Genomic DNA, 55,590 nt, shown 5'->3' on the forward strand with positions numbered 1-55,590 from the left:
CCCGATCAAACGGTCCCAGCGGTCCGAACAGCGAATACCTGCTGCACCTGGCCAGCGCCCTGCGCGAACTGGGCAAGAGCGATCCGCATGTTTTTGCCATCGAGCAACACCTGACGCAGCTCCAGACACATAGCCAGGACAGCGCCGCGGCACACCCCTGCGGCATCAGCGCTGACGCTGGTTTAACTTAAAACAGATCCAGCTGCCCCGCATTGCCTTTTTTTACGTTTGCGCCCAGCGGCGGCACCACCAGCGGGCGGCGGAACTGCGTGCAATCGAGCTGCTTGAAGCGCCCGCCCTTGCCATGCAGCCCCAGCCGATGCACGGCCTTTTCAAAGCGCTGGCGGATGAGATCGGCCCACACGCCTTCGCCCCGCATGCGCGCGCCGAACGCGCTGTCGTAGTCCTTGCCGCCACGCATTTCGCGCACGCGGTTCATCACCCGCTGAGCCCGTTCAGGAAAGTGCGCTTCCAGCCATTGCTGGAACAATGGACTCACTTCCCACGGCAGGCGCAGCACCACGTAATGGGCGTGGATGGCGCCTGCGTCGCGCACGGCTTCGAGCAGCTGCTCGATTTCCGGCTCCGTCACGAAAGGAATGATGGGCGCGATGCTCACGCCCACGGGAATGCCCGCCTCCGTCAGGGTGCGGATGGTGCGCAATCGCCGCGCCGGTGCGGCCGCGCGCGGTTCCAGGGTGCGCGCGATGGCCGGGTCGAGCGTCGTGACAGTGACGGCCACGGCCGCCAGGCGCCTGGCCGCCATGGGCGCCAGGATGTCGATATCGCGCTCGATCAGCGACGATTTCGTGATCAGCGCCACGGGATGATCGCACTCGTGCAGCACTTCCAGCACGCGCCGCGTCAACTGCCGTTCCCGTTCGCAGGGCTGATACGCATCCGTATTGACGCCCAGGGCGATCGGTTCGGGCACATACGACGGCCTGGCCAGTTCGCGCCGCAACAGTTCGGGGGCGTTCACCTTGGCGTAGATGCGGCTTTCGAAGTCCAGGCCCGGCGACAGGCCCAGGTAGCTGTGCGTGGGACGCGCAAAGCAATATATACAGCCATGTTCGCAACCCCGGTACGGGTTCAGCGACACGTTGAACGGCAAATCGGGCGAAGCGTTGCGCGTGAGGATGGTGCGCGCCTGCTCGTCGCTGACCTGCGTCTTCCAGGTCGGCGTGCTCTCCTCCCCGCCTGGCTCATCCAGGCCGCCCACGCTCCAGCCATCGTCGAAACCGGCGCGCGCATGCGTCTCGTGGCGCCCCTGCAGGTTCGAGACGGCCCCGCGCCCCTTGTGCGCTTTCAGCGATTGCGGCGGCAACATGGCTTGCCCGGCGAAGCTGTCATCGTGCTCTGGAATGATTGCTTTCATGAACGGCCCCATCAACTGTATATACGTACAGTATACTATGCCGCTGTGCGGCCAAGATCAAGGGCTGCCGTGCTGTCGTTTCAAGCTTTTTCGCCGTGCGGCATGACATAACTCAACTGCTGCGCGACAAAGCCGTCGAATGCCGCGATCAGGGGAACGAAGCGGGGGACGTCCTGCTCCAACTGCATCAGGGCATAACACGTCGCTTCCAGGGTCGATAACTGGTCTGGCGCGTGCGCCTTGCGGATCAGATAATGGGAGGCGGGCGTATCGCGCAGCGGCAGGCGCGGCAGCTGTTGCAACGAAGGATTCAAGTACAGCATCTTGCGGCTCTTGCGCCAGGTGGCATCGAGCACCACCAGGCGCAATTGGCTCGGAAATCGGGCGGGATCGAGCAAGATGGCGGGGTCGAGCGCTGGCGGCGGCGCGATGCCCAGCGAACGGTCGCCGGGCGTATCCGGGTACAGCAGCACATTGTGCTTGCCGGCCAGCAATTCGGCGAGCGCCTCCGGGGCAAACTGTTCGCCCGTCAGCAGGCGGCTGTTGGGCAAGCTCAGGTGCAGCAAGCGGGCGCTGCCCTTGGCGTTGTGGATTTCCAGCGGATGCTGGAGGATCAGCACTTCCACGGCGTGGGCAACGGGAGCGATCCAGCGGCAGATGCAGCTGGCTGCGGCGCGCAGGCAGACCGGGCAGCGGGCGCGTTTGGCCGGTTCAGCCAGGGTGGACGATGCAGAGGGGTGGCTAAAGGTATGGCTAAAGGTATGGCTGGAGGTACGGCGGGTGGTCATGGCGGAGCGCGTTCGCGGCTGTCTTCAAGCCGCGATTGTAGCGCCCACGCCATGCCACGGGGACTCTGCGCTTAAAACTCTTCCCATTCGTCGGCGCCGGACGCCACTGGCGCCTTCGGCGTGCGTGCGCGCACAGCGTCCGCTGGCACGGCCTTGCCCGGCGTGGGCGCGGCCACGGCTGGTGCCGGCGCCCGCCGCGTGGCGGGCCGCGTCGCGGCGGTGATTGGCGCAGACGCCGTCGCAGACGGAGCAGCACTGGCGGAAACATAGCGCTGCGTGGCATCGAGCTTGAACACGCCCACCACGTCGGCCAGCTTGGCCGCCTGTTCCTGCATGGATTCGGCTGCGGCGGCCGCTTCTTCCACCAGGGCCGCGTTTTGCTGCGTTACCTGGTCCATCTGACCGATGGCCTGGTTGACTTGCTCGATGCCGGCGCGCTGTTCATCGCTGGCGTCGGTGATCTGGTTCATGATCTGCGTCACATGGCTGATGCTCTGCACGATTTCATCCATGGTGCGGCCCGCCTTGTCCACCAGTTGCGAACCGGCCTCGACCTTTTGCACGGAATCGTCGATCAAACCCTTGATCTCCTTGGCCGCGGCGCTCGAGCGCTGCGCCAGGTTGCGCACCTCGGAGGCCACGACGGCAAAACCACGGCCCTGCTCGCCGGCCCGGGCCGCTTCCACGGCCGCGTTCAGGGCCAGGATATTCGTCTGGAAGGCGATGGCGTCGATGACGCTGATGATGTCGACGATCTTGCGCGAGGAATCATTGATCGATCCCATGGTGCTGACCACTTCCGATACCACCACCCCGCCCTTGCTGGCGATCTGCGAGGCGTCGATGGCCAGCTGGTTGGCACTGCGCGCATTGTCGGCATTGAGTTTCACGGTGGAAGTGAGCTCTTCCATGGATGACGCCGTCTCTTCCAGCGAACTGGCCTGCTCTTCCGTACGGGACGACAAATCCAGGTTGCCGGCCGCAATTTCGCTCGACGCCGTGCTGATGGATTCGGTGCCGGCGCGCACCTGGCCGACAATACTGACCAGTTTATCGTTCATATTTTTCAGCGCGTGCATCAGCTGCCCCGTCTCATCGCGGCTTTCCACCACGATATGGCTGGTCAGGTCGCCAGCGGAAACGGCTTGCGCCACCTCGACGGCGCGCGTGATGGGACGCGTGATCGAGCGCGTGATCCAGTACGCGCAGGCGATGCCCAGCAAGATGGCAACCACGCCCAGCGAGATCAGCAGCAAGCGGCCGTTTTCGTAGCGCGAACGGATTTGCGCGGCCGTTTCATCGAGCAATCTGGCTTCCAGCACTTCCAGCTTCTTCAGCGCCGCCAGATAGACGTCGCGCTTGACAGCCATATCGCCTTCGTACAGGCGCTTGCCCAGTTCCAGGTCGCCCGCATTCTTGGCCTTGAACACATTCTTGCGCACTTCCGTGTAGGCCTTGCGCGTGCTCAGCACCTCCTGGTACAGCGATTGCTCTTCAGCGTTCAGCTCGCTCTTGCCGATCGCGTCCTGGATTTCCGTGGCACGCGATGACGAGACCGCCATTTCCTTTTCAAACTGCTTCTGGTGTTCGGGATCGCTGACTTTCCAGGCGGCCGCCGTGCGCGCCGCGTTCACCTCGATGACCTTGGTCCATTCACCGATCAGGCGCTCGTTGCGCACCTTGACGTTGACGAGCGCATCGGTTTCCTTGCTGGCGCTTTGCATCTGCACGATGCCCACCACGGTCAGGGTCGTCAACAGGAGCAGGACGGCAGCGAAACCGCCACCGAGTCGTACGCCGATTTTGAGGTTTTTCATTGCGTGATTCCTATCTGAAGAAAACAATGCACAGACGCCACGAAACCGACTTACTGCTACAAATCACTATAGCAGGCATCCGCCGTGCGGCAATCACGAGCGGCGACGCAACGGTAGGCGCGTCACCGGAATGGCAGCACGCCGCAGCGCACCACTTTGGAGCAGATTGTGAGTGAATCAGGATGGTATTGCAAGAAATAACATGCAGAAAAGCAACAACCAGAAGGTGCTTTGCCGCCACGAACGGGCGGCAGGCAAGCAAGGTCAGTTTTGCTTCACGTAGATCAATTTTGACGTATCGAAACCCAGCCCCCGTGCTTTCTCGATCAGGCGCTGCTGCAAGGCAGGGTCCATGCTGGGCGTGCGCGACAGCAACCAGAAGTAGGACTTGTCGGGGCCGCTGATCATGGAATAGCTGTATTCTTGCTGGTCCAAATCAAACACGATATAGGCACCATAGAAGGGGCCGAAAAACGACACCTTCAGGTAACCCACGTCTTTCTTGTCGACGAAATACGCCTTGCCTTCCGCTTCCTTCCACTTCGCGTCCGCATCCTGGTAGCCCCGGTTGAGCACTTTCAGGCCGCCATCCTGGCGCAGGCTGTAGTCGGCCGTCACATGGCTCAGGCCCCGTTCGAACGAATGGTCGAGGCGCGCGATCTCGTACCATTTGCCCAGATAGCGGGTCGTGTCGAAGTTGCTGACAGGTACAATATTCTCGGGCCGGCCCACGCAGCCGGCCAGCACGAGCACACACAGGAACAACAGTTTTTTCATGGTCTTCTCCAACGAGTGAAATCAAGGCAGCAGTATCAGGGCAGCAAGGTCAGGGCAGCAATGCGCGGTCGACGATGCGGCGGATCGCGCCACTGGCTTGCATGCGCACGATGGCGGCATTGAATTGTTCGATAAAATCATCGCGGTACGGGTAGGCGGCGGGCCGGCGCTCCGTCACACCCAGGTGCCCCTGCTGGCTGGCCAGCTGCGCGGTTTCCTGTATCGCCTGGATCGCCTGCACCGGCGTGCCCGGCGCACCCTCGCGCCGGATGCGCTGCAATTCCCACTGCGCCGACAGGCGGTCGCTGACATAGCAATCGATACGCCCGCGTATCAGCTTGAGCAGATTCGTGCGCGTGCCCTTGGCCGTATCGAACACGATGCTGGCCGCTTGCAGGGCTGCCGTCTGCTTCGCATCGCCCAGCAAAAAACCCGCGTTCACGCCGATGTGCAGGCCGCCGTAATCGGCGGGCCACTGCCGCAGCGCGCGTTTCGCCAGCACGTCCTGGTTGCATAGCACCACCAGCTGCTCCATCAGCAGCGGCACGGAATAGCGCACGTACGGCCGCTCGCTGCGCCACGAATACGGCGGATACAGGGCAAACGCCTCGCCCGTCTGCAGCATCAGCACGCCCCGTTTCCAGGGCACGGGGCGCAGCTGCACCGCGTATTGCGGCATCGATTGCACGGCTTCGCGCACGATCTCCGTATAGATGCCCTTCAGCCGGCCGTTCTCGACGTAGGAGTACGGCGGATAATCGTCGTCGCCATAGATCACCAGCGGCGTCGCACCCTCGGCCCGCGCGCCGGCGGCGATGAACAGGCATAGCGCGGCAGGCAGGATGAGCATTCTGGACATGCCGGAAGATTAGCATGGAAGCGCGCAAACCGATCATCCGTTCGCGCCGTTCGTGCCCAACATCTCGTCGAGCTGCGCCAGGGTGCCGGCGTCCTTCACGACGGCGCGCAGCCACAGGTGCAGCGGCAGCTCGCCCCAGCTGGCAGCCTTGTCGGCCAGGTAGGCGACGGGGCTGTGCGGCTCCGTGCGGCGGAAGAAATCGGCCACCTGGCGCAGCTGGGCCAGCGCCTGCTGGCGCTGCACGATGGCGCCGCCTCCTCCTCTCCCCTCGGCGCCCTGACCGGCGGCCGGCGCGCCGGCAAGGTCCGCGCCAGGCGACAGCGGCGCGATGAAATGAATGGCGTTTTCCAGCGCTTCGCGCGCGGCGCGAAAACTCGGGCCATCGACGCCGAAGCGCGCATCGACGCTGCGCTCGAAGGCCAGCAGCGACTGCATGCAGTATTGGGCATCGGCCAGCAAGGCGTCGGAAAAGGCGCGCGTGTTCCTTTGCCGCGCCGCCTCCATCTGCGCCAGGGTCCCCCCTTCGTCGTGGCGCGCATCGCCCCAGCCCTGATCGGCTGCGCCCTGCGCCAGGCTGGCGGCCGCGCGCTGGCGCGCCGCATCGAAATCCTGCAGCGAGAACAGGCCATCGCTGCCTTCGGTCAGCGGGATCTCGCGCAGCAGCTGCGGCGTGCGCGAGAGCAGCCAGAAGACGTTGCCGATGCGCTGTTCCTGGTCGCCCTCTTCCGCCGGCGGATACAGGCCATCCCAATAGCGCTCGCACAGGCCGGCCAGCAGCGCGTAGCCGTCGCCCAAGCCGCGGAAATGGCGCGTTTTCGCGTGCGCCTCGGCCAGCCACACGGCCACGCGCAAATCCTTGCTGTGCGTGGCGATCAGCTGTTCGCAGCGCGTCGCCACGAAAGGCCAGTCGGCTTCCTTCAGCGCCGTCACCCACTCGCCCTGGTCCAGGCTCGGGTCGTCGTACTGGCGCGCGCGCGCGATGGCGTCGAGCTCCTGGCTGAAGGTGATGTCTTCGCCGCAGGGGCTGACGGCGCTGACGGGGTGCAGCAACTGCTCCAGGTTGAACATGGCGCTCTCCGGAAGGTGGATTATCGGATCGTGTACTTGAACTGCCCCTGCTTGCTGGCAGTGACGCGTATCGACGCGACCGGCTCGCCTGCGGCCATGCGCGCCAGCACCGCTTCGGCGATGGCCGGCAGCAGGCTGCCGTTCAGAATTTGATCGACATTGCGCGCGCCCGAATCGACCTCGGTGCAGCGCGCCAGCACGGCGTCGACCAGGCCCGCGTCATGGCTGAATTGCGCCTGGTGGTTGCGCGCGATGCGCGCGCCTATCCTCGCCAGCTTCAGGGCGACGATCTCGGCCAGCACCGCGTCGTTCAGGGGATAGAACGGCAGCACCTTCAGGCGGCCCAGCAGGGCCGGCTTGAAGTGCGCCACCAGCTGCGGGCGCACCAGTTCTTCCAGCGCGGCCGGCGTGGGCAAGTCTTGCGCGACCCGGTTCAGGCAGGCGGCCATCATGGCGCCCGACCCCAGGTTCGAGGTCGCGATGATGATGGTGTTGCGAAAATCGACTTCGCGTCCTTCCGCGTCATCGAGCACGCCCTTGTCGAAGACCTGGAAGAACAGTTCCAGCACGTCGGGATGGGCTTTTTCCGCCTCGTCGAGCAGCACCACGCTGTAGGGCTGGCGCCGCACGGCTTCCGTCAGCACGCCGCCCTCGCCATAGCCGACATAGCCGGGTGGCGAGCCTTTCAGGCCGGCCACGCTGTGCGCCTCCTGGTATTCGCTCATGTTGATGGTAATGAGCTTGCGCTCGCCGCCATACAGCAGATCGGCCAGCGCCAGCGCCGTCTCCGTCTTGCCCGTGCCGGACGGCCCCGTAAACAAAAACACGGCTTGCGGCTTGTTCGGGTCGTCCAGGCTGGCGCGCGCCGTGCGCACGCGCTGCGCCACCGCGTCGATGACGTGGTCCTGTCCCAGCACCCGTTCGCGCAGCGCGCCATCCAGGGCCAGCACCGTGCGGATCTCGTCCTTGAGCATTTTGCCCAGCGGGATGCCGGTCCAGGCGGCGACGATGCCGGCCACCACCTGGGCGTCGACTTCCAGCGGCGACAACGGTGCTTCTCCCTGCAGGGCCGCCAGTTCTTCCTTCAGCGCCAGCAGGCGCGCCGCGCCCACTTCGCCAGGCCGCTCGCCGCGCAGCTGCGCGCGCAAGTCGCCGATCTGCGCCACCAGCGTTTTTTCACGCTCCCAGCGCTGCGCCAGCGCCGCGACCGCCGCCTGGCCTTCGTCATGTTCGCGCCGCAGCTGCGCCAGGCGCGCGGCGCCGGCCTTGCCGGGCGCTTCGCCATCGGCCGCCTCGCGGCTCAAGGCGGCGATTTCCGCGCCGATGCGCTCCTGCCGCCGGTGTGCGTTTTCCAGCTGTGCCGGCGTGGCGCGCTGGCCCAGCGCCACCTTGGCGCACGCCGTATCGAGCACGCCGATGGCTTTGTCCGGCAACTGGCGCCCGCTGATGTAGCGGTGCGACAGGCGCACCGCCTCGACGATGGCGGCGTCGCGAACGCGGATGCCGAAATGGCGTTCCATCAGCGGCGCCATGGCGCGCAGCATGGCGCAGGCGATGTCTTCGCCCGGTTCTTCCACCTTGACCACCTGGAAGCGCCGCGCCAGCGCCGCATCCTTTTCAAAATATTTTTTGTACTCGCTCCAGGTGGTGGCGGCGATCGTGCGCAGGGCGCCGCGCGCCAGCGCCGGTTTCAGCAGATTGGCCGCATCGTTCTGCCCCGCCTGGCCGCCGGCGCCGATCATCGTGTGCGCCTCGTCGATGAAGAGGATGACCGGGTGCGGGCTTTTCGCCACCTCGTCGATGACATTTTTCAGGCGGCTTTCGAATTCTCCCTTCACGCTGGCGCCGGCCTGCAGCAAGCCCATGTCGAGCGCGTGGATGTGCGCGCCCTGCAGCACCTCGGGCACGTCGCCGGCGGCGATGCGCAGGGCCAGGCCTTCCACCACGGCCGTCTTGCCCACGCCCGCCTCGCCCGTGAGTATCGGATTGTTCTGCCGGCGGCGCAGCAGGATGTCGACGGCCTGGCGTATCTCCGCCTCGCGGCCGATCACGGGATCGAGCTTGCCGTCGCGCGCCAGCTGCGTCAGGTCGGTGGTGAACTGGTCCAGCGCCGGGGTTTTGCTGGCCAGGCTAGCAACAGGATCATCACCGGTGTCGGAAAGCCGCGGCACTGCCGCGCTTTCCTCCTCGCCGGAGCCGGCCGTCAGTTTATCCGGATGATGCTTCAATTGCTCGACGCTGAAGCGGGCGAACAGCTTCGAGCCGCGGTACGCGAGCTGCGACAGTTCCGGCTCCGTCAGCAGCGCCAGCAGCAGATGGCGGCTGCGGATGGGCCCCGGCTGCGCCGTATCGAGCGAGGCGATCAGCCAGGCATGCTCGAACAGCAGCGGCAAGTGCGGTGAAAACACGGGCGTGCGCGCGCTGCCCGTGCGGAAGCCGCCGATCTCCCGGCGCAGGTCCGCCTCCAGCGCCGTCAGGCTGATTTCGCTGCGCCGCGCGATGGTGACGAAATCGCTGCGCTCCTGTTCCAGCAGCGCCAGGAACAGGTGTTCGATATCGACTTCATACTGGCCCAGTCCCACGCAGATGGCGGCGGCGCGGGTGGCGGCCGTGCGTGACGTGTCATTCAGTTTGGCGATCAGGGTTTTGAGGTTATTGCTCATGCGGCGGCTCCCTTGCGGTTGATCGAATAGCGCAGCGACGATGGCTGCAGCACGGCGTCGAAATTGACCGTCTCGCCGCCGGCCATCACGGCCAGGGTGCCGCTGATGACGAAGCCGACGCGGTTGATGGCGCCCGCTTCACGCTCCAGGCGGGCGCGCACGTTGCGCAGGCGCGGCTCGTGGCGTTCGATGGCCCCCTTCAGCGCGGCGCAGATGCGGGCTCGGTCATCGCTGCTGGACAGGCACATGCCGGCGAAATCGATCAGGCCATAGTTGACGATGGACGCCGCGCATTCCGGATAGGCGTCGAGCGCGCCGGGCGGCAGGGCCACGCGCGTGTTGAGCAGTTCCTCCAGGTCGCGCGCCACCGCATCCTTCAATTGATCGAGCGACAGGCGCGCCGCCACGCCGCCCGCCGCACCGCCGTCGCCCATCAGGCGGTCGAACAGGCCAGGTACATAACTGTCCATGCGCTCTCCTGAAAAGTCGGCGCGGCGCGGGCGAAGGTGGCCGCCGCGCGCCGCGCGCCATGGATCAAGCCACGCGGTTCGCGGCCAGGTCCCAGCCGCCCGAGGTATTGCCGCCGGCGCCGCCCGTCACCTTTTGCTGCGTGTATTTCCACTTCACTTTCGAGAACTTGAAGCCGACGTGTTCACCGAGGATGTCGCCCTCTTCCACGTTCGGCGTGACGGCGCCGATCAGCACATTCTCGATTTCGATCTCAAAATACTTGACGCGTTCGCCCTGACCGTCGGCGCGCATGAATTCGAAGCGCGCCTTGGGGATGGTCTTGCCAGCCGAGCAGGTCTGCAGCAGCACCGGCGAGGCCAGGTCGGCCAGCTTGGAGATGACGATGTCCTTGTGCTCGCAGCGTTCGGCCGTGTGGCCGCCGCCCGTCGAGGCGGTGGCGGACTTCGGCTGCTCGACGCTCCAGCTGACCGATTTGCACTCGATCCAGTCCTTGTGCTTGTCATCGGTGGACTCGCCCTTGATGCCGTCTATCTGCAGATATACATCGATTGCCATGGTGTGCTCCTCTGGTTGAAAGATGGGTGAATCAGGAATTGGTCGACTTCGGCAACTCCGCGACCAGTCGGAGCGAAACGGATAATTCATCGAGCTGGAAGTGCGGCCGCAGGAAGGACACGGCGCGGTACACGCCGGGCCGGCCCGGCACTTCATGCACCTGCACGGACGCCTCGCGCAGCGGGAACTGCGCCTTCTGTTCCTGGCTGGCGTTATCGTCGAGCAGCACGTACTGCATCAGCCAGCGGTTCAAGAAATCTTCCACGTTGGAGGCGGCGGCAAAGCTGCCGATCTTGTCGCGCATCATGGCCTTCATGTAGTGGGCGATGCGCGAAACGGCGAAGATGTACTGCAGCTGCGACGACAGCACCGCGTTGGCGTTGGCCGCGTCGCTGTTGTACTTGCGGCTTTTCTGCGCCGACTGCGCGCCGAAAAACGCCGCATACGCCGTGTTCTTGCAGTGCACCAGCGAGATGAAGCCCAGGTCCGACAATTCCTTTTCGCGGCGGTCCGTGATCGCCACTTCGGCCGGGCATTTCAGGGCCACGTCGCCCTCGTCCGTCTTGAAGGTGTGGGTCGGCAGGTCGTCCACCAGGCCGCCGCCTTCCACGCCGCGGATGGCGGCGCACCAGCCATAGTCGGCAAAGGCGCTTGTCAGCTTGCAGCCGAACGCATACGCGGCGTTACACCACAGGTATTTGTGATGGTCGCTGCCGTCGACTTCCTCGACAAAATTGAAGCCCTCGACGGTGGTGCCGTCGACGGGATTGAACGGCAGCCGGCCCAGGAAGCGGGGCAAAGTCAGGCCGACGTAACGCGCATCCTCGGATTCGCGGAAGGCTTTCCATTTCGCGTATTCGATGGTGTCGAACACCTTGGCCAGGTCGCGCGGCTTGCCCAGGTCGCCGTAGCTTTCCAGACCAAACAGTTCCGGCGCGGCCGAGGCGATGAACGGTGCATGCGCGGCGGCGGCGATGTGCGACATCTGCTCGACGAAATACATGTCTTCCGGCTGGCGCGAGATGGCGAAGTCGCCCAGCAGCGCGGCGAACGGCGCGCCGCCGAAGGTGCCGAATTCCTCCTCATACACCTTCTTGAACATGCTGCTCTGGTCGAACTCCAGCGCGGCCTGGAAATCCTTCACCAGTTCGCGCTTGGTGGCGTTGAACATGCGGATCTGCAGCCGCGTGCCCGTGTCGGAATTGCCGACCAGGTAGCGCAGCCCCGTCCAGCTTTGCTCGAGCTGCTGGAACGGCGCCGCGTGCATGATTTCGCTGAGCTGGGCGGAGATCAGGCGGTCGATTTCCGCCACGCGCCCGTCCAAGGTGGCCGACAGGCTGCTGGACATCAGCACCGTGCCATCGAGCACCTGCGCCACCAGTTCCGAGATCAAATCGCGCGCGCGCGCATGTTCGGCGCCGGACTTGGCGACGCGGCTCTGTTCGACGATCTGGTCCAGCAAATCGGTGGCGGCCGGCGCATCGGATGCGGATACAGAGAGGGATTCTGGGGCTTCTGCCTGGGCGTTCATCTCAATCCTCCTGCGCTGGGAACTGCGGTTTCAGGGTGGCCAGGCTGTCCGTGTTGTTCAGCACTTCCGTCAGCAGGTCTTCCAGCTTGTCGTTGCCGGCCAGCTTGTTGCGCAAGTCGGCCAGCTTGGTGCGTGCCTCGAGCAGCTTGCGCAAGGGTTCGACCTGGCGCACCACCGATTCCGGACGGAAGTCGTCCATCGAACGGAAGTGCAGGTCGACGGCGAACGTGCCGCCCGCCTCGCTGAGGCGGTTCGGCACGGCGAAACGCGCCACCGGCTCCACGCCGGCCAGCACTTCGTCGAAGTTGTCGCGGTCGATGGCGACGAACTTGCGCTCCTTCAGGCGTTTTTTCTCGCTGTCCGGATTGCCGCCAAAGTCGCCCAGCACGCCGACCACGAAGGGCAGCTCCTTGTTTTCAATCGCGTCGCCGATCTCGACGTCATAGGTCATTTGCACGCGCGGCGCGCGTATCTTTTGCAGGCGTTTCTGCACGCTGTCGGACTTGGGCATATCGCTTCCTTTGCAAGGAGATGGTGGGGATGCTGGCTTATTTCAGGCCGCTGAACGGGTCGGCCGCACTGCCTGGCGCCGCCGCGCCCTTCGCCGCCGGCGTGCCGGCACCGGCGGCGCGCTTGCCGGCCGCCGGGCGCCTGGCCGGCGGCAGCAGCACGTCCTCGCCGATGCTCGCGCGCAGCAGCTTGGCCAGCTCCTGCGCCTCCGAGCGCAGCGAGCCATTCAGATTGTTTTGCCGCGACAGGTCGGCCAGCGCCTTGCCGGACAGGCGCAAGCCGCTCACGGCGACGATGCTGTTGGCGACCTTGTCGTCCGGGTCGCGTTCCAGCGCTTCGAGCGCATGGCCGATGGCGTCGCCGTACTGGCCGCGGTCGAACTTCATCTGCGCCATCTGCAGCCACGGCGCCTTGTCGGCCGGGTAGCTCGTGCCGCCGCGCTGAAGCAGGGTCATGGCGCGCTCGTACTGGCCGGCGCGCGCAGCCGCATCGGCGTCGCTCATGACTTGCGCCAGCGTCGGCGCGGCAGGTTGAGGGGGCGCCGCCTGCTCTGGCGTGGCGCAGGCGGCCAGCAGCAAGGCGCTGGCGAGGCAGGCAATACGGGGCAACGTGGTGGCTGGCTTCATCGGGGGCACTCCTTCACGTGGAGGACGCTACCGCTGGGAAAGATGGGCGGCGCCTTGGTGGAGGCCATTATTGATCGCCAATTTTTTGGCCAGATTGAGATTAATCAGCAAAGAAGAAGTTCCACATCACAGCCGTGTACAGCGACATGAATCCTGATCTGGCGCAGGAACTGCGTTGATCGCAGGCGGATCTTGCGCCAACGCAAGCAGGTCGCCACTGCATGCGTTTAAATGACTGCAGCACTTTTATTTCCTCCATTCACATTGCAAAGCTAGCCCAGCCTATGCCATCTGACGCCCCGTTCCGCCGCCCGGTCCGCGCCACCGCGCTATTGCTGCCGGTGTCGCTGCTGGCCTTGCTGCTGGCCGGCTGTGCGGGCGGCGCCATCGGCACCCTGGCCAACGCGGCGCTGCAGATGGCGGGCGTGGCCAAGCCGCCGCCGGAACTGCCCGACGCGCAGCAGCCGCCGCGCAACGTCAGCATCCGCCTGCACGCGGCGCAGCGCCTCAACACGGATGCCGACGGCCGGCCGCTGGCGCTGGTGGCGCGCATCTACAAGCTGCGCCAGAACGCCGCCTTCGAGCAGGCGCCCTACGACAGCTTCCTCGACGCACAGCGCGAAAAGGCGGCGCTGGGCGCCGACCTGATGGAAGTCAAAGAGGTGCTGCTGGTGCCGGGCCAGCGCTACGAAGTGCAGGAAAAAGTCAGCAAGGAAGCGTATTTCATCGGCGTCGTGGCCCTGTTCCGCGCGCCTGCGGCACAGCGCTGGCGCGCCACCTTTGCGGCCGCCGACGCGGCACGCGGCGGCATCACCATCGGCCTGCATGCCTGCGCGCTCAGCATCAGCGGCGCGTCCACGCCGCCGGCCGCGCGCTGCCAGTAAAGCAAACCAGTACAACGCAGCGGCGCACCACACATACAAGGAGAAACGAGATGGGCATGGCAGCGAAAGTCTTGTGGGGAGAAGGCCTGTTCCTGCGGCCGCAGCATTTCCAGCGCCAGGACCAGTATCACGAAGCGCGCCTGCATCACACGGCCAGCGCGCTGCATCCCTACCTGTGGGGCGTGGCGCAGATGCAGTGGGACCTGGCCGCGCTGAAGACGGGCACCCTGCGCCTGCACGCCCTGTCGGCCATCTTCCGCGACGGCGAAGTGTTCGAGGCGCTGGGCGACGGCGCGCCCGGCAGCGACACCCTGCCCCCTCCGGTCGACCTGGAAGCGCTGCCGCCGGCGGTGCAGGAAGTGACGTACTACGCGGCGCTGCCCATCCTCAACCGCGAGGGCATGAATTACACGGCGCAGGCGGCGGGCACGCCGCCGGCCACGCGCTTTGCGCACGCCATGCGCGCCACGCCCGACCTGTTTACCGAGTCCGCCGTGGCCGACGTGGCCTACCTGAAGAAGACCGTACGCCTGATTCCCGACAGCGAGGCGCGCGGCTCCTACGACTGCCTGCCGCTGATCGCCCTGCGGCGCACGGTATCGGGCGGCTTCGAGCCCGTGCCCTCGTTCATGGCGCCCAGCCTGGCGATCGCCGGCGCACCGCGCCTGCAGGGCGTGCTGGAACACCTGCTCGACGCCTTGCAGGCGAAGGTGAGCGCGCTGCACGGCCACCACCGCGAACCGAGCCGCAACGTGATCGAGTTCCGCTCGGGCGACGTATCCTCGTTCTGGCTGCTGCACACGGTCAGCACGGCCGCCGCCGCGCTGATGCACTATGTGCGCCATCCGGCCCTGCATCCGGAGCGCCTGTACGAGGCGCTGCTGGGCCTGGCGGGCGGCTTGCTCAGCTACTCCAAGCATTACACCCTGGCCAGCCTGCCCGCCTACGACCACGCGCAGCCGGGCGCCTGCTTCGACGCCATCGACGCGATCATCCGCGAACTGCTCGACACCGTCATCTCGTCGAAGTATTTTTCCATCGCCCTGCTGGAAGACAAGCCCTCGTATCATCTGGGCAAGCTCGACTCGGGCAAGATCGACCAGCACACCACCCTGTACCTGGCGATACGCGCCGCCATGCCCGCCATCGAACTGGTGGAGGTGGTGCCCGTGCGCGTGAAAGTGGGCGCGCCCGACGACGTGGAAAAATGCGTGCTCACGGCCATGCCCGGCCTCAAATTGTCGCATGCGCCGCAAGTGCCGGCGGCCATCCCCGTGCGGCCCGACACCTATTACTTTGCGATTGAAAACCGCGGCGCCCTGTATGAACAGATGCTCAAGGCGCAGTCGATTTCCGTGTACGTGCCGGCCGGCATACGCGACCTGCAGCTGGAACTGATCGCGGTGACGGCATGAGCCAGCTCATAGAACGGCGCGCGGCGCCCTCCCTGCTGGGATCACGCGGCGCCGCCCCGGCAGGCGGCAGCCGGCATGCGGGCAGCGCCCTGCTGGACCTGATGCACGAAGGCTTTTACATGCTGTTCATGCTCAAGCACGGTTCGGCGCCCGGCGACGAGCAAAGCTTCATGGACCGCATCACGGCCTTCCTCGACGACTTCGAACGCGAAGCGAAAAAGATCCGCGCCGATGGCGACGATATCGAGGCGGCCAAGTATGCGTTCTGCGCGGCCGTCGATGAAATCATCCTCGCCTCGCCGTTCGCCCTGCGCAAGCAGTGGGAACGGCGCCCGCTGCAGCTGCTGATCTTCGGCGACCAGCTGGCCGGCGAGCATTTCTTCGACCGCCTCGACGCCTTGCGCGGCAAGGGCGCCATGCGCGTGCAGGCGCTGCAGGTGTTCCACATGTGTTTATTGCTGGGATTCCAGGGCAAGTATGCGATCGACGGCGGCGATAAACTCAGCTACCTGACGGCGCGTCTGGGCGACGAGATCGCCCACATCAAGGGCAAGAGCCGCGGTTTCGCGCCGCGCGCGGAACGCCCCGACCAGGTGGTCAACAAACGCGGCAGCGACGTGCCGCTGTGGGCCCTGTCGAGCTTTTTCGCCCTGCTGGCCATCTGCGCCTACCTGGGCCTGAAAACGCATCTGACGCGCGGCACGCAAACGACGCTGGCCGCGTATGCGGACCTGGTCAAACTGGCCCCGCGCCCTGCGCACCTGACGATCACCCTGCCCTGATCATTGCGCGCGGATCATTGCGCGATGCGGAACTCGATGCGCCGGTTCCGCGCCCGGCCATCGGCCGTCGTGTTGCTGGCCACGGGGCGGTCCGGCCCCTGACCCGACACCAGCACGGTATCGGCCGCGATACCCTTGCTGGCCAGGTAGGCGCGCACGGCTTCGGCGCGCGCCTGGCTCAGGGCCACGTTGCTGGCGCGCAGGCCCGTATCGTCCGTGTGGCCGATCACCTCCACCTTGCGGCCCCGCAGCCTGAGCATGGCGGCCGCCATCTCGTCGAGGATGGCCAGGCCGGCCGGCGTGATGGAAGCCTTGCCGCTGTCGAATTCGATGATGCGCTTGTCCAGCGCGGCATCGAGCAAGCCCTGCTCGGCCTCGGCCGCCTTGATCCGCAAGCCGTTGTTGACGATGTAGGTGGGATTGAGACTGGTGGCGATGTCGCTGGCGATCTGCTGGCGCTGCGCCTCGTTCGCCACTTCGCCGCGCACGCTGACGTTGTTGCCGTCGATGCTGATCTGCCCCCGTGAAATGAGCTTCAGGTTCGGCGCGATCAGCTTTTGCACGTAGCCGTTCCAGTTGGCCGGCACGGCCACGTTGCCGATGGCGATCTGGTCGACCACGCGCTCGGCGCCGTACAGTTCGCGCAGGCGGGCCAGCACGGCCGCCTTGCCCGCCTCATCGGCCAGGGTGCCCGTGACGAGGATCTGCCCCGGCATCGGCGTCTGCGGCGCTTGCGCCTGCGCCTGGGCGGTGCAGGGAACGGCGGCGGCCAGCAGCAGGAAGAAAACGGTTGGTTTCATCGCAATCCTTCAGGCAAAGGTATCCGTGAACATGGCGCAGGCCGAGCGCAGCGACAGCTGCTCCTGCTGCAGGCAGGCGGAAAACCGGCGCAGCGCCGCAGCGCGTCCCAGCTGCTCCTCGACCCAGTCGAGCCGGTCGAAGACGATCAGCCTTTCGCTGCCGGCCTGCGGATCGATCAGCGCGCGCAAGCCGTGCGGGTCGGCGCCGCAAAAGCCGATCACCAGTACGGGCGCCTCGTCAAGGTGGGAAAAGAACAGCGCCAGTTCGAAATCGGCCTGGCGCAGGAAAGGCGCGATCAGGTGCAGCCAGAAGCTGGCCACCAGCTCGCGCAGCTGCGCCTCTTGCGGCAGCGGCAGCACCAGGCTCTTCTCCAGGCGCGGCAAGCCGCTCCGGCGCACCGGCTGCAGCAGCAGGCCCAGGCCCAGCAGCAGTTCGCGCACCGTCACGGGGAACGCGGGCGAAGCGAGCATCGTTTGCAAGCCATGCACGGTCTGCGCCTGCAGGAAGGCGGCCAGCCGCGCCGCGTGGCACGGTGCGGCCGGTTCGATTTCCACCACGTTGCCGGCCAGCGCCAGCAGCGCCGGTCCCGGCTCGGCGCTGGCCACGATGCCCTGCGACAGCTGCTCCACGCGCTGCCACAGCGGTGCCAGCGCCAGCGGGCTGCAGCCGACGAAGGCCTCGGCGTCGTCAACTTCCAGCGCGCCCATGGCCATGAAGGGAAAGCGCCGCAGCGACTGGTCATTGCTCGCTTCCAGGCGCCCGGCGATGGCGCGCCGGCTGCGCGTGCCGACGAAGGCAAAGCGCAGCGGCGGCAAGGCGTCGTAATTGAGCTTCCAGCGCGGCTCCGCCGTCAGCGCAGTCATGACCTGCGCCAGCCAGTCGTCGAGCAGCTGCACCAGCGCGTGGTTGTCGCAAGCCTTGATGAAATCGCCGCGCGCGGGGATCTTGCCGAAGTAGCCGAGGCGCACCTGCTGTTGCGCGCGCATCATGGCGACACTCCCGCAGCCGCGGCGATGACCGGCACAGGAGGCGCAGCACCCACGATGGTCTCGGGCAGCTGCATGCCGCGAAAGCCCTGTTCCTGCACCGCCGCAGTCCCGCCCGCACCCGTCGCCATCGTTTCCGCACTGCTGGTGATTTTCAGGTCGACCGCCACGGCCACCTCGCCGCGCGTCCAGCGCAGCTCGAACACGCCGCCGTCCTTGCGCTTCTTGGCCGCCGCATCGATCATGCGCTTCAGGCCGAACTGCCCCGGCTCGTTGAACAGCTCCACCGTGCGTCCGTCGAAGGTGACGGCCGTGATGCGCGCCCCTTGCATGCCCGACGCGCCCTGCGGGCCCGGATGCACCATGTTCGTCCACTGCGCCGGCGTGTTGCGGTAGCGCAGCTGCTGGCCGTCGATCTCCACCGTGTATTCCAGGGTACCGGGCGCGGGCGACGGCTGGATCTGGAACACGGTTTGCGCCGCCGTCGAGGTGGCCGCCACGCCGCCCGCGCCCAGCGGCGCGATCCAGCCGGGAAAGCGCGCCACCACCTGCGGCGACAGGCTGATGCCCATGTCGGCCCAGGTGCGCGGCGCCAGCACGTCGCCGCGCCGCACCACCAGGGGGCCCATCGAGGTGGTGACGAATTTCGCCACCAGGCCTTCCGGGCCGAAGAACTGGCCGATCTCCAGGTTGCTCGCCTCGATGCGCGCCGTGGGCGCAAACGGATATTTGTTGGCCAGCGATTTCTGGAACGGCTCATACACCTGCGCCGCCCAGGTCTTGTTGATATCGAGTTCGGCCGGCGCGACGATGACGGCAAAGGTCTGCATCAGCGGGCGCACGAGGATGGGACGTATCGCCTGCTTTTGCGCGTCGCTCATCCCCGTGAGCAGCTGCTCGTCGACCAGTTTCAGGGCGTCGGACAGCTCGGAACCGCTGCCCTCCAGGGTCTGCTGCATGAACTGGCGCGCGCCCGGCCCCGCGTCGCCCTGGTTCTTCAGCAGGTTCAAGCGGCTGCGCAGTTTCGACAGCGCTTCCAGGTAGGCGCGCATCAGCGAGCCATTGTTGTCCCTGGCCGCCACCAGCTTGCCCACGCCGGCAAATTCGCGCCCCACTGGCCCCATGGGTTTGTCCAGGCGCGCCGGGTCGAGCTGCGCATTGACGCCGGGACTGGCCGTCAGCTGCGATGGCGCGCGGCGCAGCACGGTTTCCTTGAACCAGGCGATGATGCCCCGCTCGGCCTTGCGCAGTTGGGCATTCTGCAGCGCCGGGTTGTCCCACGAGGTTTCCTCGTAGATGGCCGTCAGCAGCTTGGCGACCGGCGACGACTGCGGGTCGCCCAGGCGGTTCATCGCCTGCACGGCGCCGTCGAAGCCTTTCAGGTCGGCGACGGCCACGCCCTGCACGAATTTCTGCCACTCGCGCGCGTAGTCGGCCTTGTACATGGCCACCAGGTTTTTCTCGATCTGCTCCGGGCTGCCTTCCAGGGTCAGGTCGTCGGTGGAGGCGCTTTTCAGCACCCAGTCGGCGCTTTGCAGCTCGCGGTTGGCGGCGTCGCGAAATGCCCCTTCGACGAACTTTTCCCAGGCCTGGCGCGTAAAGGCGCCGGAGACGGCGTAGCTGCCCGCCAGCAGGGCCTGATCCTGCTCGCCGACGATGCGCGCCACCGTCATGCCGGGAAAGCGCGTCGAGGCGCGCGCCTTGACGTCGGCATACACGCGTTCGCGCGCCGGCATGCCGCGCACCACGCGGCGCAGGTTTTCGCGCGCCTGGTCGACCAGCGCCAGCTTCTGCTCGATGCGCGGCCAGGACGGGTCGCCGATCTGCGCCAGGTAAAACGTCAGCAGCCGTTCGGCGCTGCGTATCATCTGCTCGCGCGGCATGGCGCCCCGGTTGCCCTCCAGCCAGCCGCGCCAGAAACGCGTCATCTGGTCGTTCAGATGGCTGCTCTCCGCATGCGTCTTGTCGGCCAACATCAGATAGGTTTTCAGCGCGTTGTAGGCGTCTTCCACATTCGTCGCGCTGGCCGCCTGGTACTGCACACTGCGCGGCGCGGCGGGTGCTGCAGCGGGCGATGCGGCGGCCGGCGTCTGCGGCGTGCGCGCCGTGGGCTGCAGCTGGTCGGCGCTGGCGTTCATTTCGAACAGCAGGGCTTCCAGCGCGCCCACCACGGGGGCCAGCATGACCTGGCGCGCGCCGGCGAAATATTCCTCGCGCAGCTTGCGCTCCAGTAGGTCGCCCTGGTACAGGCCCAGGCGCAAGGACCACGGCCTTTGCTCCCGGTACGCTTCCAGCTGCTCGATGCGGTCCTGCAATATCTCGAGCGCTTCCAGGCGCGACTGCAAGTCCAGGCGCTTCTCCTGCAGCTTCACCACCTTGTTTAAATCAGCCTCGACGTTGGCCACCAGTTGCCGGTTGCCCAGGTAGGACCAGCTCCAGCCGCCCAGGCAGGCGCCCAGCGACACGGTGGCGGCAAAGAACACGGCATATTTGAAGCGCAGCCTGGCGCGGTTGGCGTAGTTGGCCACCAGGTGCTTGTCGGCAAAAATGACCTTGCGGAACAGCTCCAGCAGGAAATAGCCGTGCTGGCGCGCGCCCGATGGCACGGCGGCCGGGGCCGGCGCGAAGGCCAGGTCGAAGCGGCGCGCCACCTGCTGCGAGGAGGCACTGACGGGCTCGCCCTCCTGCAGCGCGCTGGTGAAATAAAAGCCGCGGAACACGGGCTGGAACTGGAACGGATTTTCCTCGAACAGGGTGGCGATGAAGGCACGCAGGGCCGGCTTGACGGCGGCAAATTCCAGCGGAAACGTAAACACGCCGGGCGCCATCGTGTTGCGTTGCCGGTGCGCCATGTTGGCCAGGCTCAGCTCCGTCAAGCCATCGTGCAATTCATCGAAACTCTGGTCGAAAAAACTCAGCAAGTCGGCCGTGGGCAGCTTGCGCTGGTACGGCATGGTGGCGCCCCAGACGCGCTCGCGCTCGCTGCGTTCGGCGTCCGCAAAAAACTCCGTGAAGCCGGCGATCAGGTCCGCCTTGGTAAATACGATGTACAGGGGCGCGAACACTTCCAGGCGCTCGATGACGTCCTGCACGCGCTTGCGCAGGCTGCGCGCCAGTTGCATGCCGACGTCGGGGTCGCCCTTCAATTCGGCGATGCTGACGGCGATGAGGATGCCGTTGATGGGCGCCTTGCGCCGGTATTTTTTCAGCAGGTCGAGAAAGCCGAACCACTCGCCCCGGTGCTCGTCGACGACGGAGTAGCGCCCTGCCGTGTCGAGCACGATGCCGTCCGTGGTGAAAAACCAGTCGCAGTTGCGCGTGCCCCCCACGCCTTGCACGATCTTGCCGTCGGCGAAAGGAAATTGCAGGCCCGAATGCAGGATGGCGCTGCTCTTGCCGGCGGCCGGATTGCCGATGATCATATACCACGGCAATTCGTACAGGGCGGCGGCGCCCGACTTGAGGCCCAGCTTGGACGTCTTGATGGTATCGATGGCGGCCAGCATGCCCGTGCGCACCGCGTCGAGTTCGCCATGCTGGGTGTTGTTGGCCGTCGATGCCGAGGCCGCTTGCGCGGCGGCGATCTCGGCCTCGTTGAGGATGACCTGGCCCAGCGCCTGCGCATCGCGGCGCGCGCGTCGCCTGCGCCACAGCCACAGGCCCAGCCAGGTGAGAAAAGCCAGCAGCAGCAAGGCCAGCGCCCAGACCAGCGCCACTTCCAGCACCTCGGCGCCCAGGTACAGGGACACGGCCAGCGCCACGAAGCCGAAGATGGTCAGATTGCGGCTGTCGGTGAGGAAATGCCAGAGTCGTCGCAGCATGATGAGCCCAGGGTGAGGTCGCAAAGCAGGAGGAACGCCGCCGCGCAGCGAGGCGGATTCGGCCCATGCTGACAGCAATGCGGCGCGCCTTTGTTGACATATGACAAGTTCCAGGTGCCAGCGCGCAGCAGGCGCCGGCATGCCATTGACGCTGCGCAAGCAAGCTTGCAGCGGTGAAATGCGGGCCGGTACGCGGCGCTAGAATGGCTGGCGCGGCTTACTTGCCCAGCACGCGCGGTTGCGGCAATTCCGTATGGCCAAAATCCATCATGGTCCAGCGCCCGCCCCAGCGCAGCCCCACCGATTCGGCCGTCACGCCATATAAACGGTAGCCGCGCATGGCCCAGGCATTTTTTTCAGAAATGATGAGCTTTCCTTCATGCATGAATGCGCAATCGGCGGCCAGGCCGTACTGGTGATAGCTTTGAAACGCCCTGGCGTTCGTCACGTTCGGCCCGGCCGCCGCCAGCTGGTCCTGGCGCGCCGGGCTGCGGTAGCCTTCCAGCAAGACCATGTCGTAGCCATGCACGTCCTTCATGATCTTGAAGACCAGCAGCAGGCGCTGCGCGAAATCGTGGTCGAGCAATTGCCAGTTGCGGCTGGCGCCGCCCAGCAGCGGACGCAGCTGCGTCACCTCCGCCGTGGAAAACAGCAGCGGCGGCAAGGCCGGCGGCGGCACCAGCTGCTCGCCTTTCAGCAAGTCGCTGACCTGGTCATTGATCACGTGTTGCTGATCGGCATAGCCGCGCAGGGCGATACGGTCGCTGGACAGCCAGGCCAGCAGGGGCGGCACGATGACCAGCACGCCGCCCGCCAAACTCAGCCAGCGATGCCGCCACAGCAGCCGCCATGCGCGCGACATGCCCGAGCCCGTGTGCCGCTGCACGCGCTGCCATTGCGCGCCGCCGCCCCGCTGCAGCCCCTGCGCGCGCCGCTGCATGCGCCAGCCCAGGTTGACGAGCGTGTGCAGCACGATGGCGCGGCCGCCGGGAAACAGCAGCAGCCAGCAGGCAAAACAGGCGAGCAGGAAATACATCAGGATCAGGGCGACGAACATGGGACGCTCCGTGAGGGAATCGGCGGGGCCGGGCAAGTCATTGCTCGGCGGTATCGCTAGATCGTAGGCGTCCGCGGCCCGCATGAGCGCGGTTTACATCAAGGTCAGTCGAATTTGATTCACTGCGGAGGTGATATTTTGTCTTTACTGAAAACCGGGGATGGCCAGGCACGCGGTCCTGACCTGCTGAGCAAGGCCGGCGCGGCTGGCGCGCGCATCGAAGGCAAGGGCATCCTGTCGCAGCTCGAGCACGGCGTCGCCGCACCCGCGGCCATGCAGGCCCTGCGCTGGCGCCCCGGCTGGCGGCACGGCGCCGCCGGCGCGCTGTGCCTGGCGTTGCTGGTAACGGCCGTGCTCGCCTACGACACGGAGGTGCCGCCCCTGCCGCCGGCGCCCGCCACAGCCATGACCGAGATTCCGCCCGTGCCAGCAGCAACGGCGCTGCCGCACGCGGAGCAGGCGGCCACCATCGTCAATACGGCGGGACCGCCCTTGCCCGCTGCGGCCGCCGCGAACGCCAGCGCGCCGCACAAGACGCCGCCGCCCGCGCGCCAGGCGGCCGCCCGCCCACAGGGGACGAGGCCGGCTGCCGCGCCCGGCGACAGCGACGTCGCCTTGCTGACGGCGATGGTGGCCCATGCGCACCGGCAGGAAGGCACGGCGCCGCCCGTGCGCGACGTGGTGCTGCGCAGGCAGGAACAGGGACAGGAACAGGGACCGGAACACGAAACGGCGGAACTGTTGCGGCGCTGTCAGCAGCTGGGCCTGATCGAAGGCATGCTGTGCCGCTCACGCATCTGCTCGGGCCGCTGGGACAGCGATCCCGCCTGCCATTGAACGCCTGGGCGCCGTATGCAACCTCAGGCGCGCTCGGACACTTCGATCAGGTTGCGGTCCGGGTCGCGCAGATACACGGAGCGGATGGGCCAATTGGCGCCCGTGCGGGACACTGGTCCTTCCTCGATGGCAATGCCCAGCGCCGCCAGATGGGCGATGAACACGTCCAGCGGCACGGCGGCGATGAAGCACAGGTCCAGCGCGCCGGGCGTGGGCAGGTCCGCCTTGGGCAGGAATTCCTTGCCGGCTTCATGCAGATTGATCTTTTGCGCGCCAAACTTGAAGGCATGGCGGCCGGCGCCAAACGTTTCCAGCTGCATGCCCAGCACGCGCGTATAGAAATCGATGCAGGCCGGCTTGTCGCGGGTGGTCAATACCAGGTGATCCAGGTGGTCTATCATATAGTTTTCGGGTGAGCGGCCGCGTCCATGCGGCCTTGCAAGAAGCCTTCCATCAGCGCCAGCAATGCCTGCGGCTGCTCCTGGTGCGGCGTATGCCCGCACTGCTCGACCATGGCGGGCACGGCGTTGAGCGCCTGCGCCACGATCGTATCGACCTGGGCCGCGCTGCCGTACTGGTCCTCGCTGCCCTGCACCACCAGCGCCGGGCATTCGACGGAGGGCAGCAGATACTCGATGTTCCAGAACTGGAAGCCATAGCTGAGCCAGGTGTCCGACCAGGCCTTGAAGATGGTTGCCGTCTTGTCGCCATGGTATTTCGCCAGCGCGCGCAGCTTGCCCGCGCCAAACGCCGCGTCCGCCCCGCGGATGCCGTCGAGCGTGATGCCTTCGACAAACACGTGCGCCGCTTCGGTGATGATGCCGCGCAAGCGCGGCGGCTGCTGCGCCGCATAGATCAGGGCGATGCTGCCGCCATCCGAGTGGCCGACGAGAAAATGGTCCTGCCCCGGCAGCAGCGCCGCGAGCACTTGCGGCAGCTCGCACAGCGCGTAATCGTGCAAATAATGGAGCTGGCGGCGCGCCGCCAGCGGCGACGACAACCCATAGCCGTGACGGTCATACAGCAAGCCGCGGCAGCCCGTCGCCTGGCATAGCTGCGCGGGAAAATCTTTCCACATTGCACAGCAACCGAGCCCCTCGTGCAGGAATACCAGGCAGGGCTTGGCGGGGTCGCCCTCGATCAGCTCGTAATAGATATCGGTTTCGGCGCTCAGGTTCAGTATCGGCATGGGCTAGGTTCGCAAGGGGTTGCGTATCGGCAGGTCGGCTGGGCCTATTGTGCCATTGTCCTGCGCGCCATGCGTGGCGCCCCCGTAAAAATAGCCTGCCGGAAAAGATCTAGCCCCCTGCCTGCAAGGTGTTTGCGCCAGCACAAGTTCGCACCGTTTTTCCGCCGGCGCCGCGCACTTTCCGCCCCCGTGTATGCCTAGAATGGCTTACTCCAACAGCATGGAGCAGGCGGCTACCTTATCAGCCAGGACGTGACACTGGCCGTCACGGCAACAGATAGGGCGTCTTGCCGCACGACGACAGGCGCGGCGTCCAAACTATCGATCAGGAGTACATCATGGAAATGAAAGTAGAACATCGCACCGGCAGCAACCTGGCACTGGATGAAACCGATGCGCCGATGGAACAGGAAGGCCAAAGCGCCCAAGGCGCGGCCGCACAGGACTTGAACCTGAGCCCCGCCGCCTTCACCACCTACTACACGTGGACGGCCAATGGCGTGCATCCTTCGGTCAACTTCGTCAACGCCAATGTGCACGCCAATTCGCGCGTATTTCTCAACATCAGCGAATATAGCGCGAATCCCCAGGACCGTTTCATTGGCGCCGCCCGCATGGCCGTGTACAACATCGCACCATATAACGGCGGCTTCCGGGCCTGGGTGGAAATCTCCTGGGGCAGCCCGCTCAAGGTGCGTTTCGACGTGTTTGTCGATCCCTGATCAGGGGCTCGCCGCGCCTGCCCCCGCCACCCGCGGGCCGGCATCGCGCAGGCCGTTGATGCACTGACGGGAAGGAAAGCGTGAATGGGAAACCGTGCGCGCATGACAAAAGGGCCACGTGTTGCCACGTGGCCCTTTGCTACTGCTTGTTCTGGCTCCCCGACCTGGACTCGAACCAGGGACCTGCGGATTAACAGTCCGTCGCTCTACCAACTGAGCTATCAGGGAAAGGAGGCCGCATTATATACGTCAAAATTTCCCATGTCCAGTTGTTGCTGCATGACCGGCCAAAACAGGCCCTTACGCCAGCAAGCGTAGGGGGCAACGGCCGCGCCGCCGCGCGGACATGCGCTTGCAAGACTCGCCTTGCCCCTGGCTGGCTGCGCTCGCCCGGCATGACAGGATCAAGCGCATCCCCGGCGGACCAGCCCGGCAGCGGCGTCAGCTCGTGGGGCATTGCCGGGCAGATGGCGGCGGCGTGCGCTTCGACGGCAGCGCCCAAAGACAAGGCCGCCCTACTGGTGCGCGGGCGGCCTTGTCATTGCAACGGCAACTGCTTGCCGGCAAACCCGCTATTCGCCCAGGTAGATGAACTTGAACAGGAAGATGGCGGCGATGATGTAGGCCACCACCGAGACCTGCTTGCCCTTGCCCGTCAACAGTTTCAATACCGCATAGGTGATGAAACCGAAGGCCACGCCGCTGGCCACCGAATACGTAAACGGCATCATCAGCGCCGTGATGGCGGCCGGGATGCTTTCCGTGCTGTCATCCCAGTCGATGAAGGTCAGTTCGCGCAGCATCAGGCAGGCCACGTACAGCAGCGCGGGCGCCGTCGCGTACGGCGGCACCGTGTGCGCCAGCGGAGCGAAGAACAGGCTGCCCAGGAACAGCAGCGCGACGGCCACGGCCGTCAAGCCCGTGCGTCCACCCGCTTGCACACCGGCAGCGCTTTCGACGAAGGCGGTGGTGCTCGACGTGCCCAGGCAGGCGCCGGCGGCGATCGCCGTGCTGTCGGCCAGCAAGGCCTTGTTCATGCGCTCCATCTTGCCGTCTTTCAACAAGCCGGCACGGTTGGCCACGCCCATCAGGGTGCCCGTCGCATCGAACAATTCCACCAGGAAAAATACCAGCACCACGTTGACGATGCCGATCGACAGCGCGCCCATGATGTCGAGCTTGAACAGGGTCGGCTCGATGGCGGGCGGCGCCGAGACGATGCCGTTGAACTGGTTGCCGCCGAAGAAGAAGCTGGCGACGGTGATGGTGAGGATGCCGATCAGGATGGCGCCCGGCACTTTCAGGCGGTCCAGCGCGACGATGATGAAGAAACCGAGGATGGCCAAAATGGGCGCCGCCTGGTGCAAGTCGCCCAGCGCGATGATGGTGGCGGGGTTCGACACCACCACGCCGGCGCTTTTCAGCGAAATGATGGCCAGGAACAGGCCGATACCCACCGTGATCGCCGTGCGCAGCGCGGGCGGGATGCTGTTGATGATCATTTCGCGCACCTTGAACAGGCTGACCAGAATGAACAGGCAGCCGGAAATGAAGACGGCGCCCAGCGCCACTTCCCAGCTCATGCCCATGCCCTTGACCACCGTGTACGAGAAGTACGCATTCAGGCCCATGCCCGGCGCCAGCGCGATCGGGTAGTTCGCGTACAGGCCCATGATCAGGGTGCCGATGGCGGCCGCCAGGCAGGTGGCGACAAACACGGCGTCTTTCGGCATGCCCGCGTCGCCAAGGATGGACGGGTTGACGAAGATGATGTAGGCCATCGTCAGGAACGTGGTCAGGCCGGCCAGCAGCTCCGTGCGCACATTGGTCCCGTTGTCCTTCAGTTTGAAATAGCGTTCCAGGAACTGCATGATTAATCCCTTGTTTTGGTAAAACCGCGCGCCTGGTCTTGGACTATGCGCATCTCTTTTCTTGCAACTATTTATTTGGTCGCTGCACCGGTCGGCTTGAAGGCCCACCAGCGGCTGCCCGCGAAATTCCAGACCAGCCCGATGCCCGTCGCCAGCACCTGCGCCAGCCAGTAATACCAGCCCAGCTGGTGCACCAGCAGCCACATCAGCCCCGTATTGATGCACCAGCCGATGCCCAGCAGGGTGAAATACTTGCTGGCCGCCTCGCCGTGCCCCTTGTCGCTCTTAAACGTGAAAAAGTAATTGAGGAGGTAGTTGACGACGGAACCGAGGATGTAGCCGATGCCGGACGCGGCGGCGGCGCTGATGCCGGCCCATTCCACGCCGCCCCACAGCACGCTGTATTGCACGGCCGTGCCGGAAGCGCCGACGGCGGCGAAACGCAGGAATTGGTGATGCAGGGAATGGGACATTGTCAATTTTCAAATGAAGCGAAAACAATCGCCAGGATCGGGCCAGAATAAAAAATGGCTACGATTGCTCGTAACCATTTTTCAGCCTGCATTTTACTGCAAGTTGCGCCCAACGTTCATATTCGCCGCCGTTTCGACACTTATTCCTTGCCTTGACGGCGCCGGCGCAGCCATACAAACAGCGCGATCAGCAGCAAGATACCCACGATGCCGCCCGGCAGCATGAACGGCCGCACGCGCGCCAGCAGCGGTTTTTCGCCGCCGCTGCGCGCCTGCGCCACATACGCGGGCGTCACCGACACGTCCGGGTTGCCATACTGTTTCAGCACGTAATTGGCGATCGAGGCGATCTGCTCGTCCGTCAACGGCTGCACGTAGGAGCGCTGGTCGAAACGGGGCATGAACGCTTCGTGCTCTTCCCCTTCGATCTTGCGCTCGACGCCAAACAGGATGGCCGAGACCAGGTTGGCCGGCGTGTTGCCGCCCGTCGCCGTGTTGTTGAACAGGGCCGGGTAGCTTTGCCCCGTGCTGCCGGCGCCGCTGGCCGAATGGCAGCTGGCGCAATAGCCGGAAAACAGCACGGCGCCGCTATTCAAGGAATGGCGCTCGGTGGCAGCGGTCATGCCGCGCAATACCGCTTCCTCGCTGGCGGCGCTGCCGTGGCTGAAGGCCGCCCTGGCCTGCCCCGGCGCACGCACGGGCGGCACCGTGCGCAGCCACGCGACGATGGCGGCCACGTCGTCGTCGCGCAAGAATTGCAGGCTGTTCTGGATGGCTTCGGCCATGCCGCCCGCCGCCTGCCCCTTGCCTTCCACGTGCCCCGTCTTCAGGTAAGCCGTGAGTTCCGCATCCGTCCACGCGCCGATGCCGCTGACCTTGTCGGACGTGATGTTGGGCGCATGCCAGGAACCGAGCGAGGCGCCCGCCAGGGTCTGGCTGCCGATTTCCGCCATCAGCGCGTTGCGCGGCGTATGGCAGGCGCTGCAGTGCGCCAGGCCTTCGGCCAGGTAGGCGCCGCGGTTGATCTGCGCGCTCTTCGCCGGATCGGGCACGAAGCGTTTATTGTCGAGGAACAAGGTATTCCAGCCCAGCATGGACAGGCGCACATTGAACGGGAATGGCAGGGCCGTCTGGCGCGCCGCTTCATCGACGGGCTGGACGGCCTGCATGAAGTAGTAATACAGGTCGCCCACGTCCGCGTCCGTCAGCTGCGCATAGCTGGTATAGGGCATGGCCGGGTACAGATGGCTGCCGTCGGCGCGCACGCCTTCGCGCAGGGCGCGGGCAAAGTCGGCCTCCGTGTAATGGCCGATGCCGCCCTTTTTCGATGGCGTGATATTCGTCGCATAAATCGTGCCCAGGGGCGAATCGATGGCGTAGCCGCCCGCATACGGCTTGCCGCCCGCTGCCGTATGGCAGGCCATGCAATCGGCCGCGATGGCCAGGTAGCGGCCCCGCTCCAGGCGTGCATCGGGCTTGGCGGCTGTGCTCGCGGCCGGCGCGGCCGGACGGTCCGGCGTCAGGGTGACGGGCGGCGCCGGCGGCACGGCGTGTGCGGCCAGCGGCAAGCCGGCCGCCAGGGTCAGGCCCAGCAAGAAGCGGCGCATCATGCCGCCTCCCTTGCCAGGGTGCGGGCGATGTCGTCGGCCGCGCGCAAGCCGAGCGCGGCCATGCTGAGGGTGGTGTTGACGACACTGGCCGACGGCATGGCGCCGCCGCCCGGCAGCCACAAATTGGCGTGGTCGTGGGCGCGGCAATTGCCGTCGACCACGGAGTCAAGACGGTTACTGCCCATGATGACGCCGCCCATGATGTGGTTGTTCGCGTTCAGGCTGTCGGTGATATGGAATTCCACGGCGCCGAACAGCTTGCCGATGTGTTCGAGCTGCGCATGCGCGGCCTTCGCGCCATCGCGCACGTAATCGCCCACGTCATAGTAGATGTCGGGACAGGCCAGGCCCAGCGGGTCCTTGCGCGTCTTGCTCAAGGTCAAGCGGTTGTGCGCTTCGGGCAAGGGTTCCAGGCTGATCGACAGGTCCACGCCGAACGCGGCGCGGCGGCGGATCTCGTCGTCGAGATCCTTGCCCACCAGGCCCAGCTTCAGCGATTGCTGCGTAGCAGGTCCGACCCGGGTGATATTGTTCAAGATCATCTTATTGGCCGAATACTGCGCGCGGAAGGCGCCGTCGCGCGGGCCCACCAGGCAGCTGCTTTGCGCGGGGCCACGGCCCGTCCAGATCGGCTCATTGGCCAGGAAGGTACAGTGGAAGCCGGAGTGGTCCATCATGTTGCGGCCCACTTGATCCGAACTGTTGGCGATGCCGTTCGGGTTGTTCCGGTTGGCCGCCAGGAGCAGCAAGCGGGGCGTTTCGATGCCGTTGCAGGCGATGACGAAGGCCTTGCCCGTCGCCATGTGCGACTGTTTCTTGGCGTCATACCAGTGCACGGCCGTCACGCGGTTGTTCTGGTCCGTGTCGATGCGGTAGACGACGGCCTCGGCCAGTACGCCAGCGCCCTTCAGCTCGGCCCGCTCCACATGGTGGATGCCGTTGTACATGGCGCCGATGGGGCAGATCGGCTGGCAATTATTGTTGCCGCAGCAGGTGGGACGGCCCTGCCACGGGCGCGTCGAGCGCCCTTGCGGGATCGGCACGGAACGGTAGCCGTGCGGGTTGACCACTTCGGCGAAGCGCTTGTCGCCATAGCCCCAGGGCACCATGTCCATCGGGTACGGCGCGCTGCGCTCGCTGGGCGACTGCAAGGCGGGATCGTTGGGACCGGCCACGCCCATTTCCTGCTCGGCGCGGCAATAGTAGGGTTCCAGTTCCTCATAGGAAATAGCCCAGTCGCGCCCGACGCCGTAATCGCTTTTCATGCGCATGTCGGACGGCAAATGGCGCCAGCACGACGCGGCCCAGTGCCAGGTCGTGCCGCCCACCGTGCGCAGATAGCCTTGCTGGAAACTGCTGCCGCTGGGGCCGGACAATTCCACATAGTTATTCTTCGGGAAATACAGGGGCGCGGGCGCATTGTCCGCCTGCGGATACAGGCCCTGGAAGTCGGAGCCGACGCGGTTCTCGAACGGCATGTTGCGCCAGTTTTCCACGGCTTGCCCCCGCTCGATGCGCAGGCCCGCTTCCAGCATGATCACGGAATGGCCTTGCGCGGCCAGCTGGTCGGCCATCATGGCACCGACGACACCCGTGCCGACGATGACGACATCGGCGACGACGTCGCCATTACTCTTGAATTGGGGGGATTTCATTTTGCTTGCTTGCCTTTCGGTTCGGGAGTGCCGGTGGTGGCCGGGGCCGGTACGGGTTTGGGCGCCACGGGCGCGGAGACGCGCACGGCCGGCGGCGCCTTCAGCCACCACAAGGGGCCGTAATTGCAATAGGTCGGCACGACCTGGCCATCGGCCACCGTGCGGTACATCAAGGCTTCCGCATACGCGACGACGATGGACTTCGTGCCCTGCTCAGCATGGCCGGCGACGGTGCCCGTGTACCAGGCGGCGACGATGGCCAGCGCCAGCTCGCGCAAAGCCGCATCGGCGGCGCTGGCGGCCGCCAGCAGCGCCTTGGCTTCCTGGCCCGTGACGAGCAGCGCGCCCAGCTGCGGCAAGCGCTCGGCGAAACCGGGCACGTTCGTGCGCATGGCTTGCTCGATGCGCGCCGCCGTCGCGGCGGACAGGTCGCGGTGGCCCGTGATGGTTTGCGACAAGCTGTAGAACAGCATGGTGGCGGGCGCCAGCCCGGTCGCCGGAGCACTGGCCGGCGCCTGCATGGCGGCCGACAGGGGATTGCTCCAGAAACCGGCCTGCGCCAGCAAGGCGGCCAGGCCGATCAGGGCGTGGCGGCGGCTGATGCGGGGAAGGGATGAAACGGATGTTGCAGATGGTTCGCTGCCTGGATAGTTCATGAGACTCCCGCAAGACTTGTTGTTTTGTTGACTTCGATGATTGCGTTACATTGCATTTGCGCATATGGAACCGGTTCCATATTATCCTACAGAAGTAAATTGTCTGCCAATGTAGTATTACTATTGAGGATTTTCCTTGTGCAATGCTGGCGTTTCGCGCAGGCAAAATGCCAGTCCCGGCTGGCTCCCCAGACGGTAATGGAAATCGAGCACGCTGCCGCCGGCCAGGGCCGGCTTGCCCGGCAAAGGCAGCGGGAGGTTCAGGCTGCAATCATGGTCGCCCAGGACGATGTCGCCATGCACGCGGATGCGCGTCAGCAAGCGCGGTGCCTGCTCCAGCACCTCGGGCAAGCGGATGCTGGCGGCCGGCAAGCGGTCGCCCAGTTCCCCCTGCCAGGCGCGCAAAGCGTCACCATCGAGGGCAAATATGCGGCCCCAGTCCGTGCACGGCGCATCCGGCGCGCACCGGTCCAGACCCAGGTGCACGGTGACGGCTGCCGGCAGCAGCGCCGCCGCGGGCGCCTGCGCGTGCAGATTGCGCAGGATGGCCACCTGCGGCTCCTTGCCCAGCGCCGTATTCATGGTTTCGCTGACGATCACGTCCGGCATTGCGCCGGCAGGAATGCGCCAGGCGGCCGCGTCGGCGCAAAGGTAGTCCGTCACATGGCCGTCCAGACCCAGGGCCGCAATCAGCTCGCGCGCATACGCCAGGGTCTCGGCATGCACGTCGAGGATGGCAAACCGCACCAAGTCCGCATCCAGCACGGCCATCACGGGCAGGGCCAGCAAGGCAAACGGGCCGCAGCCCGCATACAGCACGCGCACGGGCCGTCCGCCGCTCGCGTCCAGGCGCTCGCGCACGGCCAGCGCCAGGCCCTGGATGAAGGCGGCGCTGCGGTACGGCTCGCGCGCGCACAGCCCCGCCTGCACGGGCGAGATGGCCCAGCCGCTGGGCAGGAAACTTTCGCCATCGCGCAAGCCGTCCGGCCCGTCCATGGACAGACGCGAGTGGCGTTCCACCAGCTGGCGCAGCCGCACCGTGTCGCCGACCAGGCTGGCCAGGGAACGCCGCGGATCGCACACGGCGGCCGCGATGGCGGCCAGTTCCACGCGCGCGGGATTCACGCGCGACGCCACGGGCAAGGCAGGAGACGGACAAAATGCATGGCGGCTTCCTTGAAATGATTGCAAGTACGGGGAAAAATTGGCAGCATAGCAAACAAATACACACCTGCGCATTTTCCGCCATCCGCAACGATCTACCGGAGCACCGATGCACGCCTTGCCGCTTTCCCCGCCCTACCAGTTGCGCGTCCAGCGCGACGACGACGATGGCTTTGCCGCCGCCCTGTACAGTTCCACGCGCGACGACTTGCGCCGTATGCCGGCCGAGCCCGCCGTCATCGAACAGCTGATCGCCATGCAGCAGCGCATGCAAAGCCACGGCTATCGGCAGGCGTATCCGCGCGCAGCGTATCTGGTGCTGCAGCACGGCGACATCCCCATCGGCCGCCTGATCCTGGACCGCCAGGGCGACGTGCTGCACCTGGTCGACATCGCCATCCTGCCCGCCGCGCAAGGCCAGGGCGCCGGCAGCGCCGTACTGCGCGGCCTGCAGGCGCAAGCGGGCGCGGAGCACTGCCGGATCCACCTTGCCGTCAACAAGAGCAATACCGCTGCGCGCGCGCTGTACCAGCGGCTGGGCTTTCTCCTGCGGGGGGAAAACGACGTCCAGGAACAACTGGAATGGAGCGCGCCATAGTGCCGGCGCCGACGCCGCCTAGCACCTGGCTGCGGCTGCCGCTGCACTTTGACGTGGCGCGCCTGCAGCGCGACAGCGACCAGTTCGCCGCCGGCGAGTGGATCAGCCATTTCAATACGGGCGCCTACGACACCGGCTGGAGCTGCGTGCCGCTGCGCTCGCCCGGCGGGGCAACGGACCACATCATGCCCGTCGATGGCGCCGCCTATGCCGGCACGCCGCAACTGGCGCGCTGCCCCGGCCTGCGCGAGGTGCTCGCCAGCTTTGCCTGCGAGATCAACTCTGCGCGCCTGCTGGCGCTGGCGCCGGGCGCCCTCATCCGCGCGCACCGCGACGCCGGCACGTCGCTGGCCGATGGCTTGATCCGCATCCACATCCCCATCCACACCTCGCCGCAGGTGCTGTTCACCATCGATGGCGAGACCGTGCATTTCACGGCCGGACACGCCTGGTACATGGATGCCAGCTGCCTGCACGCCGTGCACAACCAGGGAAGCGCGCCGCGCATCCACCTCGTGCTCGACTGCGTCACCAATGCCTGGCTGGAAGCGCTGTTTGCCGCCGCCGGCTTCGTGCCGAAGGCGATCCATAAATATGGCGACCCCGGCATCCACGACGGCAATGTGCGGGCCATCATCGCCCAGCTGCGATTGTCGCCCTCGCCTGCCAGCCTGGCGCTGGCCAGGGAATTGGCCGCGCTGGCCGACGGGAGCGCACCGTGAACGCTGTGGCGGGCCTGGCCCAGCAGGAACGCCTGCTGGCCAGGGGCGAGGCGGTGGCATGGCACGAGGGCATGGACTTGCGCGCCTGGTATCCGCTGTACGTGGAACGCGGCGATGCGCCGGCGGATGCCGCCATATGCTGGCGCGACCTGGGGGAAACGGTCTTCAGCGACGCCTTTTTTGTCAATACGCTGGCGCGCCAGCCGCCTGAGGAGCGCCGCGTCTGCCGCACGCCGCTGGCGGCGCTGGCGGCGCTTCGCGATGGCCTGGCGCCCGATGCCTTCATCTTCCACGTCTCGCGCTGCGGCTCAACCTTGCTGAGCCAGCTGCTGGCGTGCTTGCCGCAATGCATAGTCATGTCCGAGCCGCCCGTCGTCGACTCGCTGCTGCGCCTGTATCACGACGGTGCGGACCCGGCCGCCAGCCTTGCCCTGCTGCGCCAGGCCATCCTGGCCCTGGGCCAGCGCCGCTCCGGCGACGAGACGCATTTCTTCATCAAGTTCGATTGCTGGCACATCCACAGCCTGGACCTGCTGCGGCAGGCGTTTCCCGGCACGCCCTGCCTGTTCGTCTACCGCGAACCGCTGGCCGTGCTGGCCTCGCACCAGCGCCAGCGCGGCCCGCAAATGGTGCCCGGCATGCTGCACCCGGCCCAGCTGCCGCTGCCCGCGCACCAGCTGGCGCCGGGCGATCTCGATGGCTATACGGGCCTGGTGCTGGCCAGCCTGTTCGATGCCGCGCTGCCGTACGCCGCCGCGGGCCAACTGCAGCTCATTAACTACAGTCAATTGCCTGGCATCGTATTGGACGAGCTACTCCCCCGCTTCCGCATCGCCACCACCGCAGGACAGCTGCAAGCGATGCGCGAACGCGGCGGCGTGCATGCGAAATATGGCACGGTATTCCAGGGTGACGCACCGCCGCATGCGGCAAGCAGCCTGTCTGGCATGGCGGAGCAGATACAAACCGGCTATCAGGCGCTGGAAGCGCTGCGCACAGGAAATTGAAGCTATACCAGCGTGCCATCAGCGCGCGCCGTGAAAAACAAAAAAGCCCGGCGGAAGGACCGGGCTTTTTGTGTGGCGGCTGTTGCGCAGCACTGAGCGGCAGTGGCTCAGCCTAGAAAAACTCCTTAACCGCGTTGCGTGCGCCGGCGGCGTGCCATCAAACCCATCAGCCCCAGGCCGGCAGCCAGCATGGCATAGGTCGATGGTTCCGGCACGGCCGTGACCGATACGTTATCGAGTGCCGCACCCCACACACTGTTTTTGTTATTGCCTTGGAAATACAGGGTGCTGTTGGCAGCAGTAGCAATAAAGCTGAAGCCTTCGGTAACCCATCCCATGTTCGCAGGCGACCGCCCTGTACTGTCAAACGTGAAGCTGTGCACGCCGGTGACGCCCACATCCACCAGTTTGAGACTGCCGCCACCTTCGGCATTGCCGGCAAGGCTGAAACTGACGTTGTACTGCTGCCCGACCACGGTGCCGAAGGACTGGGAAATACGTCCGCCAGAACTGCCATTCAAATCCAGGCTGTAGTTTCCCTCCGCATGCTTCCAGTATTGATTGACGATATCGACGCTGCCACTGTCCACGTTCCAGGCACCCAGACGCGCACCGCTGTTTATCTGTGTGAAGGGGCCGCTAAACGTGCTCGATTCGAAGCCGCCATTGCTCAACAAGTTAGCGTGCGCCATAGGCGCAACCAGAATCAGTGCAGCCACACCGGCCAATGCAGTCAACTTACGCATAATCCAATATCCCTTTTATTTTATTCAAGAAATTTATTTTTCTCGAAGACATCAGCTTAAGACCTAAAAATTAAAAAATCAATAATATTCTTAAGTTAATAACAAATAATTAGCCAAGATCAGGCTGCCCTCTCATCGGGGATCTGGCGAGCAGGAAATTGAAACTGATGGGGATGACCACAAAATGATGTGCCATGCACAACCGAGCAGACCCTGAAACGCAAAAAGCCCAACCGGTGAAGGCTGGGCTTTTTGCTACTACATGTTCTGGCTCCCCGACCTGGACTCGAACCAGGGACCTGCGGATTAACAGTCCGTCGCTCTACCAACTGAGCTATCAGGGAAAAGAGGCCGCATTCTATAGCGCAAATTTTCAGTTGTCCAGATTTACGCGAAAAAATTTATGCGCGGCGCCTCTCAGCCCGGATTTTCCTGCGGATGATAGTCGAACACGAGTACGCGGCCCAGCCATGGCTTAAGCAGCTCGACAAAAGCCTGGTGCGCGGCATGGGTCAGATACGCATCACGCGCGCCCGTATGGGCAAAACTCAAGCTGAAGCAATCGGTAAAGCCGTCATCGAGGCCTTCCGGGCTGACGTTCGGCCCCCATTCGAATTGCAGCACGCCGGGAATGCGGTTTTTAAGCTGGGAAAATTCATAGACCAGCTCGGCATGCTTGGCCGGTGTGATGTCCTCAAGAAAATCACACAGGACGATATGGCGCAGGGGAATGGAACAGGTCATGGTGGCAACTCTCCTATGGGGTTGCATTCAGGATAGCGCAAAACGGGAAAAGACACAGGCCGCGGCCCGCCATGGCGCCACTGCGGACGCGCTGCAGATGTTTTTTATATGCAACATGTTATTCGGATAATATCCTACATGGACACTCCATACCTGCAAGCAACCATTCATACCAGCCCATGACAAAAAACAGCATACTGGCCGTGTTATTCATCGCCTTGATCCCATTTTATGCATGTAAAGCACAACCCGTTCCGCGTGCCATCGACGCGCTGCTGACTCCCGATATTGGCGGGATAAAGCAGTTTGTGGAAATCAAAACAGATGACTCCAACAAGCCTGCTCTTCTCTTTTTATCGGGCGGGCCGGGAAGTTCGATGATGAAGAATGCGGATGCGTTTACCGCCATCCTGAAAAAGAGATTTACGATTGTGCAATGGGACCAGCGCGATGCGGGAAAAACCCTGAAACTGAATCCATCGCCAAGCCAGCCTTCCGTCGCGCAGATGGAACAGGACACGTACCAGGTCATCACGTTTCTACAAAAAGAGCTCAAGCAGGAAAAAATATACTTGCTGGGCAGTTCCTGGGGCAACGTCCTGGGCTTTTATATCGTCAAGCATCATCCGGAACTGCTGCATGCCTATTTCGCTTCCAATCCTGTCGTGAGCCAGCTGGAAAGCGAGAAAGAATTGCTGAAAACCTTGAAAGTGCATTTCAAGGACAATGCCGTCGCCAGCCAGGAACTGGACAGCGTCAGTTTCCCGTTTGCAAGTGACGAAAGCATGTTTTATTTAAGGAAATGGCTTTTTTACAAGGATGGCAAGGAATTTGCCACGAGCGAAGGCTTCAAGACGGGTTTTCTTCAATGGTCGAAAACCTGGTCGCCCGTCTGGAACGAGGTCATGAACATCGATCTGCCCAGGACCTTGAAGAGCGTTGACTGCCCCGTGTATTTCTTCGTCGGCAAAAACGATATCCAGACCTCGACCAGGATCACGCAAGCGTATTTTGAGACATTGAAGGCGCCAAAGAAGGGGCTGTTTTTCTTTGACCATTCCGGGCATCAAATTCACCAGGATGAACCGGTGCAATTTCAGGAAGCCATCATCAAGACATTGGATGCGGCGCCGAAGTCCTGATACGACGCCCCGTCACGGGACGCCAATCCCGGAAGCGGACAGGCTGGCCTGACCGCCGGCAATGCTGGCGGCGGCCTTGCGGATCAGCGTCGCCACCGCATGGGCTTGCGAAATGTAAATGGCATGGCTGCCGGCGACTTCGACCGCCTTCGAGCCCGCGCGTTCGGACATCTCGCGTTGCATCGCCGGCGCAATCATCTTGTCCTCGGTCGCGACCAGGTACCAGCTGGGCTTGCTCCTCCACGCTGGAGCGCTGACCACGCCGGTCAGCGCGGCCACTCCCCAGGGCACTTGCGATGCCGCCATGAAGCGGGCCTTGTCCCTGGGCACATCGGCAGCGAAGGCGGTCGCAAACTTTTTCTGGTCGAGCAACAGGAAGCCATCGTGCGAGGGCAAGATCGGCGGCACCGGCGCGCCAGGCGGGGCATTCTTCAGCAAGGAATCGACAGACTCGCCTTGATCCGGCACAAACGCCGCGATGTAGACCAATGCCTTGACCTTGGGATCGTTCCCCGCTTGCGTGACCACGGCGCCGCCATACGAATGACCGACAAGGACCACGGGCCCCGGCGACGCGGCGATGACCCGCACGGTCGCGGCCACATCGTCCGCCAGCGATAGCGTTGGGTTTTGCACAATAGCAACGTGGCAACCCTCGTCATGCAGCGCCCGGTAAACGCCTTCCCAACCCGCCCCATCGACAAAACCGCCATGCACGAGCACGATCGTTGCCGACCCAACACTTGTGACCTCATCCATTTCAGCCCCTCCAGGAAGTTGAAGGCGATGACAGGCCTGCCGGCGCCTTGTCGCCTCCAGCATAGCGCCGGGCTCCGGGCGGCCTATGCGCTGGATCAAGAGTGATGACACGGATGCCTCATGCAGGCCCTGAAACGCAAAAAGCCCAACCGTAATGGCTGGGCTTTTCGATACTGCTGATGTTCTGGCTCCCCGACCTGGACTCGAACCAGGGACCTGCGGATTAACAGTCCGTCGCTCTACCAACTGAGCTATCAGGGAAAAGAGGCCGTATTATATAGGGCAAGCAAGCACATGTCCAGATTCCCATGGGAAATTCTTATGCCGGCCATGACGCCTGCGCCGGCGGCGCAAAAACAAAAAAGGCCACATTTTTCAACGTGGCCTTCCGAATTCTGGCTCCCCGACCTGGACTCGAACCAGGGACCTGCGGATTAACAGTCCGTCGCTCTACCAACTGAGCTATCAGGGAAAAGAGGCAATATTATATGTCGCTTGTTCCATATTTGCAAGACTGATACTGCATCCTGGCAAACACGGCCATCGCCGACCTTCTACTGCCATCAGCGCCGCACTTGCATGCAGCGCCGAAGAAGCAAGATCTTAAAGCACTTTGGCGATCGCGTCAATAACGATGTCGATGTTGCGCGAATTCAATGCTGCCACGCAGATACGGCCCGTGTCGACGGCGTAGATCGATTGCTCGCGCAGCGATGCCACCTGCTCCTTGGTGAGACCGGAGTACGAGAACATGCCGATTTGCTGGCGCACGAATTCGAAGTCGTGGCCCGGCGCCTTGGCTTTCAGCTTTTCCACGAAGGCATTGCGCATTTCGCGGATGCGCACGCGCATGCCGGCCAGTTCCTCTTCCCACAGCTGGCGCAGTTCCGGCGTGGCCAGGACGGTGGCGACCACCTTGCCGCCATGCGTAGGCGGGTTCGAGTAGTTGGTGCGCACGACGCGCTTCAGCTGCGACAGCAGGCGTGCCGCTTCATCGGCGCTCGAGGCGACGACGCTCAGGGCGCCCACGCGCTCGCCGTACAGCGAGAACGATTTCGAGAACGAGTTCGACACCAGCAGCGGGCCGCCCGCGTCGGCAAAGCGGCGCACCACGGCGCCGTCTTCGGCGATGCCGTTGGCGAAACCTTGATAGGCCATGTCCAGGAACGGCACCAGGCCGCGCGACGTGACGACGGCAATGATCTGGTCCCACTGGGCCACGCTCAGGTCGGCGCCGGTCGGGTTATGGCAGCAGGCGTGCAGCACGACGATGGAGCCGGCTGGCATGGCGTTCAGGCTGGCCAGCATGCCGTCGAAGTTCACGCCATGGGTGGCGGCATCGTAGTAGGTGTAGTTATTCACGACGAAACCGGCGTTCTCGAACAGCGCGCGGTGGTTTTCCCAGCTTGGGTCGCTGATGTAGACCTGGGCACCCGGCGCGAAGCGCTGCAGGAAGTCGGCACCGATCTTCAGTGCGCCCGTGCCGCCGATGGCTTGCACGGTGACGGCGCGGCGCTCTTGAATTACGGCGCTGTCGGCGCCAAATACGAGTTCTTGCACCGCCTTGTCGTAGGCAGCCAGGCCTTCGATCGGCAGATAGGTGCGTGGGGCGGCCTGTTCGATCAGGATGGCTTCCGCCTTGCGTACGCAAGCTAACAGAGGCACCTTGCCGTTGTCGTCATAATAGACGCCAACGCCCAGATTGATTTTGGCGGGATTCTGGTCCGCGTTAAATGCTTCGGTGATGCCCAGGATCGGGTCGCGTGGGGCCATCTCGATGGCGCTAAACAGACTGGCAGAAACAGTTGGGTTCGTCATGATAAGATTGGATTCGATTGGAAGCAGGTTCACAGCGGAGTTGTAGACAGCGCCCCAAAATACAACGCCAGGGCCGCCAGCAGAGCACTATTCTAACAAAGGTCTGATTCACATGCCCGAATTATCTACCGCCAGCGAGGCGGAAAGCGCAATTATCTCTTTCCCGGACTCCCCCTTCAAGCTGCACCAGCCCTTCCCTCCGGCCGGCGATCAGCCCACGGCAATCGCCCAGCTGTCCGAGGGGATTGCCGACGGCCTGGCCTTCCAGACCCTGCTGGGCGTGACCGGTTCGGGCAAGACCTACACCATGGCCAACGTCATCGCGCGCATGGGCCGGCCCGCCATCGTCTTCGCGCCCAACAAGACCTTGGCGGCGCAGCTGTACAGCGAGTTCCGCGACTTTTTCCCGCAGAACGCCGTCGAATACTTCGTCAGCTACTACGATTACTACCAGCCCGAAGCCTACGTGCCGCAGCGCGACCTGTTCATCGAAAAGGACTCGTCGATCAACGAGCATATCGAACAGATGCGGCTGTCGTGCACCAAGTCGCTGATGGAGCGGCGCGACGTCATCATCGTCGCCACCGTCTCGGCCATCTACGGTATCGGTAATCCGAACGAGTACCACCAGATGATATTGACCCTGCGCGTGAAGGACAGGGTCGCGCAGCGCGACGTCATCGCGCGCCTGATCCAGATGCAGTACACGCGCAACGAGGTCGATTTCGGCCGCGGCACCTTCCGCGTGCGCGGCGACACCATCGACATCTTCCCCGCCGAGCATGCGGAGCTGGCCGTGCGCCTGGAGATGTTCGACGACGAGATCGAATCGATCCAGCTGTTCGACCCGCTGACGGGCCGCGTACGGCAAAAGATCCCCCGCTTCACCGTGTATCCGGGCTCGCACTACGTCACGCCCCGCTCCACCGTGCTGCGCGCCGTCGAGACCATCAAGGACGAGCTGCGCGAGCGCCTCGAGTTCTTCCGCAAGGAGAATAAACTGATCGAAGAGCAGCGGCTGGAACAGCGCACGCGCTTCGACCTGGAAATGATGGCGGAGATCGGTTTCACCAAGGGCATCGAGAACTACTCGCGCCATCTGAGCGGCGCGCTGCCGGGCGAACCGCCGCCGACCCTGGTCGATTATCTGCCGCCCGACGCCCTGATGTTCCTCGACGAGTCGCACGTGCTGACGGGCCAGCTGAGCGCCATGTACAACGGCGACCGCTCGCGCAAGACGAATTTGGTCGACTACGGCTTCCGCCTGCCGTCGGCGCTCGACAACCGGCCCTTGAAATTCGAGGAATTCGAACAGAAGATGCGCCAGACCGTGTTCGTCTCCGCCACCCCGGCCGAATACGAAAAGAACCATTCGGACCAGGTGGTCGAACAGGTCGTGCGCCCGACCGGCCTGGTCGACCCGCAGATCATCGTGCGCCCCGCCAGCAGCCAGGTGGACGACCTGATGTCGGAAATCGTCGAGCGCATCAAGAAGGACGAGCGCGTGCTGGTGACCACGCTCACCAAGCGCATGTCCGAGCAATTGACGGAATACCTGGGCGACCATGGCATCAAGGTGCGCTACCTGCACAGCGATATCGAAACGGTGGAGCGCGTGGAAATCCTGCGCGACCTGCGCCTGGGCACCTTCGACGTGCTGGTGGGGATCAACCTGCTGCGTGAGGGCCTGGACTTGCCGGAAGTGTCGCTGGTCGCCATCCTCGACGCGGACAAGGAAGGCTTCTTGCGCTCCGAACGCAGCCTGATCCAGACCATCGGCCGCGCCGCGCGTAACCTGAACGGCACGGCGATCCTGTACGGCGACCGCATCACGGACTCCATGCGCCGCGCCATCGACGAGACGGAACGCCGCCGCGCCAAGCAGATCGCTTTCAATACGGCCAACAACATCGTGCCGATCGGCGTGAAGAAATCGATCCGCGAAATGATCGACGGCGTCTACAGCCCGCAGGAAGCGCGCGAGACCCTGCAGGTGGCGCAGGAAGCGGCGAAGTTCGAAGCGATGAGCGAGAAGCAGGTCAGCAAGGAAATCAAGCGCCTGGAAAAACTGATGGTCGACCACGCCAAGAACCTCGAGTTCGAAAAAGCGGCGCAGGTGCGCGACCAGCTGCACATCCTCAAGCAGCAGCTGTTCGGCGCGCCCGGCACCGACAATGTGGCGTCGATACTGGGCAAATAAACGGCTGGCCGGACCCGGGCCGGGCCTTGGCCCGCCTACGGCGCCGGCAGCGAATAATCGATGTCGTAGAAATGCTGGCCATTCTCAATGCGGATGGCCAAGGTGCCGCTGATGCCCGTCAGCTGTCCCGTGCCGGAATGCGGCACGATCACGATGGACAGCTGCTGCTGGCCATCGGCCATGGTGCCCGCATGCTGCGCGACGAAACTGCCCTCTTTTCCCTGCAGCACGCCCGTGATGGCTTCCATGGCGACATAGCCGGCCGCGCCCTTGGTGTCGGTCACGGCGCTGAGCATCTCGCCCTTGGCCGTGGCGACCAGATCGCCGGCATAGACTTTGTCGAGCAGTACCTTGCCCAAGGTCGTGCGCCCCGCGCGCTGCGCCGCCGCGGACGGCGTCATGGTGATGCTAAAACTTCCCGTAGCGTGCACATGCATGCGATGATCCCCCTCTGTAGACGAAGCGGCGCCGGCTGGCGCCACCGATAGACAACATGCGGCCAGCACCAGGCCCGCCAGGCTGCGTGATTTCATGATTCCCTTTCCATCGATGCGAGAGTACCAGCTTAAGGCCGCGCAGGAGACAAATATTGGATAAAGCCGACAGCACGACAAATCTGCTCAAGGCACCTGGGCAGGCGCCGAAAGGCATCGTCGACCCGCAGGCGGCGGCGCGCAGGATACGCCTGGCGACCTACCCGCCGGCGGCCGCGCTGGCGCCGTTCGTCGAGTATTTCTGGGTGGTGGAATGGGACAGGCGGGGCTGCGCGCCGGAGACGCAGCGCGTGCTGCCGTATCCGAACGCCCACCTGGTGTTCGACCTTGGGAGCACCGCCATCCATGGCGTGGTGCGCGGCGCCTTCGACCGGCCTTTGCTTGGCGCCGGCAAGGTATTGGGCGTGCGTTTCGCGCCGGGCGGCCTGCGCCCGTTCATCACCCAGCCGCTGTCCACCTTCACCGGCACGACCATCGCCGCCGATGGACTGCTGGGCATGCCGGCCGCGCAAGCCGAGGCGCTGGTGCTGGCGCAAACCGGCGATGCTGCCATGGTGGCGCAGGCGCAGGCACTGCTGCTGGCCAGGCTGCCGCAGGTCGATGAGACCGCCCTGCTGGCCGCCAGACTGACTGCCGCCGTGGCGGCCCACCACGGCCCGGCGAACGTGGCGCAGCTGTGCGCAAAAATGGCCATCGGCGAACGCCGGCTGCAGCGCCTGTTCAGCGATTACGTGGGCGTGCCGCCGAAATGGGTGATCCAGCGCTACCGCCTGCAGGAAGCGATCTGGCGCCTGGCGCAGCCCGATGCGCCCGACCTGGCCAGCCTGGCGCAGGAACTGGGCTTCTTCGACCAGGCCCATTTCAGCCGCAGTTTTACGGAACTGGTGGGCAGCACGCCGCTCGACTATCGCCGCTCGCAGCTGCCCATGCCCGCCTAAGCGGCCGCCTTCGCGTCGTCCATGTAGGCGCGGATGATGCTGGCGAAATCCGCATCGGCCGTCAAGCCCAGCGCTTCGGCCCGTGCCGTATCCCAGGCCCCGGGCCAGCTCTTGACGATGCGCTCGACGGCCGGATCGGGCGCATAGCCGATGCGGGCAACGACGTCCGCGCCGGCCACTTCTTCCAACGCGGCGATCATCTCGCCCACGCTCACGCTCAAGCCCGGCAAGTTCACCGTGCGGCTGGCGCCAAACATCTCGCCCGCCAGTTCGTGGCCGGCGATCAGCGAGGCGATGGCGCCGCGCGGCGACAGCAGCCACAATCGCAAATCGGTGGCCACGGGGCAGACGGCCGCCTCGCCATTCAACGGTTCGCGGATGATGCCGCTGGCGAAGGACGACGCCGCCTTGTTCGGCTTACCGGGACGCACGCTGATGGTGGGCAGGCGCAGCACGCGGCCATCGACAAAGCCGCGGCGGCTGTAGTCATTGAGCAGCAATTCGCCGATGGCCTTTTGCGCGCCGTACGACGATTGCGGGTTCAGCGCGGTGGTGTCCTGCACCACGTCCGGCAGCTTGCCGCCATAGACGGCCACGGAGCTGGTAAACACGACCTTCGGCTTGTGCCCCAGTTCGCGGCAGATATCGAGCAGCAAACGCGAGGCATCGAGATTGATGCGCATGCCCAGTTCGAAATCGGCTTCCGCCTGGCCGCTGACGATGGCGGCCAGGTGGAAGATCGACGCGGTCTGCGCATCGAGGATGGCGCGCATCAAGGCACCGTCGGCAATGTCGCCCGTGACGACCTTGACGCGCGCATCGTTGAAGTCATGCGCAGCCACCACATCGACCAATACCAGCTCGCTGATCGTCTGCAACTGGCCGTGGCTGTCCGTCAGCCGGCCTTGCGCCAGCAACTGGCGCGCCAGGCGCTGCCCCAGGAAACCGGCGCCGCCGGTAATCAGTACTTTCATCTTCATGCTCCTTGTGTGTTGTTGTGTGCGGCGAGCCAGCCCAGGCCATCCTCGGTGCGCCCGCGCGGACGGTATTCACAGCCGATCCAGCCCTCGTAGCCCAGGTCATCGAGCAGTCTGAATAAATACGGATAATTGACTTCGCCATCGTCCGGTTCGTTACGGGCGGGGACGCTGGCGATCTGCACGTGGCCAATGCCGTCGAAGTTATTCTTGAACGTCATGGCGATATCGCCCTCGACGATCTGCGTGTGATAAAAATCCATCTGCACCTTGACGTTGGGCGCGCCCGACTCCAGGCGCAGCGCATGGCCCTGCGCCTGCGTGACGAGGAAGTAGCCGGGCATGTCGCGCCCATTGATCGGTTCGATCAGGAGCTCGATGCCATGCTCGCCCACGGCTTTCGCCGCGTACCGCAGGTTGGCCAGGTAGGTGGCGCGGTGCAGATTGACGTCGGCACCCACGGGCAGCAGCCCCGCCATCATGTGCACGCGCGGGGTGCCCAGCGCCAGCGCATACTCGATGGCGCGCGCCACGCCGGCACGGAATTCCGCTTCGCGGCCCGGCAGCGAGGCGAGGCCCCGCTCACCGGCCGCCCAGTCGCCCGGCGGCAGGTTGAACAGCACGTTCCGCAGCTTGTTTTCGCGCAGCCAGCCGGCCACTTCCTGCGGCGCGTAATCGTAGGGGAACAGAAATTCGACGCCCTGGAAACCCGCTTGCGCGGCGGCGGCAAAGCGCTGCGGGAAAGGCACTTCATTGAACATCATGGTCAGGTTGGCGGCAAAACGGGGCATGCGTGTCTCCTTGAATTCTATAGTTCGAGTTTGAATGTCTGCTTCAGGTCCGCGATCTGCGCCGCATCGAGCGGGCGCGTGGGCACGTCGCGCAGCAGCAGGAACAGCTTGGCCGTCTCTTCCAGTTCCTCGGCCGCATACACGGCCGCTTCCAGGCTGGTGCCCGACACGACGGGACCGTGATTGGCCAGCAGCACAGCCGAGTGCTTGCGCGCCATGGCGCCGATCGCGCCCGCCAGCGCCGGGTCGCCCGGACGGTGATACGGCACCAGGGGCAAGCGCCCCACCTTCATCACAAAGTATGGTGTCAGCGGCGGGATGCAGTCGTCATGGTTCAAGCCGCACATGCATGACACGGCGGCCGAATGGGTCGAATGCAGATGCACGATGGCGCCCGCGCTGCTCCGCTCTGCGTACATGGCGCGGTGCAGGAACGCCTCCTTGGACGGCGGCGCCCCGCTGATCAGCTTGCCGTTCCAATCGAGCTTGGACAGCTGCGCGGGATCGAGCCGGCCCAGGCTGGCGTTGGTCGGCGTCAGCAGCCAGCCGTCGGACAGGCGCACGCTCAGGTTGCCGCTGCTGCCGGCCGTCAAGCCCCGTTCGAACAGCGACTTGCCGAAGTCGACGATCAGCTCGCGCTGGCGCGATTCGGTGGCGCTCATGCCAGCACCTGCCAGGCCTTGCTGAAGAAATCGGCCGTGCCGAAATTGCCGGACTTGAGGGCCAGCGCCAACGGCGCCCTGCCATCGTCGCCCGGCGCGGGCAAGGCTTGCGTCCACGGCACGCCGGGGTCGATTTCGGGGCCGATGCGCAAGCCCGCCACGCCCAGCGCCTTCACCACGGCGCCCGAGGTTTCGCCGCCGGCGACGATCAGCTGGCCCACGCCGAGGCGCACCAGACCCTGCGCGATGGCGGCCAGGGTTTCCTCGACGAGGGCGCCGGCACGCTCCACGCCCAGCTGCGCCTGCACGGCGCGCACGGCGTCCGGCGTGGCCGTGGCATAGATCAAAATGGGACCTTGCGCCAGGTGCTGATTCGCCCAGGCCAGCGCCTGCGCTACGACGGCATCGACCACCTCGCCGCCCGCGGCCAGCTGCAAAGGGTCGACGTGGAAGGACGGCGCCAGTTCGCGCAGGTGCGCCACCTGCTGCTGCGTGGCCACGGAGCAGCTGCCCGAGATCACGGCGCGCAATCCGGACGCCGGCGGCAAGCGCCCTGCCTGGCCCGCAGGCGATGGCGACAACTGGCCCCGCTGGCGGAAGTTCTGCGGCAGGCCCAGCGCGATGCCGGAACCGCCCGTGATCAGTTTCAAGTCCGCGCAAGCGGCGCCGATGGCTTCCAGGTCGCGGTTCGAGACGGCATCGACGACGGCGAAATGGCAGCCCTGGCCGCGCAAGTCCGTGAAGCGCTGGGCGATGGCGGCCGCGCCCTTCTCCACCACACTGTAATCGGCCAGGCCCACCTTGGCCTGCACCTGCTGCTGCAGCACGCGCACCAGATTCGAATCCGTCATCGGCGTCAGGGGATGGTCGCGCATGCCCGACTCGGCCAGCGGCACGTCGCCGACGAACAGGTTGCCCTTGTAGATGGTGCGGCCATTCGCGGGAAACGCCGGGCAGGCGATCGTGAAGTCCGTGTCCAGCGCCCGCATCAGCGCTTCGGCCACGGGGCCGATATTGCCGCGCGGCGTGGAGTCGAACGTGGAGCAGTACTTGAAGTAGAACTGGCGGCATCCGGCTTGCTGCAGCCAGGCCAGCGCGGCCAGCGATTCGGCCACCGCCTCTTCCGGCGCATTCGTGCGCGACTTGAGGGCGATGACGACGGCGTCGACATCGGCCGGCGGCGGACCTTGCGGCACGCCGATCAGCTGCACCGTGCGCATGCCGGCCTTGACCAGCATGCCGGCCAGGTCGGTGCCGCCCGTGAAATCGTCGGCGATACATCCCAGTAATACAGTCATCATGGTTCCTTTTTGATTCAGTTACGCTTGCGCCGGCAGATCGATACCGGGGAAAGTTTTAATCACGGCAGCATCGTCCTCGCCGCCAAAGCCAGCGGCCGACGCCTGCATGAACATCTGGTGCGCCGTGGCCGACAGGGGCAGTGGAAAGACGCTCTTTTTCGCGTAATCGAGCACGATGCCGAGGTCTTTCACGAAAATGTTCACGCTTGATAACGGCGTGTAGTCGCCCTTCAAAATGTGTGGCACACGGTTCTGGAACATCCAGGAACTGCCGGCGCTGTTCGAAATGACGTCGTACAGCGCATCCGGATCGCAGCCGGCGCGCAAGCCCAGCGCCATCGCTTCGGCGGCGGCGGCGATGTGCACGCCGGCCAGCAGCTGGTTGATCATCTTGACTTTCGAGCCCTGCCCCGGCTGTTCGCCCAGGCGGTACAGCTTTGCACTGATGGCGTCGAAAATGCCGGCGCAGGCGTCGAACGCCTCGGGCGCACCGGCCGCCATCACGGACATCTCGCCGGCTTGCGCCTTGGCCGCGCCGCCGGAAATGGGTGCGTCGATGAAGCGCAGTCCCATGGCCGCCAGGCGCGCACCGAGCGCTTCGGCAAATTCGGGCGCCACGGTGGCGCAGGCGATGATGACGCTGCCCGGCGCCAGGGCGCTGGCCGCGCCATGCTCACCAAACAGCACGGCTTCCGTCTGCTGCGCATTGACGACGACGATCAGCAAGGCCTGCACCTGCGCCGCCAGCGCGGCCGGCGATTGCGCCGCATGGGCGCCCTTGTCGACCAGCGTTTGCACGGTTTCCGGGCGCACGTCGCAGGCATGTACTTCAAAGCCCGCGCGCAGCAACGATTGCGCGATGCCCATGCCCATGGCGCCCAGGCCGATCACGCCCACTTTTTTCATTTCCACGTTCATCTGCTACTCCAGTCTTATTTGTTCACCAGCTTGGCCGGCACCCGCATGATGATGAGCGCGCCGATCACCAGGATGCCGGCCAGCAGGTAGATGGCGATGTCGGTCGATTGCGTCAGATCCTTGATGGAACCGATCATGTACGGCGCCGCGAAGCCGGCCAGGTTGCCCACCGAATTGATGGCGGCGATGCCCGCGGCGGCCGAGACGCCGCCGAGGAAAGCCGTCGGCAGGCTCCAGAACATGGGCGAAGCAGCCAGGATGCCGCCGGCGGCGATCGTCAGGAAGAAGATGGCCCAGCCCGTGTTGTGGGCGCCGGCCAGCGCGCTGCAGACGATGGCGGCGGCGCCGACCACCAGCGGGATGGCCATGTGCCAGCGGCGTTCGCGGTATTTGTCCGAGCTGCGGCCCAGCAGGATCATCGACGCCACGGCCACCGAGTACGGAATCGCCGTGAACAGGCCGATATTGAGCACGCCCGTCACGCCGGCCGCCTTGATCAGGCTGGGCAGCCAGAAGGTCAGCGAATACTGGCCCATCACGCAGCAGAAATAAATCAGGGCCATGACCCAGATGCGCGGGTCGGCGAACATGGCGCGGATCGACGGGTGCGATACCTTGCCCTGGGCTTCCGTGGCGATACGCTGCTCGAGGATGACTTTTTCGTCTTCCGTCAGCCACTTCGCGGCGCGGATGCTGTTGTCCAGGTACAGCAGCACGGCCACGCCCATCAGCGCTGCGGGAATCGCTTCGAGCACGAACATCCACTGCCAGCCCGCATAGCCGTGCCAGCCGGCGAAGGTTTCCATGATCCAGCCCGACAGGGGGCCGCCGATCAGGCCCGCCACGGGAATGGCGGCCATGAAGGTGCACACCATGCGCGCGCGGCGCTCGGACGGGTACCAGTAGGTCAAATAGAGAATGATGCCGGGGAAGAAGCCCGCCTCGGCGATGCCGAGCAGGAAGCGCATGACGTAGAACTGGGTCGGCGTGGTGACGAACATGAAGGCGCCCGAGATGATGGCCCAGGTGATCATGATGCGGGCGATCCACACGCGCGCGCCGATCTTGTGCAGCATCACGTTGCTGGGCACTTCGAACAGGAAGTAGCCGAGGAAGAACACGCCCGCGCCCAGGCCGTACACGGTTTCGGAAAACTGCAGGTCGGCCAGCATTTGCAGCTTGGCGAAGCCCACGTTCACACGGTCGAGGTAAGCGACGATGTAGCACAGCATCAGGAAGGGGATGATGCGCCAGGTCACCTTGCGGTAGACGGCGTCGTCGATGGTTTTCTGGCCTGCGGCGGCGCCGGCCGGCTGCCCGGGCAATGCTTGTGTTACGTCCATGCTTGTCTCCTGATCGCTGGGGGATCGACCGTGCCGGGTTTTTATGGTCCACCGGAGGTGGCTGGCAACTTGTCTAAAATTTGTATGGATGTATATTATGTGTGTGTTTTATGTGTGTCAAGCTGTATATTCCATATAATGGCAAGCAGGCAAGCCCGCATAAAAAACCGCTAGCACAAGGATGTCCCCGATGGACCGCACGTTCAGCTTTACCCTTCCCCCGCCGGAGCCCGCCGCGGGCAGCTTCACCACCGGCACCCTGGGTGCGCGGGTGGCGGCACGGCTGCGCCAGCAAATTCACCACGATGGCCTGGCCGGCGGCACGCGTTTGCCGTCGGAACAAGCCATGGCCAGCCACTTCGGCGTCAGCCGCACGGTGCTGCGCGAAGCCATCGCCCTGCTGCAGGCGGACGGCATCGTCGCCACGCGCAAGGGCAGCGGCACGTTCGTGTGCGCGCAGGACGGCGCGAAGACGGGCGAACGGGGCGACGAGCTGACGGAGCAGTCCGTGCAGTCGCTGCTGAACCTGATCGAGGTGCGCCAGGGACTGGAAGCGGAAATCGCCGCGCTGGCGGCCGTGCGGCGCACGCCGGGCCAGCTGGCCGACATCGAGCACGCGCTGCGCCGCATCGAGGAAGCCGTGGCGGCCGGCGTCGATGGCGTGGAAGAAGACGTGCGCCTGCACCTGAGCATCGCCGAAGCGACGGGCAACCCCTATTGGCCGAAATTCGTCGCCATGTTCGCCGACCCGATCCGCTCGGCCGTGAAGGTCACGCGCGCGAATGAAGCGCGGCGCACGGACTTTTCCATCGAAGTGCGGCGCGAACATGAAAAGATCGTGCAGGCGATCGCCGACGGCGACCCGCAGCGGGCGCGCCAGGCGGCCATGGAGCACATGCAGCACGCGGCCGAGCGCGTGCGCCTGGCCGACCGCGAATTCTGGCGCGGCGACGGCGGCGCGCTGGCGCGCACGCTGGGGCGCGATCCCATCATGCAGAAATAAGGTCTGCTTCAGGGATAGCTGGGCCGGCGCATGCGGAACAGGCTGTCTGGAGTGATTTCAAAATAATCGGCCGGACCGCCGCCGCGCAATATCGGCGCGGCGGCCGCCGTGTCGTACACGCCATCGGTCAACAGATGGCGCGCGATGTGCACGCCCACCACTTCCCCCAGCACCAGCCAGCTGCCGACGCCATCCCCATTGAGTCCTTGCAGTTCGATGATCTGCGTGCGCCGGCATTCGAAGGAGACGGGGCTTTCGGCCACGCGCGGCACATCCACGATGCGCGAGGCGGCCGGCGTCAGGCCGGCCAGCGCGAATTCATCGACCTCGGGCGGCGCCGGCGCGCAGCTGGCGTTCATGGCCCCGGCCAGCGGACGCGTGGCCAGGTTCCAGACGAATTCGCCCGTCTCTTCGATATTGCGCAAGGTATCCTTGCGGCCGATGCTGGAAAAACCGATCAGCGGCGGCGTGTAATTGAAGGCGTTGAAAAAGCTGTACGGCGCCAGGTTCAGCACGCCCGCGCTGCCGCGCGTGGCGATCCAGCCGATCGGACGCGGCCCCACGATGGCATTAAAGGGATCGTGCGGCAGGCCATGGCCCTGCGCAGGCTCATAAAAATGGATGGGATCGGCCATGCGGATTCCTGAAGTGAAGGGCGCCGGGGATCGGGCACCGGGAACGACAGCTTACTGGAATTGCCGCCGCCGCGTTGCCAGCCCGCCGGCGCGCCAGGTGCGCTCGCGCACGCAGCGCGACAATTGTATGGCGCGCCGCACCACGCCTCGCTTATGATGGGCCAACTCAACCCTTATCATTCCGTTACCGCCCATGCCTACCCTCACGCTGCACCAGAAAGTGTTCCTGCTCCTCTTGAGCATCGTCACCATCGGCTTCGGCTGGATACTGGCGCCGTATGCGGGCGCCATCTTCTGGGGCGTCATCCTGGCGATCCTGTTCGCGCCCGTGTACCGCTGGCTGCTGGTCAAAACCCGTGGCCGCGCCGGCCTGGCGTCGCTGCTGACCTTGCTGCTGATCATCGTCATCGTGATCCTGCCGCTGTCGCTCATTTCCGTATCGCTCGTAAACCAGGCGGCCAGCGTCGTGGAAATGGTGCGTTCGGGCGAAATCACGGTCGCCATGTTCTTCAATAAAATCATGGCGGTGCTGCCGCAATGGCTGATCAATTTGCTCGACCGTTTCAACCTGACCAGCCTGGCCAGCCTGCAGGACAAGCTGGCCGAGGGCGCCACGCAGGTAAGCCAGGTGGTGGCCGTCAAAGCCATCAATGTGGGCCTGTACACCTTCGAATTCCTTACCAGCCTGTGCATCATGCTGTACCTGCTGTTTTTCCTCATGCGCGATGGCTCGGCCCTGTCGGTCCGCATCAAGGCCGCCGTGCCGCTGAGCCGCAAGTACAAGCAGCGCCTGTTCACCAATTTCACCACGGTGATCCGCGCCACGGTGAAGGGCAACATCCTCGTGGCGATCGCCCAGGGCGCCCTCGGCGGCCTGGCATTCTGGTTCCTGGACGTTCCCGCCCCCCTGCTGTGGGCCGTGCTGATGGCCTTCCTGTCGCTGCTGCCGGCCGTCGGCGCCGCTCTCGTCTGGGCACCCGTGGCCGTCTACTTCCTGGCCACGGGCGCCATCTGGCAAGGCGCAGGCCTGGCCGCCTTCGGCGTCTTCGTCATCGGCCTGGTCGACAACGTGCTGCGTCCCATTTTAGTGGGCAAGGACACCAAGATGCCCGACTACGTGGTATTGCTGTCGACCGTGGGCGGCATGGCCCTGTTTGGCCTGAACGGCTTTGTCATCGGCCCCGTGGTGGCGGCCCTGTTCATCGCCTCGTGGGACCTGTTCGTCTCGGCCAGCGAATTCCAGGCCGAGGATTGATATCTGGCACGCGGGGGCGTCGGCGTCCCATCCTGCAGAAATAACCCCTCCAGAACCCGGCGCTGCCGGCGGCGCCGCTTGCGCTTCCCGCAACAGGCCGGAACAGCCTGGCGGCAGAGTGTCCGCCGGTGCCGGCCAGCCCCGGCGACTATCCACATGAGACCGGATTTCATATCGACTATCATGTTGCAATAGTGTGGATTTAACAACAAATTCGAAAATATAGTTTTTGACGCAGTGCGCGCCGCGGCGTAGTGTCGGCCCTCCCGACAACCACGTAATGAGGAGCTTCTCATGGCAAATCCACTGTGCTTAATGATGCCGGTACTGCCCGGCACCAGTCCGACCGCCATCGCCGCAACATTGGTGGAATTCCAGGCGAAGATCAATGCCGCCCTCACCGAGATCGGCACCGTGCACTTTGCCCGCTTCACCCTGCTGGACCGCTCCCAGCCCAATCTGCTGCCCAACATTAGCTCGGCGGGCACGTCCAATAGCCTGATCATCGGCGTGATCACCGAGTATGACGGCAGCTTCAATGACTACATCGAAGATTTCGTGGCCCGGCTGGGCGAGGTATTCGACGCGCTGCTGCAGTTTGTCGTGGGCGGCAAGGCGCTGATGCCCGTTGCCAACCATGTGGCCGCATTTGAAGCCTTCATCACCGCCAACGACGCCGCGCAGCACGTGCCCAATAAAGGCCTGTACAGCGCCTATCCGCAGACCGTCCAGAAAATCCTCGCCTCGGTCTGAACCGAACACCACGCCGGGGCTGCGCAAGCGGCCCCGCCACCCTGCCAGTCACGACCCCAGCCCCCGGAGAGACAGCATGGCCGATCCCACCATCGATTACGACGACGTGCAAGGCACGATCCTGCGCGGCTACCGCGTCAACCTGGCGCGCCATTTCATCTTCAGCATCACGGATGCGGCGCAGGCGCGGCGCACCATCGCGGCCCTGCTCGACGGCAGCGACGGACTGCCGTCGATAACCACAGCGCGCCATATCCATCCCAAGCCGCCCTGCTTCCTGAACCTCAGCTTTACCGCTCCCGGCCTGTCTGCGCTGGGAGTCAGTGCGGTCGACCTGGCCACCTTTGACCAGGCATTCCAGCGGGGCGCGGCCGATCCGGCCAGCGTCACTGCCGTGGGCGACATGGGCGCCAGCGCCCCCGAACACTGGCTCGGCAACCTGGGACCGGCCACCGAGGCTGGCCAGGTGCATGCGCTGCTGAGCCTATGGGTCAGCGAATCGACGGATGTGCTGCAGGCGACCTCGGCCACACTACGCCGCGCCTTTGCCGCCGGCTGGCGTGAACTGTATGCGCACGACGGCGTGGCCCTGCCAGGCAACCGCGTGCATTTCGGCTACCGCGACAGCATTGCCCAGCCCGACGTCGATGGCGCCCCGCAGCGCAAGCGCGAACACGACCCCGACCCGCTCAACAGCGTCAAGACGGGGGAGTTCCTGCTCGGCTATCAGAATGAAAATGGCGGCACCTACCAGGTGCAGCCGCCGCAGCTGTCCACCAACGGCAGCTATGCCGCCTTCCGCATCCTGGAGCAGGACGTGGCTCTGTTCGACAGCATCCTGAGCCAGGGCGCGGCCAGTTCCGGGCTCAGCACCGAAATGGTGGCCGCCAAGATGTGCGGGCGCTGGCGCAACGGCAATCCGCTCGTGCTCAGGCCGGACGAGGCGGGCCCCGTGCTGCCGGACGCCAGCCTGAACCGCTTTCACTATGTCGATGAACAGCCGGAACTGGACGACACGCTGGGCCTGAAATGCCCGATCGGCGCGCATATCCGGCGCAACAATCCGCGCGACGAAGCCGTCGTGGGCGCCTCCGCCCGCCACCACCGCATCGTGCGGCGCGCCATGCCCTACGGTAGCGAATATGATCCGGCCGCCCCCATCGCAGAGCAGCGCGGCCTGGTCGGCTATTTCATCAATGCCAGCCTGCGCAATCAGTTCGAATTCCTGATGAAGCAATGGAACGATGACGATACCTTCGTCAAATCGGCAGTCGGTCCGGCCGGTCCCGAGGCGGGCAATGCCACGCTCAACATCAGCGGCCAGGACGTGTTCCTGGGCATCAACGACCCTGCCGTCAGTTCCTTTACCTTGCCCGGGGTAGGCCCCAAGGGCAGCGGCAATACCAAACTGCAGCATTTCTCGCGCAGCGTCATCACGCGGGGCGGCGTGTATTGCTTCTTCCCCAGCATCACGGGATTGCGCTACCTGGCGAGCCTCGGCTAGGCGGGCGAGCCAGGAATGCAAGCGGGAACGGCCCGTGCACGATCGGCCCGGACCGCTTGCATTGATCCTGTGATTGCACTATCGTTGCTGCACGCGCGTGTTGCCAACCTTGCACAGGAGATCCTACCGTGTCGCTGATCCTCTACGGCCATCCCTTTTCCTCGTACACGCAAAAGGTGCTCATCGCCCTGTACGAAAACGCCATACCGTTCGATTTCCGCTGCCTGGCGCAGGACATGCCGCAGCACCTGCAGCAGTGGCTGGAGCGCTGGCCGCTGCGCAAGTTTCCGCTGCTGGTGGATGGGGAGCGCAAC

General features: G+C 64.9%; 53 protein-coding genes and 4 tRNA genes (2 of these 57 running past the window's edge). 17 read left to right on the top strand and 40 right to left on the bottom strand.

Translation table 11 applies throughout. From position 1 onward, the window contains the following. Nucleotides 1-191, top strand: partial view of a gamma-glutamylcyclotransferase gene (locus tag AC07VH_RS09985; protein ID WP_494787364.1) — the final stretch only. It extends 469 nt beyond the left edge of the window; 191 of the gene's 660 nt are visible here — the last part of the coding sequence; the start codon falls outside the window, past its left edge; it ends in the stop codon at nt 189-191. On the opposite strand, the gene AC07VH_RS09990 is transcribed toward AC07VH_RS09985, so the two are convergent. The 12 genes from AC07VH_RS09990 to AC07VH_RS10045 all read right to left on the bottom strand — a co-directional run bounded on the left by AC07VH_RS09990 (nt 188) and on the right by AC07VH_RS10045 (nt 13,043). Then, on the bottom strand, nt 188-1,378 hold the full coding sequence (locus AC07VH_RS09990; protein ID WP_494787365.1) for a PA0069 family radical SAM protein: 1,191 nt from the start codon (nt 1,376-1,378) through the stop codon (nt 188-190). The two genes, AC07VH_RS09985 and AC07VH_RS09990, sit on opposite strands and share 4 nt — an antisense overlap. Before the next feature lie 80 nt (nt 1,379-1,458). Next, the gene (locus tag AC07VH_RS09995; protein ID WP_494787366.1) at nt 1,459-2,166 is read right to left on the bottom strand and encodes a tRNA-uridine aminocarboxypropyltransferase; all 708 of its coding nucleotides are present in this window, start codon (nt 2,164-2,166) and stop codon (nt 1,459-1,461) included. A 71-nt stretch (nt 2,167-2,237) separates the two neighbouring features. Next, on the bottom strand, nt 2,238-3,983 hold the full coding sequence (locus AC07VH_RS10000; protein ID WP_494787367.1) for a methyl-accepting chemotaxis protein: 1,746 nt from the start codon (nt 3,981-3,983) through the stop codon (nt 2,238-2,240). A 264-nt stretch (nt 3,984-4,247) separates the two neighbouring features. Further along, nucleotides 4,248-4,760 (bottom strand): lipocalin family protein, encoded by a 513-nt coding sequence (locus AC07VH_RS10005; protein ID WP_475415417.1) that lies wholly within the window; start codon nt 4,758-4,760, stop codon nt 4,248-4,250. Between the two features lie 49 nt (nt 4,761-4,809). Beyond that, nucleotides 4,810-5,619 (bottom strand): substrate-binding periplasmic protein, encoded by an 810-nt coding sequence (locus AC07VH_RS10010; protein WP_494787368.1) that lies wholly within the window; start codon nt 5,617-5,619, stop codon nt 4,810-4,812. A 33-nt stretch (nt 5,620-5,652) separates the two neighbouring features. Continuing rightward, nucleotides 5,653-6,687, bottom strand: coding sequence for a type VI secretion system protein TssA (gene tssA / locus AC07VH_RS10015; protein ID WP_494787369.1), 1,035 nt, complete (start codon nt 6,685-6,687; stop codon nt 5,653-5,655). 20 nt (nt 6,688-6,707) lie between these two features. Further along, a complete protein-coding gene (tssH, locus tag AC07VH_RS10020) occupies nt 6,708-9,350 on the bottom strand; it encodes a type VI secretion system ATPase TssH (protein WP_494787370.1) in 2,643 nt (880 codons plus the stop codon). After that, nucleotides 9,347-9,820, bottom strand: a complete 474-nt coding sequence (tssE, locus tag AC07VH_RS10025; RefSeq protein ID WP_475415421.1) for a type VI secretion system baseplate subunit TssE — start codon at nt 9,818-9,820, stop codon at nt 9,347-9,349. The genes tssH and tssE overlap by 4 nt, the downstream gene beginning before the upstream one ends. 64 nt (nt 9,821-9,884) lie before the next feature. After that, nucleotides 9,885-10,376, bottom strand: coding sequence for an Hcp family type VI secretion system effector (locus AC07VH_RS10030; RefSeq protein ID WP_034750126.1), 492 nt, complete (start codon nt 10,374-10,376; stop codon nt 9,885-9,887). A gap of 31 nt (nt 10,377-10,407) precedes the next feature. Further along, entirely contained in the window at nt 10,408-11,907 is a 1,500-nt protein-coding gene (tssC, locus tag AC07VH_RS10035) for a type VI secretion system contractile sheath large subunit (RefSeq protein ID WP_475415422.1), read from the bottom strand. Between the two features lies 1 nt (nt 11,908). Next, a complete protein-coding gene (gene tssB, locus AC07VH_RS10040) occupies nt 11,909-12,418 on the bottom strand; it encodes a type VI secretion system contractile sheath small subunit (RefSeq protein ID WP_475415423.1) in 510 nt (169 codons plus the stop codon). Nucleotides 12,419-12,455: 37 nt separating this feature from the next. Continuing rightward, a complete protein-coding gene (locus AC07VH_RS10045; protein WP_494787371.1) occupies nt 12,456-13,043 on the bottom strand; it encodes a hypothetical protein in 588 nt (195 codons plus the stop codon). A 284-nt stretch (nt 13,044-13,327) separates the two neighbouring features. Here AC07VH_RS10045 and tssJ point away from each other — a divergent pair, with 284 nt between their 5' ends. The 3 genes from tssJ to icmH are packed head-to-tail and all read left to right on the top strand — an operon-like array spanning nt 13,328 to nt 16,124. After that, nucleotides 13,328-13,927, top strand: a complete 600-nt coding sequence (tssJ, locus tag AC07VH_RS10050) for a type VI secretion system lipoprotein TssJ (protein ID WP_494787372.1) — start codon at nt 13,328-13,330, stop codon at nt 13,925-13,927. 50 nt (nt 13,928-13,977) lie between these two features. Then, the gene (tssK, locus tag AC07VH_RS10055; RefSeq protein ID WP_494787373.1) at nt 13,978-15,342 is read left to right on the top strand and encodes a type VI secretion system baseplate subunit TssK; all 1,365 of its coding nucleotides are present in this window, start codon (nt 13,978-13,980) and stop codon (nt 15,340-15,342) included. Beyond that, nucleotides 15,339-16,124, top strand: coding sequence for a type IVB secretion system protein IcmH/DotU (gene icmH, locus AC07VH_RS10060; protein WP_494787374.1), 786 nt, complete (start codon nt 15,339-15,341; stop codon nt 16,122-16,124). The genes tssK and icmH overlap by 4 nt, the downstream gene beginning before the upstream one ends. 14 nt (nt 16,125-16,138) lie before the next feature. On the opposite strand, the gene AC07VH_RS10065 is transcribed toward icmH, so the two are convergent. The 4 genes from AC07VH_RS10065 to AC07VH_RS10080 form a co-directional block, all read right to left on the bottom strand. Then, the gene (locus AC07VH_RS10065; protein WP_489630281.1) at nt 16,139-16,924 is read right to left on the bottom strand and encodes an OmpA family protein; all 786 of its coding nucleotides are present in this window, start codon (nt 16,922-16,924) and stop codon (nt 16,139-16,141) included. 9 nt (nt 16,925-16,933) lie between these two features. After that, nucleotides 16,934-17,914, bottom strand: coding sequence for a type VI secretion system-associated protein TagF (gene tagF, locus AC07VH_RS10070; protein ID WP_475415429.1), 981 nt, complete (start codon nt 17,912-17,914; stop codon nt 16,934-16,936). Beyond that, on the bottom strand, nt 17,911-21,732 hold the full coding sequence (gene tssM / locus AC07VH_RS10075) for a type VI secretion system membrane subunit TssM (protein WP_494787375.1): 3,822 nt from the start codon (nt 21,730-21,732) through the stop codon (nt 17,911-17,913). The genes tagF and tssM overlap by 4 nt, the downstream gene beginning before the upstream one ends. Nucleotides 21,733-21,949: 217 nt before the next feature. Continuing rightward, nucleotides 21,950-22,789: a M15 family metallopeptidase gene (locus AC07VH_RS10080; protein ID WP_475415431.1), complete on the bottom strand. Its 840-nt coding sequence runs from the start codon at nt 22,787-22,789 to the stop codon at nt 21,950-21,952. A 138-nt stretch (nt 22,790-22,927) separates the two neighbouring features. Between AC07VH_RS10080 and AC07VH_RS10085 the strand changes: the two genes are divergently transcribed. Beyond that, nucleotides 22,928-23,626 (top strand): hypothetical protein, encoded by a 699-nt coding sequence (locus AC07VH_RS10085; RefSeq protein ID WP_475415432.1) that lies wholly within the window; start codon nt 22,928-22,930, stop codon nt 23,624-23,626. Nucleotides 23,627-23,649: 23 nt separating this feature from the next. Here AC07VH_RS10085 and AC07VH_RS10090 read toward each other — a convergent pair whose 3' ends face one another. Together AC07VH_RS10090 and AC07VH_RS10095 are read right to left on the bottom strand one after the other, a co-directional pair. After that, complete coding sequence (locus AC07VH_RS10090) at nt 23,650-24,027, bottom strand: VOC family protein (protein ID WP_099411623.1); 378 nt, start codon at nt 24,025-24,027, stop codon at nt 23,650-23,652. Further along, complete coding sequence (locus tag AC07VH_RS10095) at nt 24,024-24,815, bottom strand: alpha/beta fold hydrolase (RefSeq protein ID WP_489630278.1); 792 nt, start codon at nt 24,813-24,815, stop codon at nt 24,024-24,026. The genes AC07VH_RS10090 and AC07VH_RS10095 overlap by 4 nt, the downstream gene beginning before the upstream one ends. Before the next feature lie 338 nt (nt 24,816-25,153). Here AC07VH_RS10095 and AC07VH_RS10100 point away from each other — a divergent pair, with 338 nt between their 5' ends. Further along, entirely contained in the window at nt 25,154-25,537 is a 384-nt protein-coding gene (locus AC07VH_RS10100; protein ID WP_475415434.1) for a hypothetical protein, read from the top strand. Nucleotides 25,538-25,689: 152 nt separating this feature from the next. Here AC07VH_RS10100 and AC07VH_RS10105 read toward each other — a convergent pair. The 7 genes from AC07VH_RS10105 to AC07VH_RS10135 form a co-directional block, all read right to left on the bottom strand. After that, a tRNA-Asn gene (locus tag AC07VH_RS10105) sits at nt 25,690-25,765 on the bottom strand. Between the two features lie 344 nt (nt 25,766-26,109). Next, nucleotides 26,110-27,408 (bottom strand): NCS2 family permease, encoded by a 1,299-nt coding sequence (locus AC07VH_RS10110; protein WP_494787376.1) that lies wholly within the window; start codon nt 27,406-27,408, stop codon nt 26,110-26,112. Nucleotides 27,409-27,479: 71 nt separating this feature from the next. After that, nucleotides 27,480-27,881: a GtrA family protein gene (locus tag AC07VH_RS10115; RefSeq protein ID WP_475415435.1), complete on the bottom strand. Its 402-nt coding sequence runs from the start codon at nt 27,879-27,881 to the stop codon at nt 27,480-27,482. Nucleotides 27,882-28,021: 140 nt separating this feature from the next. Next, the gene (locus tag AC07VH_RS10120) at nt 28,022-29,491 is read right to left on the bottom strand and encodes a c-type cytochrome (RefSeq protein ID WP_494787377.1); all 1,470 of its coding nucleotides are present in this window, start codon (nt 29,489-29,491) and stop codon (nt 28,022-28,024) included. Next, on the bottom strand, nt 29,488-31,146 hold the full coding sequence (locus AC07VH_RS10125) for a GMC family oxidoreductase (RefSeq protein WP_494787378.1): 1,659 nt from the start codon (nt 31,144-31,146) through the stop codon (nt 29,488-29,490). The genes AC07VH_RS10120 and AC07VH_RS10125 overlap by 4 nt, the downstream gene beginning before the upstream one ends. Beyond that, nucleotides 31,143-31,802 carry a sugar dehydrogenase complex small subunit gene (locus AC07VH_RS10130; RefSeq protein WP_489630275.1) on the bottom strand — a complete coding sequence of 220 codons (660 nt, stop codon included), beginning with the start codon at nt 31,800-31,802 and terminating at the stop codon, nt 31,143-31,145. Before AC07VH_RS10130 ends, AC07VH_RS10125 begins: the two co-directional genes overlap by 4 nt. 120 nt (nt 31,803-31,922) lie before the next feature. Beyond that, on the bottom strand, nt 31,923-32,927 hold the full coding sequence (locus AC07VH_RS10135) for an SAM-dependent methyltransferase (protein ID WP_494787379.1): 1,005 nt from the start codon (nt 32,925-32,927) through the stop codon (nt 31,923-31,925). A 148-nt stretch (nt 32,928-33,075) separates the two neighbouring features. On the opposite strand from AC07VH_RS10135, the gene AC07VH_RS10140 reads away from it, so the two are divergent. The 3 genes from AC07VH_RS10140 to AC07VH_RS10150 are packed head-to-tail and all read left to right on the top strand — an operon-like array spanning nt 33,076 to nt 35,293. Continuing rightward, on the top strand, nt 33,076-33,564 hold the full coding sequence (locus AC07VH_RS10140) for a GNAT family N-acetyltransferase (RefSeq protein WP_494787380.1): 489 nt from the start codon (nt 33,076-33,078) through the stop codon (nt 33,562-33,564). Beyond that, nucleotides 33,549-34,286, top strand: a complete 738-nt coding sequence (locus AC07VH_RS10145; protein WP_494787381.1) for an aspartyl/asparaginyl beta-hydroxylase domain-containing protein — start codon at nt 33,549-33,551, stop codon at nt 34,284-34,286. The genes AC07VH_RS10140 and AC07VH_RS10145 overlap by 16 nt, the downstream gene beginning before the upstream one ends. Next, nucleotides 34,283-35,293 (top strand): sulfotransferase, encoded by a 1,011-nt coding sequence (locus AC07VH_RS10150; RefSeq protein WP_494787382.1) that lies wholly within the window; start codon nt 34,283-34,285, stop codon nt 35,291-35,293. Before AC07VH_RS10145 ends, AC07VH_RS10150 begins: the two co-directional genes overlap by 4 nt. Nucleotides 35,294-35,418: 125 nt before the next feature. Here the strand turns inward: AC07VH_RS10150 and AC07VH_RS10155 are convergent, their stop codons facing one another. From AC07VH_RS10155 to AC07VH_RS10165, 3 genes are all read right to left on the bottom strand, one after another. Next, nucleotides 35,419-36,039 (bottom strand): choice-of-anchor C family protein, encoded by a 621-nt coding sequence (locus tag AC07VH_RS10155; protein WP_475415443.1) that lies wholly within the window; start codon nt 36,037-36,039, stop codon nt 35,419-35,421. Between the two features lie 268 nt (nt 36,040-36,307). Beyond that, nucleotides 36,308-36,383 (bottom strand) — tRNA-Asn (locus tag AC07VH_RS10160). 73 nt (nt 36,384-36,456) lie between these two features. Continuing rightward, nucleotides 36,457-36,783 carry a Dabb family protein gene (locus AC07VH_RS10165; RefSeq protein WP_494787383.1) on the bottom strand — a complete coding sequence of 109 codons (327 nt, stop codon included), beginning with the start codon at nt 36,781-36,783 and terminating at the stop codon, nt 36,457-36,459. A 203-nt stretch (nt 36,784-36,986) separates the two neighbouring features. Here AC07VH_RS10165 and AC07VH_RS10170 point away from each other — a divergent pair, with 203 nt between their 5' ends. Next, entirely contained in the window at nt 36,987-37,925 is a 939-nt protein-coding gene (locus AC07VH_RS10170) for an alpha/beta fold hydrolase (protein ID WP_494787384.1), read from the top strand. 12 nt (nt 37,926-37,937) lie between these two features. On the opposite strand, the gene AC07VH_RS10175 is transcribed toward AC07VH_RS10170, so the two are convergent. The 4 genes from AC07VH_RS10175 to AC07VH_RS10190 form a co-directional block, all read right to left on the bottom strand. Further along, the gene (locus tag AC07VH_RS10175; RefSeq protein WP_494787385.1) at nt 37,938-38,684 is read right to left on the bottom strand and encodes an alpha/beta hydrolase; all 747 of its coding nucleotides are present in this window, start codon (nt 38,682-38,684) and stop codon (nt 37,938-37,940) included. Between the two features lie 185 nt (nt 38,685-38,869). Next, nucleotides 38,870-38,945: transfer RNA gene (locus AC07VH_RS10180), tRNA-Asn, on the bottom strand. A 135-nt stretch (nt 38,946-39,080) separates the two neighbouring features. Then, nucleotides 39,081-39,156, bottom strand: a tRNA-Asn gene (locus AC07VH_RS10185). Nucleotides 39,157-39,287: 131 nt separating this feature from the next. Then, complete coding sequence (locus tag AC07VH_RS10190; protein ID WP_172404865.1) at nt 39,288-40,502, bottom strand: amino acid aminotransferase; 1,215 nt, start codon at nt 40,500-40,502, stop codon at nt 39,288-39,290. A 112-nt stretch (nt 40,503-40,614) separates the two neighbouring features. Here AC07VH_RS10190 and uvrB point away from each other — a divergent pair, with 112 nt between their 5' ends. Beyond that, nucleotides 40,615-42,702, top strand: a complete 2,088-nt coding sequence (uvrB, locus tag AC07VH_RS10195) for an excinuclease ABC subunit UvrB (RefSeq protein ID WP_494787386.1) — start codon at nt 40,615-40,617, stop codon at nt 42,700-42,702. 35 nt (nt 42,703-42,737) lie between these two features. Here uvrB and AC07VH_RS10200 read toward each other — a convergent pair whose 3' ends face one another. Further along, the gene (locus AC07VH_RS10200; protein WP_494787387.1) at nt 42,738-43,235 is read right to left on the bottom strand and encodes a DUF3224 domain-containing protein; all 498 of its coding nucleotides are present in this window, start codon (nt 43,233-43,235) and stop codon (nt 42,738-42,740) included. A 56-nt stretch (nt 43,236-43,291) separates the two neighbouring features. Between AC07VH_RS10200 and AC07VH_RS10205 the strand changes: the two genes are divergently transcribed. Then, the gene (locus tag AC07VH_RS10205; RefSeq protein WP_494787388.1) at nt 43,292-44,134 is read left to right on the top strand and encodes a DUF6597 domain-containing transcriptional factor; all 843 of its coding nucleotides are present in this window, start codon (nt 43,292-43,294) and stop codon (nt 44,132-44,134) included. On the opposite strand, the gene denD is transcribed toward AC07VH_RS10205, so the two are convergent. From denD to AC07VH_RS10235, 6 genes are read right to left on the bottom strand one after another with little or no spacing between them, the layout of a single operon-like run. After that, nucleotides 44,131-45,108 carry a D-erythronate dehydrogenase gene (denD, locus tag AC07VH_RS10210; RefSeq protein ID WP_494787389.1) on the bottom strand — a complete coding sequence of 326 codons (978 nt, stop codon included), beginning with the start codon at nt 45,106-45,108 and terminating at the stop codon, nt 44,131-44,133. The genes AC07VH_RS10205 and denD overlap by 4 nt on opposite strands. 2 nt (nt 45,109-45,110) lie before the next feature. Beyond that, nucleotides 45,111-45,902: a 2-oxo-tetronate isomerase gene (gene otnI, locus AC07VH_RS10215; protein ID WP_494787390.1), complete on the bottom strand. Its 792-nt coding sequence runs from the start codon at nt 45,900-45,902 to the stop codon at nt 45,111-45,113. Nucleotides 45,903-45,919: 17 nt separating this feature from the next. Further along, a complete protein-coding gene (gene otnC / locus AC07VH_RS10220) occupies nt 45,920-46,564 on the bottom strand; it encodes a 3-oxo-tetronate 4-phosphate decarboxylase (protein ID WP_494787391.1) in 645 nt (214 codons plus the stop codon). Next, entirely contained in the window at nt 46,561-47,862 is a 1,302-nt protein-coding gene (gene otnK / locus AC07VH_RS10225; RefSeq protein WP_494787431.1) for a 3-oxo-tetronate kinase, read from the bottom strand. The genes otnC and otnK overlap by 4 nt, the downstream gene beginning before the upstream one ends. Before the next feature lie 21 nt (nt 47,863-47,883). After that, nucleotides 47,884-48,783 carry an L-threonate dehydrogenase gene (gene ltnD, locus AC07VH_RS10230; protein ID WP_494787392.1) on the bottom strand — a complete coding sequence of 300 codons (900 nt, stop codon included), beginning with the start codon at nt 48,781-48,783 and terminating at the stop codon, nt 47,884-47,886. 14 nt (nt 48,784-48,797) lie between these two features. Further along, nucleotides 48,798-50,126 (bottom strand): MFS transporter, encoded by a 1,329-nt coding sequence (locus tag AC07VH_RS10235; RefSeq protein ID WP_475415452.1) that lies wholly within the window; start codon nt 50,124-50,126, stop codon nt 48,798-48,800. 190 nt (nt 50,127-50,316) lie between these two features. Between AC07VH_RS10235 and AC07VH_RS10240 the strand changes: the two genes are divergently transcribed. Further along, complete coding sequence (locus AC07VH_RS10240; RefSeq protein ID WP_475415453.1) at nt 50,317-51,129, top strand: FadR/GntR family transcriptional regulator; 813 nt, start codon at nt 50,317-50,319, stop codon at nt 51,127-51,129. A gap of 8 nt (nt 51,130-51,137) precedes the next feature. On the opposite strand, the gene AC07VH_RS10245 is transcribed toward AC07VH_RS10240, so the two are convergent. Further along, complete coding sequence (locus tag AC07VH_RS10245) at nt 51,138-51,764, bottom strand: flavin reductase family protein (RefSeq protein ID WP_494787393.1); 627 nt, start codon at nt 51,762-51,764, stop codon at nt 51,138-51,140. Nucleotides 51,765-51,957: 193 nt separating this feature from the next. Between AC07VH_RS10245 and AC07VH_RS10250 the strand changes: the two genes are divergently transcribed. The 4 genes from AC07VH_RS10250 to AC07VH_RS10265 form a co-directional block, all read left to right on the top strand. Then, entirely contained in the window at nt 51,958-53,019 is a 1,062-nt protein-coding gene (locus AC07VH_RS10250; protein WP_475415455.1) for an AI-2E family transporter, read from the top strand. A 294-nt stretch (nt 53,020-53,313) separates the two neighbouring features. Beyond that, nucleotides 53,314-53,772, top strand: coding sequence for a hypothetical protein (locus tag AC07VH_RS10255; protein ID WP_494787394.1), 459 nt, complete (start codon nt 53,314-53,316; stop codon nt 53,770-53,772). 76 nt (nt 53,773-53,848) lie between these two features. Further along, the gene (locus AC07VH_RS10260) at nt 53,849-55,276 is read left to right on the top strand and encodes a Dyp-type peroxidase (RefSeq protein ID WP_494787395.1); all 1,428 of its coding nucleotides are present in this window, start codon (nt 53,849-53,851) and stop codon (nt 55,274-55,276) included. Nucleotides 55,277-55,404: 128 nt separating this feature from the next. Continuing rightward, a protein-coding gene (locus tag AC07VH_RS10265; protein ID WP_494787396.1) for a glutathione S-transferase family protein crosses the window boundary here: on the top strand, nt 55,405-55,590 show its 5' portion. 474 nt of this gene lie beyond the right edge of the window; 186 of the gene's 660 nt are visible here — the first part of the coding sequence; its start codon is at nt 55,405-55,407; the stop codon falls past the right edge of the window.

It is taken from the genome of Janthinobacterium sp. GW821-FHT03C10, assembly GCF_059420865.1.

What these genes read in the sequence shown, in the direction of transcription:
- AC07VH_RS10165 (WP_494787383.1), bottom strand. Translation starts at nt 36,783, where the DNA reads ATGACCTGTTCCATTCCCCTGCGCCATATCGTCCTGTGTGATTTTCTT.
- AC07VH_RS10145 (WP_494787381.1), top strand. Translation starts at nt 33,549, where the DNA reads ATGGAGCGCGCCATAGTGCCGGCGCCGACGCCGCCTAGCACCTGGCTG.
- ltnD (WP_494787392.1), bottom strand. Translation starts at nt 48,783, where the DNA reads ATGAACGTGGAAATGAAAAAAGTGGGCGTGATCGGCCTGGGCGCCATG.
- tssA (WP_494787369.1), bottom strand. Translation starts at nt 6,687, where the DNA reads ATGTTCAACCTGGAGCAGTTGCTGCACCCCGTCAGCGCCGTCAGCCCC.
- AC07VH_RS10130 (WP_489630275.1), bottom strand. Translation starts at nt 31,802, where the DNA reads ATGAACTATCCAGGCAGCGAACCATCTGCAACATCCGTTTCATCCCTT.
- AC07VH_RS10045 (WP_494787371.1), bottom strand. Translation starts at nt 13,043, where the DNA reads ATGAAGCCAGCCACCACGTTGCCCCGTATTGCCTGCCTCGCCAGCGCC.
- AC07VH_RS10140 (WP_494787380.1), top strand. Translation starts at nt 33,076, where the DNA reads ATGCACGCCTTGCCGCTTTCCCCGCCCTACCAGTTGCGCGTCCAGCGC.
- AC07VH_RS10240 (WP_475415453.1), top strand. Translation starts at nt 50,317, where the DNA reads ATGGACCGCACGTTCAGCTTTACCCTTCCCCCGCCGGAGCCCGCCGCG.
- otnI (WP_494787390.1), bottom strand. Translation starts at nt 45,902, where the DNA reads ATGCCCCGTTTTGCCGCCAACCTGACCATGATGTTCAATGAAGTGCCT.
- AC07VH_RS10175 (WP_494787385.1), bottom strand. Translation starts at nt 38,684, where the DNA reads ATGGATGAGGTCACAAGTGTTGGGTCGGCAACGATCGTGCTCGTGCAT.
- AC07VH_RS10115 (WP_475415435.1), bottom strand. Translation starts at nt 27,881, where the DNA reads ATGTCCCATTCCCTGCATCACCAATTCCTGCGTTTCGCCGCCGTCGGC.
- AC07VH_RS10120 (WP_494787377.1), bottom strand. Translation starts at nt 29,491, where the DNA reads ATGATGCGCCGCTTCTTGCTGGGCCTGACCCTGGCGGCCGGCTTGCCG.
- AC07VH_RS10005 (WP_475415417.1), bottom strand. Translation starts at nt 4,760, where the DNA reads ATGAAAAAACTGTTGTTCCTGTGTGTGCTCGTGCTGGCCGGCTGCGTG.
- AC07VH_RS10250 (WP_475415455.1), top strand. Translation starts at nt 51,958, where the DNA reads ATGCCTACCCTCACGCTGCACCAGAAAGTGTTCCTGCTCCTCTTGAGC.
- uvrB (WP_494787386.1), top strand. Translation starts at nt 40,615, where the DNA reads ATGCCCGAATTATCTACCGCCAGCGAGGCGGAAAGCGCAATTATCTCT.
- otnK (WP_494787431.1), bottom strand. Translation starts at nt 47,862, where the DNA reads ATGACTGTATTACTGGGATGTATCGCCGACGATTTCACGGGCGGCACC.
- AC07VH_RS10200 (WP_494787387.1), bottom strand. Translation starts at nt 43,235, where the DNA reads ATGAAATCACGCAGCCTGGCGGGCCTGGTGCTGGCCGCATGTTGTCTA.
- AC07VH_RS10235 (WP_475415452.1), bottom strand. Translation starts at nt 50,126, where the DNA reads ATGGACGTAACACAAGCATTGCCCGGGCAGCCGGCCGGCGCCGCCGCA.
- otnC (WP_494787391.1), bottom strand. Translation starts at nt 46,564, where the DNA reads ATGAGCGCCACCGAATCGCGCCAGCGCGAGCTGATCGTCGACTTCGGC.
- AC07VH_RS10080 (WP_475415431.1), bottom strand. Translation starts at nt 22,789, where the DNA reads ATGTTCGTCGCCCTGATCCTGATGTATTTCCTGCTCGCCTGTTTTGCC.
- AC07VH_RS09990 (WP_494787365.1), bottom strand. Translation starts at nt 1,378, where the DNA reads ATGAAAGCAATCATTCCAGAGCACGATGACAGCTTCGCCGGGCAAGCC.
- tssH (WP_494787370.1), bottom strand. Translation starts at nt 9,350, where the DNA reads ATGAGCAATAACCTCAAAACCCTGATCGCCAAACTGAATGACACGTCA.
- AC07VH_RS10125 (WP_494787378.1), bottom strand. Translation starts at nt 31,146, where the DNA reads ATGAAATCCCCCCAATTCAAGAGTAATGGCGACGTCGTCGCCGATGTC.
- AC07VH_RS10155 (WP_475415443.1), bottom strand. Translation starts at nt 36,039, where the DNA reads ATGCGTAAGTTGACTGCATTGGCCGGTGTGGCTGCACTGATTCTGGTT.
- AC07VH_RS10245 (WP_494787393.1), bottom strand. Translation starts at nt 51,764, where the DNA reads ATGGCCGATCCCATCCATTTTTATGAGCCTGCGCAGGGCCATGGCCTG.
- AC07VH_RS10030 (WP_034750126.1), bottom strand. Translation starts at nt 10,376, where the DNA reads ATGGCAATCGATGTATATCTGCAGATAGACGGCATCAAGGGCGAGTCC.
- AC07VH_RS10110 (WP_494787376.1), bottom strand. Translation starts at nt 27,408, where the DNA reads ATGCAGTTCCTGGAACGCTATTTCAAACTGAAGGACAACGGGACCAAT.
- tssC (WP_475415422.1), bottom strand. Translation starts at nt 11,907, where the DNA reads ATGAACGCCCAGGCAGAAGCCCCAGAATCCCTCTCTGTATCCGCATCC.
- denD (WP_494787389.1), bottom strand. Translation starts at nt 45,108, where the DNA reads ATGAAAGTACTGATTACCGGCGGCGCCGGTTTCCTGGGGCAGCGCCTG.
- icmH (WP_494787374.1), top strand. Translation starts at nt 15,339, where the DNA reads ATGAGCCAGCTCATAGAACGGCGCGCGGCGCCCTCCCTGCTGGGATCA.
- tssB (WP_475415423.1), bottom strand. Translation starts at nt 12,418, where the DNA reads ATGCCCAAGTCCGACAGCGTGCAGAAACGCCTGCAAAAGATACGCGCG.
- tssK (WP_494787373.1), top strand. Translation starts at nt 13,978, where the DNA reads ATGGGCATGGCAGCGAAAGTCTTGTGGGGAGAAGGCCTGTTCCTGCGG.
- tssJ (WP_494787372.1), top strand. Translation starts at nt 13,328, where the DNA reads ATGCCATCTGACGCCCCGTTCCGCCGCCCGGTCCGCGCCACCGCGCTA.
- AC07VH_RS10010 (WP_494787368.1), bottom strand. Translation starts at nt 5,619, where the DNA reads ATGTCCAGAATGCTCATCCTGCCTGCCGCGCTATGCCTGTTCATCGCC.
- AC07VH_RS09995 (WP_494787366.1), bottom strand. Translation starts at nt 2,166, where the DNA reads ATGACCACCCGCCGTACCTCCAGCCATACCTTTAGCCATACCTTTAGC.
- tssM (WP_494787375.1), bottom strand. Translation starts at nt 21,732, where the DNA reads ATGCTGCGACGACTCTGGCATTTCCTCACCGACAGCCGCAATCTGACC.
- AC07VH_RS10000 (WP_494787367.1), bottom strand. Translation starts at nt 3,983, where the DNA reads ATGAAAAACCTCAAAATCGGCGTACGACTCGGTGGCGGTTTCGCTGCC.
- tssE (WP_475415421.1), bottom strand. Translation starts at nt 9,820, where the DNA reads ATGGACAGTTATGTACCTGGCCTGTTCGACCGCCTGATGGGCGACGGC.
- AC07VH_RS10090 (WP_099411623.1), bottom strand. Translation starts at nt 24,027, where the DNA reads ATGATAGACCACCTGGATCACCTGGTATTGACCACCCGCGACAAGCCG.
- AC07VH_RS10260 (WP_494787395.1), top strand. Translation starts at nt 53,849, where the DNA reads ATGGCCGATCCCACCATCGATTACGACGACGTGCAAGGCACGATCCTG.
- AC07VH_RS10255 (WP_494787394.1), top strand. Translation starts at nt 53,314, where the DNA reads ATGGCAAATCCACTGTGCTTAATGATGCCGGTACTGCCCGGCACCAGT.
- AC07VH_RS10100 (WP_475415434.1), top strand. Translation starts at nt 25,154, where the DNA reads ATGGAAATGAAAGTAGAACATCGCACCGGCAGCAACCTGGCACTGGAT.
- tagF (WP_475415429.1), bottom strand. Translation starts at nt 17,914, where the DNA reads ATGATGCGCGCGCAACAGCAGGTGCGCCTCGGCTACTTCGGCAAGATC.
- AC07VH_RS10065 (WP_489630281.1), bottom strand. Translation starts at nt 16,924, where the DNA reads ATGAAACCAACCGTTTTCTTCCTGCTGCTGGCCGCCGCCGTTCCCTGC.
- AC07VH_RS10190 (WP_172404865.1), bottom strand. Translation starts at nt 40,502, where the DNA reads ATGACGAACCCAACTGTTTCTGCCAGTCTGTTTAGCGCCATCGAGATG.
- AC07VH_RS10095 (WP_489630278.1), bottom strand. Translation starts at nt 24,815, where the DNA reads ATGCCGATACTGAACCTGAGCGCCGAAACCGATATCTATTACGAGCTG.